The following is a 57,671-nucleotide window of genomic DNA, read 5'->3' on the forward strand; positions in this document are numbered from 1 at the left end:
TTTTCCTGGCCACCTTCGCCTGGAAGAGCACCTCGGCAGAACTACTCCTGACTTTCCTGTGCGCAGTTTTGGGGCTACGCCGACTGGCACGGTCGGGGACCAGTTTGGTCAGCGCCCAGTTGACCCGTTTTGCGCCCCTCATCGTCTTCGTGGCAGTGTTCGGCTCGTTCTCCCTCATGAGCTCTTTGAACATTGGGCACAGGCACATCCTCGCCCTTTATCCGGTTCTATTTATTTTGGGCGGCGGCGTGGTGCAGTGGATGCCTCGCCGCGGACGAGCAGGACTCATCGCTCTGCCGGTCCTGTCTCTCGCCGGAGCGCTGACCGTCGCGCCGCATTACCTTACGTTTTTCAACTATCTATCCGGCGGTCCAAAGCAGGGTTGGCACAAGCTTGTCGACAGCTCGCTCGACTGGGGCCAGGGCCTGCCGGCATTGGCGACTTGGGTAAATCAGCATCGGGAGCCGGACGAGCCCTTGTATGTCTCCTATTTTGGCAGCGACTCGCTGAGTTATCACCTGCCCGACGCCATCCCCTTTGCGCCGATCTACGATCACTATCGTCCACGTCGCTTCGAGGAGCTGAAACCCGGGCTCTACTGTATCGGAGCGACCATGCTGCAGGATATCTTCAGCCCGGTAAAAGGCCCATGGACGGCGGATAAGGAAGAGAGCTACCGACGCGGGATGGCTTGGGCGCGGCGGCAGCTTGCCCAAGGCACCCTGGAAAACCGCATCATCGATTTTGGTAGGGAGAACACCGAAGGTCTATGGCAAGTTGAGCGCCTGCGTTTCGCGCGCATCGCCCGCTACCTGCGGGTTCGCCCGCCCGACGCCATCGTAGCCAATGCGACGATGGTCTACCGTCTGAATGAACTGGAGATAAGCGCCTTGGTCGAGGGTCCGCCGGAAGCCGTGTCACTCCTCATCGAGGCAGCCGAGCGCGGCGAAATCCTGGGACAATAGGGCGCATCTAAGGCAGCTTGCGAATCCACTCGTTGAGGGCGTCGACATCGAGTTTGACCTCTTCGATGCCTCCGGTGGGAGAGTCCAAATCCAACGTTTCCTGGTATTTACCCCACTGCAGGATTTGCTCCGCATCCACGGCCGTCACACGACTGACCCGGATCACATACGTCGGCGCGAACGTTTGTTCCATGACCGGCTCGAGCGTGAGCGCCGGACCATAATCGTGGACCGCCGAAATAAAACGTCCTCCGGTCGCGAGATCCACGATCACGCGTTGGACCACATACACGTCGTCGAAGGTGCCTTGCTCAAAATGAAACACAAACTCCTCTCCGCGCTTGGCCAAAGTGTAGGGATTCAGCGCTGATTGGTTGTGCAAAAACCACATGAGGTCTGCCACCGGGTCGATCACCAGAATCCGCCGTCCTGCGGCAGTCTGTTGCGCCGCGAAATCGCTGAGCCAATTGGTGGTCCGAGCCGCATAATTTTCGGCGTTATACTCCTGTCGGGCGATAGCCGGAACGGACCAGCCCAACCACTGAAAAGCCGCCAGGCCCAAGAGAATCCACCACCGTCGCGTCAGGCCCGGCACCTTGGACCACACCCAAACCATGGTCAGGGCCAAAAGCAGGTGTGTGGGAAGCGACAATCGCCGAATGATGGGATCATCCCATTTGCCCCAAAAATAGCAGAGCATGAGCACCGCGTGCAGCGTGAGGCCAATGATCGCGATCAGTAGAGCCGTGTCCCGGGGAGACTTCTGCCAATACTCGCGGCCCTTCTGGTAGATCAGCAGGCCCGCAAACCCCATGGCCAGAATCCCCAGCAGTGCGAGCAACCACGCGTTCGGCTGCGAACCATCGAAGGTGAAGAAGAAATTCAGCGCATGCCCGACATTGTCATAGAAATACTGAAAACCGAAAGGAGAGGTCGCCCCCTCCACGTCCTTCAACTGCCACGAGGCTTCGCTGAGCTTGAAGACATTTTGCAGCCAAGGCACCGGGAGCAGGAGCAAGGGAGCTGCCATGGCGCTAAAGGGCAGCAGCATACGACCGGCGCGCCACCAACCGTAAAGAATCACCCCCGCCACCGGCACCACGAACAGGGCGGATTCGTAACGCACCTGGGCGAGGAGGATCGTTGCATATATCAGCGCCCCCATCCGGTCGCGATGCTCAGGCTGTTCGGCAAAACGCATCCCCAGCCACACCACCAAAAGAATCATGACCATGTTGAGCAGTTCGAATCCTGCTCCGGCCGCATTCTGAATAACCAGCGGCACCAGACATATCCAGGCGACCAGAGACACCCCCGCCCAATAGCCGCCCAGGCGATGTCCGATCAAAAACAGCAAAGCCGTCAGCGCGACTGACAGCAGTCCATTCAGGATAAAAACGTTCTCGACGCGATACCCCGTGGTGTCGTGCAACAGCGTCAACAGAAACGGGAACGTCAAAGGGCGCTTGTCGACGCGTGAGTTGAGCGTGACGAAATTTCCCCCGTAGTCGTAGGCCCGCAGCACAATCGCCCCAGACCGGTATTCGTGCAGCTGTTTGGCCGTCGAACAGAGCAGGAACTCATCGGCGATGATCTTGAAGCCGTGCTTCTCCTGCACCTGCAGGTAAAGGGCTGCGAGACCGACCACGAGCCACACCGGCCAAGCCCGCCACACCCGCCGCAATCGATCCCCTGCCCCGATCGCGGTCCACCACCCCAAGGCTTCCCGAACCAGGTGAAAAACCAGTCCGCCAAAACTGATCGCAACAAACCAATACCCATAATCGCGAACGGCTTGGACAGCTTGAGCCGGGGTTAAGGTGATAAAGCCAAGCAGGACCGCCAGAAGCCCCACCAACACAAACAAAACCACGCGTCTGTTCATAAAAAAAACCGCCCGCACGGTGTGCGGACGGTTTGGAGATTGAAAACCAAAAACGACTTACTGGAGGTAGGTCATCGTGCGGGCGCCAGCGATACCGGTAACGGTGATCGGGGTGCCCTGGGTGTAGGTGGTCGGGTAGGTCTCGCTGGCCACGGTGGACAGGGACTTGATGTAGTTGGAAGCACCCACGAGGACGGTGATCTCAGCCGTGGAGGTGCCGTTCTCGAGGAAGTATTGGTCAGCGGCGGAACCGAGCTGGCGCATGTTGTTCAACACGGCCTTGTCCTGGGAGGACTGACGGACCTTCTGGAAGGCCGGGATGGCCATGGCAGCGAGGAGACCGATGATGACCACAACGATCATGATTTCGACGAGGGTGAAACCTTTGGAGGAGGAGCGTTTCATAGGATATCTGGATGTGTTTATGATGATAATAGTGCCCGACGTGCGGGCGATCTCTCCGATCAAGCGTCCGCCCTTGACATACCGCAAGTTCAATCTCGCAAACGATTTGTGCGTATTTTTACCCAAATCGGGCTGAGCCCAACTCCCTATCAACTCGGTAGTAACTAGAACCATTCGGCCCTGTAACCACCATACGCCAGCATTTTGCGTTTTTTCACCCTAGCTCTCTCCGCGAATTCTCGTCCTATTAACCCCTGCAGCATGCAGCACTTTTTCCGCCTCCGACTCCCTTTCCTGCTCAGCGGGTTGGTTCTCGCGGTGGCCAACGCCGGCCACGCCGCTGAACTCCTCCTCACCAACGGCGATCGTCTCACCGGCCTGATCGTGAATCGCACCGCCGAGGCCGTGGTCTTGAGCTCCACTATGCTCGGCGAGATCGAAATCCCGGTCGCAAATATCGACCGCATCGACACGGAGAGCGGCTTGAACACCGACCCAATCCCGGAAGAAAAACCGGTTCAGGCTGAAGAGACTCAGGTCGTCAAAGCGAAGCCTCAGCCGGCCCCACCAGTGGCCCCGCCCACTCCCAAACCAGATTCCTCTCCGACTCCCGCCGCCGACACCTTCTTCTCATTCCTCAATCCCTGGTCCGGCAAACTGGAGCTGGGCTTCCGCCAAATCGACGGTCGCACCGACGCCACTCACTTCGATTTCCGCGCCTCTGCCGAAAGCAAAATGGGGCGCAACTCGCTCAAAGCCTCCGCTCGCCTGCTCTATAGCGAACAGGACACCAAGGTGACCAACGAGCGCTACGACGGCAGCTTCCGTTGGCGCCGCGAACTCGGTGAACGCACCTTCGCACAGACCCTCACCAGCTACTACCGGGACCCCATCAAGCTGATCGACAACAACTGGGAGCAGAACGTCGGTGCCGGTTATCGGCTCTTCAAGAACGACGACCATACCATCAACGTTGGTGCCGGTCTCACCGCCCAATACCGCCAGACCAACATCGACGACGGCAGCGTCTACGCCCTGGTCGAGGTCTTCCAGGATTACAGTTACCAGATCAGCGAAAAGGTGAAGTTCTCCCAAAACGCCGTTGCCCAATACTCCCCCGACGGCCAGGCCCGCTTTATCTCGGTGGGCAACCAACCCTCCGTCGTCGATACCGGCGAATCCAACTACAAGCTGCGCTTCGATACCACCCTGCAGGGCACCATCACCCGCAGTATCTCGCTCAATCTGCGTTACGAATACGAGTTCGACAACGCCGTCGCGACCGAAGACGCCCGCGCCGATCAACGCATCATCAGCTCGATCGGCTACGGATTCTGAGCCTCACCGCCTGCGCGGCCACCGACCCACTACTTCGTCCGCTTACGTGCAGGGGCCGCTTTCTTGGCCGCCGTCTTCTTCGCCACTGTCGCCTTCTTCGCCGGAGCCTTTTTCGTGGCCGGAGTTTTTTTCGGGGCAGCCGTCTTCTTGGTCGCCGCTTTCTTGGTCGGGGCCTTCTTCACCGGCTTCGGCTTGGGCGGGTTCAGGAGGTCCTCCACCGAAATCTCTTCGGCGTCACGCCACAGTTGCTCGAGCTGATAGTTCTCCCGCTGTTCCGGCATGAACAGGTGGATTATGATCTGGTAGGCATCGAAAACGATCCAGCCACTCCCGTCCCCCGACTCCACCCCGGCAATCGGCGCACCCGCGCCATCCAGCACGCGCTCGGCCTCGATCCGCAGCGCCCGCAGATGCGGGTTGGCCTGACCGGAGGCGAGGATGAGATAATCGGTGATCGAGGAGTGCTCTCCCACCGCCAATACCCGCAAATCCTCGGCCTTTTTGGCGTCGAGGGCTTTAACGAGATCGGCCAGCAAAATGCGCGGGTCGGGGAGCTTGGCCGCCGTGGTGGCAGCAGTTTTGGAACGTGCAGACATGGATAAGTGATTAGCGGTATAGGCCGTTTTCACAGATGAACTCAATCGTCTTGTGGGGCATAAAATAATCGAGCGAGAGCCCCCGACACATACGTTCTCGCAGCTCCGTTGAGCTGATTTCGATTAAGTGACCGTCACAACGATGCAGCCGCAACCCTTCCACTTCCGGCGGTTGCTTGGCCGGGTGACCGGGTCGTTCGAGGAAGATGAACTCGATCAACTGCGCCAGTTCCGTGATGTCCCGCCACTGCCCCAGCTTCGGCACCTGATCACCACCGATGATCCAAAACAGCTGCGCGTCCGGATACTTCGCCCGAAAGTGCCGCACCGTATCGATGGTGTAGCTCACGCCGCCGCGTTTGACCTCAAAATCCGACACCTCGAAACGGTGATCCCAGTCGATCGCCGCCTTTACCATCGCCACGCGGTCCTCGCCCGAGGCACTCACGTCGTAGTCCTTGAGCGGCGCCTGCGCAGCCGGCAGCAGCACCACGTGATCCAGTCCGTGCTGCTCCATCGCATCTTGTGCCGCGACCAGATGACCGAAGTGCACCGGATCGAAGCTTCCGCCCATAAGGCCAATCTTCATCCCGCCGTTGTGGGGGGCATTCCGGGCGGCGGGAAGCGTGAAGTTCACCCTCCTGTAACCGGTGTGACGCAAAACCCGCCTTGTCTTGGCGCCGCACATCACGCTTAACACCCCTCTCCTCCGTCCGCGCCCCGGTGGTGGAATGGTAGACACTGGAGACTTAAAATCTCTTGCCCGTAAGGGCGTGCCGGTTCGAGTCCGGCCCGGGGCACCACGCTTCGCTACCGCATTTACGCCGGCTCGCCCGGCAACGTCCGCAGTAAGGCGTTCAACGCCTCGGCCATCGCCTCGCCATAACCTTCCCCCGGCGTGCGGCCAAAGAGCCGCCGGTCGCAGCCGGCCTCGTCCGCTTCAGCCAGCGCCCACGTGACCTGCCCTGCGTCGTCAGCTTCCCCGGTGATCGGATCGAGCCGGAGATCCCATGATTCCCAGCCGTGGTCTGCGATCTGCGCGAGCGGACAGAAGCGCCACCCTTCCGGCGTTTTCGCCAATCCCCGGCCAGCCGCCATGACCAGCGAAGCCGTCGACCACATGCTGCGCGACGCCGGTTGAATATTCTCCCACACCGCTCCCCGTCCCAAACTCGCGAGTGCGCCGATCACGTCCCCCCGCGCCGACCCCGTCAGCCCATAGGCAAACCAGCCGCGCCACGGTGCCGCGATCCCTTCCAACAACACCGCATGCGTCGCCCGCCAATGTGTGCCCCGCTCCGGCCGCCGATCAAACGCGCCCCGCTCCGTCGCGCAGGGATACCAATGCACCGGCAAGCCCGATCGCCACAGCCCGACAAACGCCGCCGGGTCCAATTGCACGTTCCACTCCAGATCCCGGTGCACCGTCGTGCCCGCGTTGATCACCACCGCCCGCACTTGGCGCCGCAACAAGTCCGGATCCCGATTAAACGCCGCCGTGACCACCCGCGCCGATCCCACCACCGAGATCACCACCGGCGCCGGCGCCTCGACCAACGCCCGCAACAGGAGCTCGACGCCCGCATGTTCCCGCTGCGGACGATCCCGCGCATCGTCGGCCGGATCCCGCAACGCCGCCGTCGGCCCCATCGCCGCCGGAATCGCCCGCCCCAGCAACCAGCCCGCCTGCGCCACCGTCACGAAGCCCGGATCCCGCGCCACGTCCCAACCCTCCGGCGCCGCGCGCAGAAATTTCTCCGTTGTATCCAAAATCACCGCACGCAGGTCCAGTTCCGGCAGCGCCAAAACCGTGGCCAGGTCGAACTGATCATCCGGATCCTGCGCGGGGTGGTAGAGGTCGGTCACGTGCACCAGGGGTATGCGCGTCGGCGGGGTGGGGACAGCAAGCGCCATACGCACCGCTCTCCCACAACGCCGCGCCGTTGACGACCTTGTTTTGGTCTCCGACGCCTTCGCCGCCTAACTTTCATTTTCTTTCAGCTTTAGTCTCCGCCGTCCCTGCCCTGTCTCGAAAGGCATGCCCCACCCCATCTCCGCTCGCCTGGAACTCCGCCAGGACCGCCCCACTTTGTTGCTCAACGACGAGCCCGTGGCCCCGCTGCTCTATGCACTGTCGGACTGCCCCGGGGCCCGCTGGTCGTGGGAAGAGGTGCCGGCGCGCAACATCGCGGAGTTCGCCCGGCGCGGCGTGCGTCTGTTTCAACTCGATATCTGGTTCGAGCAAATGCTCACCGCCGCAGGCACCCTCGACATCTCCCTCGCCCAACGCCAAATCGCCGGCGTGCGGGCCGTCGCGCCCGAGGGCGCCGTGATGCTGCGGCTCCACGTCAACCCGCCTCCCACCTGGTGCGCCGAGCACCCGGCCGAGTGCGTGGGTTACGCCGACACCGAGCCCGAGGATCCGCCGCGCCACGGTTTGTATCGCCCCCTCGCCGACGACGCGCAGCGACCCACTCGCGCCAGTTTTTACTCCCGTCCCTGGCAGGATTGGGCGCACGCCCGCCTGCGCGAATTCTGCGCCGCGCTCGCTGCCACCCCCGAGGGAGACGCGCTGTTCGGACTGCAGATCGCCAACGGCGTTTACGGCGAGTGGCACCAATTTGGTTTCCTGCACCACGACCCCGACACCGGCCCCGCCGCCACGGCGGCCTTCCGCGATTGGCTTCGCGCCAAATACCAAACCGCCCCCATCCTCGCCGCCGCCTGGAACCAACCCGGCCTCACCTTCGAGGCCGTGAGCGTGCCCGATTCCCCCGCCCGCGAAACCGCCGCACTCGGCATCCTGCGCGATCCGATGACGCAACAGCCGGTCATCGACTACTTCACCTTCCAACACCACGCCCTCACCTCGATCGTGCTCGAGCTGGCCGCCACCGCCAAAACCGCTTGGCCGCGTCCGCTGATCACGGCCGCCTTCTTCGGTTACTTCTACAGCATCTTTGGTCGTCAGGCCGCCGGGGCCCAACTCGCCGTCGCCGAGGCCCTCGCCTCCCCGCACCTGGATTGCCTGTGCTCCCCCCAATCCTACGAACCGGCCGCGCGCGATTTTGGCGGCACCGGCAACGCGCGCGGACTCATCGGCGCCGTGCGTCGCGCGGGCAAACTCTGGCTCGACGAGATGGACATGCCGACCAGTCACGTGGGTTGCCCGTGGGACGCCAAATTTAAGAGCACGCCGTCCGACGATATCGCCATCCATCGCCGTAACGTCCTGCAACCCGTCACCCGCGGCGGCGGCCAGTGGTGGTATGATTTCGGCCCCATCGGCGCGACGCCCGACTTCGCGCGCGGCGGCAACTGCGGCTGGTGGGACACCCCCGAACTCCTCGCCGATGTCAGCGCCCTGCACCACATCACCACCGAGCGCCAATCAGACGCCTTCCTGCGCCCCGCCGATGTGCTGCTGGTGCACGACCCCATGTCGTTTTGCCACACGGTGAGTCAGCGGCACCCGCAGGCCAAATTTGGCGAACTCCCCACCACGACCTCCGATCCGGTGACGCCGTTGCTGGTCGACGACCTCCTGCACGCGCTCTACCACAGCGGACTTTGTTTCGACGAAGCGCTCGTCGACGAACTGCCCTCGCTGGACCTCTCCCCCTACCGCCTCGTCATTCTGGCCACCACGCCGATGCTCGACGCCGCCCAACGCACCTGCCTGCAGGAACGCGTGGCCACCGACGGTCGCCATGTGCTGGCCCTCGGCTACACCGGCTGGAGCGACGGCAATCACCTCGACCCGCAACTCGCCACGGCACTCACCGGCGTCACCACGCGATCCCACCACCCCACGGAAGCCTGTCAGACCTGGACCTTCGCCGAACTCAACCCGTCGAAAACGCTCCCCGCCTCCCTGGCGCTCCCGGCGTTTGAGCCGGCGCCCGCAGACGAAGTGATCGCGCGTTGGCCCGACGGCACCGCCGCCGCCGTCCGTCACCCGGCCGACTCTCCCGCCGCCGCCACCTGGTGGGTTTCCGCGCTGCCGCCGACCGACCCCGAACTCGTCCGCGCCATCGCCGTGACCGCCGGTTGCCATACCTACAACGACGTCGCGGAAACCACGCTCGTCGGCGATGGTCTCATCGTGGTGCACACCATCGACGGCGGCCCGCGTCGCTTGCAGTGGCCGGGCGGTCCCGCCATTCAAACGGAGCTGGCGCCGCGCAGCACCACGGTCTTTTGCGGCCCCACCGGTGGCCGCCTGCTCGGCTAAACGCCCCCCCTTTTTGATGTCCTACCAACGCTGCTACTCCACGCTCGGCAATCCCGCCGCCACCTTATCCGAGGCCCTCGCGGTCGCCTCCAACTTCGACCTCGATGCGGTCGAACTGCGCACTCTGGAGGGACGCCTCGATCTGCCCGCTTTGTTCACGGCCAGGTTTGGCAGCCCCGCCGCGCTCGCGGATCAACTCGGCGATCAGCGCCTCCGTATTCGTTCCCTGGATACCTCCCTCCGGTTGCTCACCAACACCGCCGCCGATCGTGCCGAGTTCCTTGAGTTTCTGCCCTGGGCCGAGGCCCTCGGCGTTCGCTGGCTGCGCCTCTTTGATGGCGGCGAGAACCTCGCAGCGGACCTGCCCGGCGCGCTCGACACCTTCCATTGGTGGCACGAACAAAAGCAACGCCACGACTGGCAGGCCGACATCATGATCGAAACCCACGATGCCTTGCTCTCGTCCGACGCCATTCTGGCTCTGGCGGGTGCGTGCCCTGGCATCGGCATCCTCTGGGACAGCCATCACACTTGGAAAAAAGGCGGCGAATCTCCTGTCACGACCTGGCAGAAGATCCGCGACCACGTGGTGCACATTCACGTGAAGGAAAGCATCAGTCAGCCCTCCGCCAAACACCCCTTTTCCTACGTGCTCCCCGGCCAGGGCGAGTTCCCCATGGCCGAGCTGCAGCCGCTGCTGGCCGCGGAATTCGCCGGCGCGGTGAGCCTGGAATGGGAACGCCATTGGCACCCGGAGCTCGCGCCCTTGGAGGCCGCCCTGCAATCGGCGCAGGAACTCAAGTGGTGGTAGGCGTCGTCGTCGCCTGATCCGCCATCCACTGCTTCGGCGCCACCCCATGGCGACCGCGAAACAAGCGGTAGAAATGGGACAGGTCTTCGAAGCCGGACGAAAATGCCGCGCCGGTCACGCTGTAGCGGCCACTGCGCAGCAACCGTTCGGCATGGGCCAGGCGCAATGCATTGAGGTATTCGACGAAGGACTTCCCGGTCTGTTCGCGAAACCGCAGCGTGAACTGACGCCGGGACAGACCCACCTGGTGCGCCGCCAGATCGATCGACCACGGCCGGTAAAACGTCGTCTCCAAATCCTCGAGCAGGTGGGTGACCCGCTCCGCCGTCGAGTCTTCCACCGCGCGCAATTGGTAACGGTCGGCCCCGAGCAACACCTGCAGCGCGAGCATTCGCGCCGCCACACCGTGGCCGCGCCGCTGTTCGGTCTGCTCCAGGATCCCCTGCCGCCAGCAGCCCACCACGGGCCCCGCCTGCACCGGCCGCAAGCGCATCGAACTGCCTTGAGACCGCCGGAGCCGATTCCACATCTCGCGTAGATCCGCATCCGTATCCACAAACTCCTTACCGAAGCCCAACAGCAGCAGCACCGATAACTCCACATCGGTGAGACGATGGCGTTGCCCGGCCGGCACGATCAGCAGCGTGCCCGCTCCCGCCTCCAAAACCGGCCCTTCCTCGGCCGCCCCCAACTGCAACGCGACCCGCCCTCGCTGCACATACAACACCTTGTGAAAGGGGTCCGTGCGCTCGCTCATGCGAAAGTCTCCGGCATGCACACTCTCCGCAAACACCACCCCGTCGGCGGGCACAGTGAAGTGGAGCGGGGCAGACGTCGGCATGGGGCCACCGAAACCCCGATCGCCCGATATGCCAAACAATATTCCCGCCACGCCAATCTCGCCTCCAGAGACCTGTGCTACACTGCGCCTCCCCCGTTACCCTCACCCAATCAGCCAATGGCCCAAACCCTTCGCTCCCCCCTCACTCGCGCCCAAATCGAAAAGGTTCTGCGCTGCGACCCCACCGCCAACGTCGTCCCCTTCCTGCCGGCCATCTACGAACACAAGGCCGCCTTCATCGGCTCCACCCCCTCGGCCATCGCCCGTGACGCCAACCTGCTGACGCGCGCCCTCATCGCCGAGTATGAAAACGTCGAGCCCGATGCCCTCGCCGTCGGCGTCGATGTCTACAATCTCGAAGCCGAAGCCTGCGGCTGCAAAGTCACCTTCTACGAGGGCGACGACACCTCCATCCCCGGCATCAGCCCGGGCGATCACGTCATCCCCGCCGGCACCGACCTGAGCTCGGCCAAAGTGCCCAATCCGCTCACCGACGGTCGCATGCCGATCAACCTCCAGGCCGTGCGCAACGTGCGCCGCGCCCTCGGCGACGACATCTGGTTGCGCGGTGCCATCTCCGGCCCCTTCTCGCTCGCCATCTCCTTGGTCGGCGCCGAGACGCTCTTCTTCGCCTGCGTTGATGAACCCGAATGGGTGCACGAGGTGCTCGCTTACTCCGGTCGCATCATCAAGGCCTTCGCCAAAGGTTACATCGATGCCGGCGCCGAGCTGATCATCTTCGACTCGCAAGCCTCCCCCGAGCTGCTCTCGCCGGCCATGTATGAGGAGTTTGTCCTGCCGGTGACCACCGACTTCGCCAGCTGGGCCACCAGCCAAGGTGTGACCGACGTGCCCTTGGTCATCGGCGGCAACACCACCCGCATCGCTGAGCACCTGGTCGAGACCGGCTGCAACAACTTGCTCTGCGACTTCACCGGCGACTTCGAGGAATGGTCCGACCTTTGCCAGCAATACGATCGCGCAATGCGCCGCAACATCTCGCCGCACCTGCTGCAAAAGGGCTCGCCCGACGACATCTACGCCGCCGCCCAGGCCGAGATGGCAAAGGGCGCGGGCATCCCCGGTTTCATCCTCGGCACCGCGGTCATTCCCTTCGGCACGCCGACCGCCAACATCCTCGCGGTCAAACAAGCCATCGTGGACGCCGCGAGCTCCTGACCCGTTCGCCCTTCCTCCCTCCCGGCCATGTCTGATTCGGTGGAACTCCGACTCGACCCTGCAGCGCGCGGCGGCACGATCCCGCCCGAGCTCTACGGACACTTTGCCGAACACATCGGCCGCGGGATCTACGAGGGGCTGTGGGTCGGACCGGAATCGTCCATCCCCAATACCCGGGGATTACGCAACGACGTGCTCGAGGCGTTGCGGCAGCTCGACATTCCGGTTCTCCGCTGGCCCGGCGGCTGTTTCGCCGATGCGTATCACTGGCGTGACGGCATCGGTCCCCGCGACCAACGCCCGCGCCGTCGCGATCCGATCTGGGGCAACGTCATCGAGACCAACGCCTTTGGCACCCATGAATTCATGGACCTGGTCGAGCTGCTCGGCTGCAAAGCCTACGTCGCCGCCAATCTCGGCAGCGGCACCGTGCAGGAGATGTCCGACTGGGTGGAGTATCTGACCGGCTCCGCCGACAGCACCCTCGTGCGCGAACGCCGCGCTAACGGCCGCGAACAACCTTGGCACATCGACTACCTGGGCGTCGGCAACGAGAACTGGGTCTGCGGCGGCAACATGCGGCCGGAGTATTACGCCGATGAGTTTCGCCGCTACAATTGCTTCGTCCGTCCGCCTTACCTCAAGCCGGCCATCCATCGCATCGCCTGCGGCCCCAACGAGGCGGACTACCGCTGGACAGAGGTGCTCATGGAACGCGCTGGCACCGCCATGGACGGGCTTTCCCTCCACGCCTATTCGCTGCCCACCGGTGACTGGAAACGCAAAGGTCCCGCCACCGGTTTCGACGAAAACCAATGGTTCTCCACCTTGCGCGCCGCCGTGCGGATGGACGAGCTCATCACCCGCCACAGCGCCATCATGGACCGCACCGATCCGGACCGCCGGGTGAACCTCGTGGTCGACGAATGGGGCGCCTGGTATGACACCGAGCCCGGCACCAATCCGCGTTTTCTTTATCAACAGAACACGCTGCGCGATGCTCTCGTCGCCGCGGTCACCCTGCACATTTTCCACCAGCACGCCGACCGCGTGCGCATGGCCAACCTCGCCCAGACGATCAACGTCCTGCAGTCGCTCATCCTCACCGATGGTCCGCGCATGCTGCGCACGCCGACCTACCACGTGTTTGAGCTCTTCAAATGCCATCAGGGCGCCGAACGCCTCTACGTCCAGCTCAGCGCCGCGCCGACTTACACCTACGGGGCGGACACTCTGCCCGCCCTCAGCGTCGCCGCGACCCGCGCCCCAGACGGCACCGTCAACCTCACACTCGCCAACCTCGATCCCCACCGCGATCACCCGCTCTCCCTCCGTGTTCCCTCCAACGTGGCCGCCGCCGATTGGCGCGTGCTCACGGCCGCCGCGATGGACGCGCACAACACGTTCGACGAACCCGATCGCCTCGTTCCCGCCCACCTGCCTGCACCTGCGCAGGAAGCCGACGTCCTTCAGCTCAACCTGCCCGCCAAATCCGTCGCGCGATTGAGCCTCTCCCCCGTTTCATGACCTTTGACGAAGATTCTCCCTTCCTCGCCCTGCGTCGCACCTGGCAACCCGTTGCCCTCGCGACCGATCTAGCGCCCGGCCAAGTCATCGGCCGCACGCTCCTGGAGCAGGATCTGGTGCTCGCCCGTTTTGAGGACGGTCGCCTGCTCGCCGCCGATACCGCCTGCCCGCACAAGGGCGCCCGCCTCGCCAACGGTGCCATCGTCGAGGGCGAGTTGATGTGTCCCTACCATGGCTGGCGTTTCGACTCCGCCGGCGCGTGCCAGAGCATCCCGTCGCTCGTGGAGCCCAATCCGCAAAAATGCGCGCTCTCCCACCTGAAAGCCTACGGCGCGCAGGAGCGCTACGGCATGATCTGGGTGAAACTCGATCCGACTGGCGACCACGAGTTGCCCGACGTGCCGGAGTTTGAAGACGCCCGCTGGGCCTATCGACTCGGTCCGCCCATGCGCTTCGAGGCCGGCTTCCGGCGCGAGATCGAAAACTACCTCGACATGACCCACTTCGCGTTCGCGCACGGTGAGACTCTCGGCAAATGCGCCGACCCGCGCATCCCCGACATGAAGATCACCGTGCATGAGGACGGCTTCCAAATGGACGCGCCCTTCCCCGCGCTCGAAACCTCGCACGAACAACCCGGCAAACTGCAGAGCGCCCACCACCGCCGCCAGCGTTGCCACCTGCCCAACTTCACCACCATCCGCCAGACCTTCACCGACGGCGACGAGCGTGTGCTCGTGCACATCCCGTCGCCGGTGACCCGCGATTCCTGCGACGTCTTCTGGTCCCTCGCCATCTCGCCCGGCTTCGATGGTCCCCCGCCGAAGAGCCAGATCGATTTCGCCATCCGCGTCCTCGATGAGGACCGCATCATGTGCGAATCGCAGATCCCGTCCGAGGTGCCGATCAATCCCGGCCGCGGCGGCTGGGGCGTGCTGGTCACGCCCGGCGACACCCTCGCCAACCAATTCCAGAAATCCTTCCGCCAGTGGCTGCAACGCGAGCTCAGCGCCGCCGAGACCACCACGACGTCCTCCGCCACTTAATCGTTCTCATTCCATGACGTTCCCCACCCACATCACCTACCCGGACCCCGCCGACAAAACCGAGATTCAAGCCGCTTCGCTGCTGGCCCGTCTCGGCAAAGCACAACTCCAACCGTCCGCGCAAAGCACCGACACCACCGGCACCTTCAAAGTCGCCCTCGCCGCCCGCAATTGGGTCGAAGTCCCCGACGCCGCCGCCCACGCCGGCTGGATTTGGCTCCGCCTCACCGCCGATGGCTCGGGTGAGCTCATCGCCTCCCAAGGCTCCTACCTCTTCACCGGCGTGCACCTGCTCGAGCAGGGACTCGGTCCCGATCAAAGCGGCAAACTCGCCGACGGTCTGCTCCTGCCTGCCACCTTCGACATCCATCGGCCGCTCCACGACGCGTGTCTCACGCAATACTGGCGCTCCGCCCGCGGTTTCGACGACGAAGCTTACGTTCGCGCGCTCGCCGAAGCCGGCTTCACCCACTGTGAGGTCAACGCCCTGCAGGCCCATTTCCCGTATGAGGAGTCCATCCAGGCCGAGTTCTACCCGCAGTTCTACAACTACTGCGCCGGCTTCAATCACTTCATCGACACCGAACTCACCCGCGGTCTCTGGCCCGCCCACTACCTGGAGGCCAACCTCAACCGCCTCAAGCACATCGCCGCCCTCGCCAAACGCTACGGCCTCAAGCCCGGCGTGCTCATGTTCGAACCGCGCAGCCTCCCCGAAAAATTCTTCACCAAATACCCGACCCTGCGCGGTGCCCGCATCGATCACCCCTTCCGCTCCCGCCTGCCCCGCTACTGCCTCGCCCAGGACCATCCCGTCACCAAGCGCCACTACGCCGAGTGTATGGAAAATCTCATGACAGAGGTGCCGGAACTCGACTACCTCTCTATCTGGTCCAACGACAGCGGCGCGGGCTTCGAACACACCGGCTCGCTCTACGTCGGCCGCAACGGCGGCCCCTACATGATCCGCGAATGGCGCGACCACGCCGCCATCGCCGAGGTCGCCGGCAAGAGCGTGGTCGACTACATGGCCAACCTCCAGCAGGCCGCCGCCAAGACCAACCCGGACTTCAAGGTCTCGCTCCGCCTCGAACCCTTCAAGGGCGAGCACGAACACATCGTCAACGGCCTCGGTGGCAACCTCACCTGGGAAGGACCGTCCATGCTCGTGAAAGGTTACGAGCTGCCGTATCCACATCCCAAATACCCGGAAAACTTCGGCGTCGCCGGCACCATTTTCCATTCCTGGATGGACGAGACCGAGGCCCCCGCACTGGCCAAATCCAAGGCCGCCGGCACCAACCCGATCCTCAGTTACGCCGCCACCGGCCTCTATAACCACGAGCCCCTCATCGGCCTGCCCTTCCCGCGCATGCTGCACGCCAAACTCAAGGCGCTCGCCGATACCGGCGTCGACCGGGCCAGCTGCATGGGCGGCCTCGCCCACAACTCCGCCACGCCCTACTGGCCACATCCGACCGTCATCCGTGCCGCCCAGTTCACGCCCGATCGCCCGGTGGACGAGGTGCTGCGCGAATACGCCACGTCGCTCGTCGGCGCCGAGCACGCCGCCGAGTTGGACCAGGCCTGGCAGGACATTGAAGAGGCCCTCGTCTGGCAGCCGCTCGTCGGTCTCTACTGCGCCTTCGGCTTCTGCTGGCAGCGCACCTGGGACCGCCCCTTCGTGCCCGACATCGAGGCCGTGCCCGCCGAGGACCGTCGCTACTACGAGAAACACGGGTGCTTCCAACACAACAACCCAAGCATCAACGACCTTGGCCGCGATGTGCTCTTCGACCTCATCACCCGTGAACAGGGTCAGAAAATGAGCTCCGACATGGACACCGCGCTACTCCCGCGCCTGCGCAAAACCATCGCCACGCTCGATGCCAAACTCGAGTCCCTGCACGCCGCCGGCCAATCCGACTGCAACGGCGCCTGCAAAGTTTTCCGCGACCTGCGCGACCGTGCCCGCGGTTACCTGCACTGGGTGATCGCCCTGCGCAACGTCTGCTCCTGGTGCGCCGAAGTTTACGGCTACCTCGAGTCCGACGACGACGCCGAGCGCAACGCCTGCGTGCAGCGCCTGCAGCAGTCCATTGACCTCGATCTTGAGAACACCGAGGGCCTGCTCGACCTGATCGAAAACTCCTCGACCGAGATCATGGTGGTATCGGCCGTCGGCAACCACACCTACCTCTACGGTGAGGATCTGCCCGATCTCCTGCGCCGCCGCCTCGAGCTCACCCGCAAGTATCGCGACCACGCCCCACGCATCGATCGCAACATCCTTTGGCGCCCCGTTGCCGGCACCGCCTGGCCCAAAGGCTGGGCGGACTGATCCCTCTCCCGTTGTGTGGTAGCAATGCGGGCGGTCCCCTTTAGGGTTTTTGGGGGCCGCCCGTTCCTTTTTGCGCCGCCAGTGTCCAACTTCGGGCGAGGGGGCGTCGTCCAAGCGCGGTCTTGATTTTCAGGCTTCGGCGACGAACCTTGCAGCATGTCATCCACGGTAGAACAACTCGCCGCCGACGCTCTTGGCCTCCCCGCCGATGGTCGCGCGTTGTTGGTGGAAAAGCTCCTCGCCAGCCTCGCCGAGCAGACAGACCCCACGGTTCAGCGACTACATCTTGCGGAAGTGCGCCGTCGTCGCGCTGCAGCCCGTGACGGTTCGACTGAGATGATCGCCGGCGAGGATGCGCTCCGACGTGCTCGAGCCGCCCTCGACGAATGAAATACCGCTTCGCGGCCGAAGCGTTGGCAGAATTCATCGCGGCCGGGCAGTTCTATAATCGCCGGCTATCCGGCTTGGGCGACGAGTTCGCGGACGAGATCGAAATCGGGATTCGGAATATTCTCTCAGCGCCACACGCATGGCGCTGCGTCGAAGACGACGTTCGGCGCTACCTCATCCAACGCTTCCCCTACGGAATCTACTACACGGTCACGGAAGATTGCGTCGACATCTGGGCGGTGAAACACCTGCACCGCGATCCCGACTACTGGCAGGAGCGGCGTCACTGAACACCCCGCCCCTTCGGCGCGGCGCCCTCAATGCCCCCGCGTGCGTTGGCGGAAATCGGACGGGGTTTCGCCCACGACCTGTTTGAAGGCCTTCGAGAAGTGAAACACATCGCAGAACCCGAGCTCCACCGCGAGGTGCTTGAAGCTGTGTTCGCCTTGGTAGATCGCCGCACAGGCCCGCTCGATGCGGCGGCGCTTTTGAAACTGACCCGGTGAGCGTCCCGTGCGCGCGGCGAACTGCTTGCGGAAATTTTCGTAACTCAGTCCGACCTTTCGCGCGACCTCGTGCGGCGTCAGGCCGGCATGGCCGGGACGCACATCCCCCAGCAATCGTTGGCTCTCCTCCAACCACGCGTCACCCGGCGCACGTTGCGCTTCCGCATGAGTCGCCAGCAGGTCCAACACGAGCTGCATCAACGCCCCGTGGGTGCGCAACGCCGTCGCCCGCTCCCCCGCCCCATGCGCCTCAAACACCCGCTCGAAACGACGCCGCCACAAATCCACCGGCGCCGCCCGCGTGATGGGCCGATGCGGCAATAACACCCCTTGGGCTGCCCATTCTGTCCATGGCGACCCCTCCATCACCACGTAGATCTGCGTCCAGTCCCGCCCCGTCCGCGGCCCGTAAGCATGCGCCAGTCCCGGCTGAATCCACACCACATCCCCGCTCTGCAGCGACTCCTGCACGCCGTTGGCGTCGCAATAAAAGCCATCCACTCGCACCATGTAGATCAGGCCAAAGGTGCCCAACTCCCGCATCGCCGCCGGATCCAGCGCCGGCACGTTGTGCACCAACCCCGCCGCCCGGATCACCCCACCGCCCACCGTGAGCGGACGCGTGATCCATGGGTCATTCTGAAAGGGGCGATCCTCCGGCATGCTTCCCATTTCTTACATAGATAATCCCATTTCAACTATGTTTAGTGCTCATTAGACGGTGTAATCTGCTCCACAACTTACCCACCGCCCCTTTCCCCAACCCTCTCTTACCCACCCATGAGCACCACTGCGACTGCCCTGCCCCAACTGTATTCCTATGGCCACGCGTTGGACATGGCCGATGACAAGATCGGTCTGTTGCGCGACTCCGCCGACGCCGCCACCGACTTCGAAGAACTCCGCCGCCGCTTCGCCACCGATGGCTACCTCTACATGAAGGGCGTCCTCGATAAGGACAAAGTGCGCGCCGCCCGCCGCAGCATCACCGATCGCCTCGCCGCCGCCGGCATGCTCGATCCCGCCTACCCGGCCATTGACGCCTGCTGCCCCGCCGACTCCGGCTACGGATTCCGCCCCGACGTCACCGAGCACAACCCCGAGGTCCACGCCCTGCTCTACGAGGGTGAACTCACCGAGTTTTACCGCGGCTTTTTCGCCGAGAACATTCGCCACTACGACTTCACGTGGCTCCGCGCCATCGGTCCCGGCAAGGGCACCAACCCGCACTGCGACCTGCCCTACATGGGCCGCGGCACGCACCAGCACATGACCTGCTGGATGCCCTACGGTGACATCTCCTTCGAGCTCGGCGGCCTGATGGTGCTCGAGGGTTCACACAAGCGCATGGATCTGCTCGAAAACTACGTCTACCGCGACGTCGACACCTACTGCGAAAACAAGCCCGAGCAGGTGGCCAAGGCCAAGGACGGCGGTTGGACCTTCACCGGCACCCTCTCCCACAACCCGCCCGTCGTGCGCAACAAGTTTGGCGGTCGTTGGCTCACCACCGAATTTGAGCCCGGCGATTTTCTCACCTTCGGCATGTTCCTGGTGCACGCCTCCCTCGACAACCGCACCGAAAATCGCCTGCGCATCTCTTCCGACAGCCGCTACCAACGCGCCAGCGAACCGATCGACGAGCGCTGGGTCGGCGCCAAGCCGCCCGGCCACGCCTTCGCCGGCAAACGTGGTCGCATCTGCTGATCGCGCCCTGCCCCGCCCCGCCCAACACCTTCCGCCCCCGACCCGTCGCCCGCCCCCATGGTTGCTCCGCACAATTCTGCTTCCTCCTCCACCGCGAGCTCAGCCCGCACCGCCACCGGCCGCATGGCTGCGGTGCAGGGCATGACCCGCCTCCAGCGCGAACTCTTCGAACTCGAACGCGCCTTCGTCGCCACCGCCACCAGCCTCGTCCCGCGCGTCGGCGAACCGGAGCTCAAATACCTCGTCTGCCACCACGTGTGGGAGAACGCCAGCCACGGCCGTTTCCTGCGCGAGCGCGGCCGCGAACTCAGCGGCTTCGGCACCGACGACACCATTCGCCCCTCCATCTGGCGCGTCTTCATTGAAGCCGCGGTCGCCCCTTCCCCGGCCGCCGCCCTCGCGGGTTTCTACCGCGTGCTCAAACCGCACCTGCTCGCCACTTACCGCCACTACCTCGAGGCCACCCACCACCTCGCCGATTGGCCTTCCCGCCGCCTCGTCGAGGAATTCATCGGCGACGAAGAACGCCACGCCACCGAGATGGAAACGTGGTTGGAAGACTCGGCCGAAATCACCGCTTGGTGCGAACACCTCCACGCTGCCCTGCTGCACCACACCGAACCCAATGCCTTTGCGGCCGACTTCGCGTGGCGCCAGGACAGCCACCCCTACCGTCATCCGGTTACCTGCAACCGCGGTCCCTATCCGCTCTGCTCCAGCGTCTTCGAACAGAGCGCCGACGACGTGGCGCCCATCGTGCGTGATTGGCTCGAAGATCCGCAGACCGATGCCCGCATCATCCGCATCATGATCTACATCTGGCTGATGATGGAACTGGATGCGGTCGACTACCTCGCCACCGTCTTTATCGAAACGCCCACCGCGCCCTTCGATCTGCATCACGACTTGGCCCGCCACCTTTGGGACGAATCCCGCCACAGCCAGTTTGGCTTCCGCCAACTGCCCAAACACGGCATCGATCTCATGACCGTCGAGCACTCCCTCGACCTCTACCACATCCTCCTGCAGATGCCGCCGGCCGAGCGCTACGCCATGATGACGATGGAGTTTGAGGCCGGCAGTTTCCCCACCAAAGCCCACATCATGGATCGGGTGCGGGAGCTCAACGACTTCGAAGCCGACACGCTCCTGGCCTTCGACCGCAACGACGAACAAAACCACGTGCGCTACGGCCACCGCTGGTTGCCCGTCATCATGGAAGTCTGCGGTCACAACGAGCCCGTGGAGACGTTTGTGGAGAAAACCCGCCAACACTTTGCCGCCCTCGCGAAAACCCACGGTGGCCAGACCCCGCACTCGCTCAGCCCCGCCGAACGCCTCACCGGCGCCAAGATTCGCGCCATGTATTCATAGGCTGGTGACAGCACGCCGACCGGGCTCCGGTTGCACGGCGTTAATTTTCATTTATTTCAAACCGCCGAATCGCGTTTTTTTCGGCGGTTTTATTTTTCCAAGCAACGGAATTTCAGCAGCTAACGTATTTATGAAATTTCATGATATTTAATGACTTGTGAAATTCCGCGCATCAGGGATTTTGGCCGCACCCCCTCACCCTTGGAAACGTGCCCACGGGTTGAATCCATCAATCCGAAAACTCCCCCATGCGTCGTTCGTTTTTTTTCCTTTGTCTCCTGGTTTTCAGCCTGTGTGGCGGCGCCCGCCTCTCCGCCACCAACACCGCCGATCTGGTCTCGCTGCAGCTCCAGCCGGTCGACGAAGCGACCTTCTCGCCGGAGCTCATCGTGCCTTCGGAGGAACTGCCCGCCGAACATACCGCGGCGCCCGTTGAGCTGATCGACGACCTGCACGCGCCGTCCGGCCAGGCCTTCCGCCTCGGGATCACCCGCGTCTCCAACACCACGCTCGCGGTCTACTATTACCACATCATCACCGATACGTGGGCCCGCGTCGGCGAAGTCACTTTGCCGGCCGCCGTGAGCTCGGTGCAGCCCATCAGCAAGGGCTTCCTGCTCACCCTCGCGGATTCCTCCGCCGACACCCCGACCCGTTACACGGTCGAGGTGGTGCAGACCAAACGCAGCCTGCCCATTTTCGACTGGGTGGTCATCGCCCTCTACCTGCTCGGCATGCTCGGCGTGGGATGGATTTGCTATAACAAGGAAAAGCGCGGCGCGAACTCCACCGACGACTACTTCCTCGCCGGCCGCGACGTGCCGTGGTGGGCCGCCGGTCTCAGCCTCTACGCCACCGGCACCTCGGCGATCAGCTTCATCGCGATCCCCGCCCTCTCCTTCGCCACCAACTGGCTCTACCTCGCGCAGCAGTGCATCGGCGTCTTCGGCCTGCTCTACGTGGCCTACAAAATCATCCCGGTGGTGCGGCGGCTCAACCTCACCTCCATCTATCACTTTCTCGAGATTCGCTTTCATCCCTCGATCCGCCTCATGAGCAGCGCGCTGACCATCCTGTTCCAGCTGGTCGGCCGTCTCAGTGTGGTGCTTTACCTGCCGGCGCTCGCCATCGCCAGCGTCACCGGAGCCAACGTCGTCGTATGCATCGTGCTCATGGGCCTCGTCACCACCGCCTATACCTTGGTGGGCGGTATGAAGGCCGTGATCTGGACCGATGTTATCCAGGTCGTCGTCATGATCGGCGGCGCCTTCTTCGCCATCGGTTACATGATCAACGGCATGGAGGGCGGCCTGCCGCAACTGCTCGAAATCGCCGCGGCCGACAACAAGGCGCAGATCTTCGACTTCTCCTGGAACTTCACCACGCCCACCGTCTGGGCCATCATCCTCGTGGTGCTCACCGATGTGCCAACCTGGCCCAAGGAGCAGATCATGATGCAACGCGTGCTCGCCACGCCGGACGACAAAAGCGCCCGCCGTTCGGTGCTCACCCTCGCCGCCGTCGTCATTCCGGGCAGCTTCCTGTTCTACGCCATCGGCACCTCCCTCTACGCCTTCTACAAGTCGCATCCGGGCCAGCTGAACCCGCTCATCGACACCGATGCGACCTTCCCGGTCTTCATCGCCGCCGAGCTGCCCATCGGCATCACCGGTCTGATCATCGCCGGCCTTTTCGCCGCCTCGATGTCCACCCTGTCGAGCGGACTCAACAGCGTCGCCACCCTCACCTCGGTCGACTTCTATGAGCGCCTGGTCAAAAACAGTTCGCCCAAGACCAGCCTGCGTCTCGCTTACATCGTCACCATCCTCTCCGGCCTCATCGCCACGGCCTTCGCGGTGCTCTTCACCTTCTTCGACATTAAGTCGATGTTCGACGCCATGCTGCAGCTCACCGCCATCCTCGGTGGTGGTTTCGCCGGCACCTACGCGCTGGGTCTCTTCAGCCGCCGCACCAACTGGCAGGGCGCCCTAATCGGCACCGGCGCCTCCATCGCCACCGCGATTCTGCTGCGGCCGGTGCTCAGCCCCATCCTGCTCAACCCGGCCGCCATCGCCGCCTGCATGATCGTCGGCTTCATCGCGTCCTACTTCTTCCCCGCGCCGACCCGTGACCTGACCGGACTCACCGTGTTCACCCCGAAGACGCGGCCCAACCCTTCCTCCTCCAGCAGCTAACTGAAACGTATCAACCATGACCAAAACCTACCGCGCCGTCCTCGTCGGCACCGGCTCCATCTGCGACGCTCACCTGCGTGCCGTGGAGGCCACCGAAGGACGCGTTGAACTTGTCGCCGCCGTGGATCTGGACGCCGAACGCGTGAACGCCTTTTGCGCCCGCACCGGTGTCCCCCACGCCTATACCGATTTCGACAAGATGCTTCAGGAAATCGGACCCGACATCGCCCTCATCGCCACGCCTCCGGGTTCACACACCGCCATGAGCATCGCCGCCATGGAAGTGGGCGCATGGGTGCTCTGCGAAAAGCCGCTCTGCGGTTCGCTCGCCGAAATGGATCGCATCCGCGAGGTCGAGCAGCGCACCGGCTGTTACACCGCCTGCGTTTTCCAAATGCGTTTTGCCTCCTCCAATGTGCACCTCAAGCGCCTCGCCGATTCCGGCCAACTCGGGCGCCCGCTCGTCGGCGTGTGCAACACCATGTGGTATCGCGACGATGCCTACTACGCTGTGCCGTGGCGCGGTAAGTGGAACACCGAGCTCGGTGGTCCGACCATGGGTCTGGGCATTCACGCCATGGACCACTTCCTCGACATCATGGGCGACTGGGAAGAAGTCCGCGCCACCGCCGCGACCCTCGATCGCGACGTGGAGGTCGAAGACGTGTCGATGGCCCTCGTGCGCTTCAGCAACGGCGCCATGGCCTCGATCGTGAACAGCGCGCTGAGCCCGCGTCAGGAAACCTACCTGCGCCTCGACTACCAACGCGCCACCGTCGAGCTCACCCACCTTTACGGCTACACCCGCGACAACTGGAAGCTCACCCTCGCGCCGCCCGCGCAGGACGACGCCCTCCAGCAGGCCTGGCAAAGCTTCCCGACCGACGTCGGCTCCACCCACGGCGCCCAACTCAACGAATTTGTGCGCAACATGGACCGCGGCGAATGCCCGCGCTCCTCCGGTGCCGACGCCCGCCGCACCATCGAGTTGCTCACCGCCATCTACAAATCGGCCATCACCGCCCAGCCTGTGCTGCGCGGCACGATCGAGCCCGGCGATCCCTACTACTCCAACCTGCACGGTGGCGGCGTCCCGGATATTCGCAGTCCGCACAACAAGGCCTGAGGCCCCGACCCGCTCCGCCTTTGATGCTGCACCTGCGCCACGGCTCGTTGCGAGTCGACCTGCTCGACCCCACCTCGGAAGCGTCCCGCCTTGGCCCCCGGTTTTGCGCCGGGGGCTACGTGTGGCAGGTGCACGACGACACCGTCGGTCCGCTGCTCAGCGGGCCGGAGGGGCCGGAACCCGAGCCCGATCCCTTCAACGGCCACGGCCTGCCCGAGTCATTTCGCGATCGTTCCCGCAGCGGTGCCCCCCTGCTCTGGAACGACGCCGGCACCGAAGCGCTCGCTCCCGGCGCCGGCACTCTCGTCCGCCGCGACGGCGCCGTCGTCATCGGCGAGCCCTGCGTCTGGCACATCGCGATGACGCCGACGACGGCTGAGTTTCGCACCGAACACGCTGCCGCCGGTTACGCCTGCGCGCTCACGCGTCGCATCAGCCTGCAGGAGCGCACCCTCGTCAGTTTCAGCGCACTCACCAACCGCGCCGACCGGCCGATGCACCTGCAATGGTTCGCTCATCCGTTCTTCGCGCTGGATGCCGAACGCACCACTTCGGCCATCCTCCCGCGCGGTTCCCGCGTGCCGCCGGACTTCGGGTTTTCCATCGATGCCGACGCCACCCTGCGGCCCGACCGCGCGCACACCGGCAAGGACGACGGGGCCTTCGCCTTGCTCGAACTACCGCCCGATCTGCCCCTCGACGCCCGGATCGCGCATCCCGGGCTGCCTCATGGTATCCGTTTTTCCACGACGTTCGTGCCGTCCGAATGTCCCGTCTGGGTCAATGGCTTCACTGTCTCCATCGAGCCCTACCAAGTGCTGCACCTCGCCCCCGGCGAATCCGTCGACTGGGAGCTACGCTACACCTTTGGGTAGGGCTGCTCTGATTGATGGGTAAAGGGGCCACGGATCGCACGGATAAACACGGTTGTGTTCCTTTCACGCCGGTGAGTGGGGCCTTCGGGTAGCCGCGTTGGAGCGCAGCGACAACGTGGTCGCAGGATGGCCGCCCTCGGACCACGCTTTCGCCGCAGGCTCAAGCGCGGCTACTTATTAACCTCGGCTAACGCGCGATCACCTCGCCCGGGGCATACGCACGGCGCCCGACCGCATCACACACCCAGGCCGGCCCCACCTTCACGGTGAGCTGACCACCGTGCAGCCGCACCATGGCGCGATCGCCGAGCGCCAGTAGCCGTTCCGTCGGATTAAACTGCAGGTAGCGCGCGATCTTCACCGCCCGCTCGGCGTAAGCCGTCTCGTCCTCCGGCCGCGGGTGATGCGGATTGAGCACAAAAGGCAACACCCCGAGCGCGCGCCGCGAGGGCACGTCGGTCACGGGAAAATCGTTGGTCGCGCCAATCACCTCACCGGTCACATTCGCGCCCGCACTGCTGCCGCCATACACCAAACCCGCCGCCACCCGTTCGCGCAACAGGTCGAGCTGCCCGGTCTCGTGCAACACGCGCAACAGCCAAAACGTTTCCCCGCCACCCACAAACACCGCATCCACCGCCGCAAGTCGACGCGCGGCCTCGCCCACCGCAAAATGATGCAAGGACACCGCGTCGTGGTCGCCCAGCGCCCGAAACGCCGCCTGCAGACAACGCTCCATCGCATCACGCTCGTCCGGGTGCGTGGCATGCAACACGAGCGCGATCGAACGCCGCCCCGCATAGTGCTCACGCATCGTGGGCACGGTGATCGGCGCGAACCGATCGCCCTCCATCATCGAACCGCCGATCGCCAGGACCGACATTGCCGCATTGGGAGTATTTGCGCTCATCCGCGAGTCCGACTCAGTCATCGAACGGCCACATCTTCACGGCCTTCAGACGACCATCGAGTTTGGCCTTCTTGAAGAGTCGTTCGGTGTCGCGCTCGCTGCGCAATCCCGTCGGCAAATCTGGATCTTCCGCCAAACCCACCACCAACGATGCCACGATCGCGGCCGAGTCTTTGATGAGCTCCGGCGTAAGTTTGTCCCAGGTGTCGCCAAAGTCGTGATAGTAGCGCACGGACTCCTCCGGAATCGGCGCGTTGAAGGTCACCGCGCGCACGCCGGCGAGTTGGTAGGGCGTGTGATCACTGGCCATCCAGTTCTTGTTCTCCACGCCTTTTTCGAGCGCGCCTTTTTCACCGCGCGCGTCGTGCCAGCGTTCGAGCGCGGGCAACAGGTCCTTGTCGCCCAGTGCGTTCACGCCGATCGGCACGCCCACCATGTCGAGATTGATCATCACCAGCGGCGCCGCACCCGCCTCGCCGAGTTGGCCCGCGGCATGGCGGGAACCAAACAGCCCCTGCTCCTCTCCGTTGAACCACACCAACTCCACCGAGCGCTTCAACGGCTGATCCTTGAGCACCCGCGCCAACGCGAAAAGCTGCGCCACGCCGAGTCCGTTATCGATCGCCCCCTGCCCCAGATCCCAACTGTCGAAATGGGCGCCCACCAGAATCGTTTCGTCGGACTCACCCGGGAAACGCAGGTGCAGGTTCGCCAGTCGACGATCCGGCAGGCGGCGTGATTTCACTTCGATCGAAGCCGTCACCGGCTCGCCGCGCTCGAGACGACGACGCATCCAAAACCCTTCCTCCTGCGTGATGGAGAACACCGGCAGCGGCAGCGGCTCGCCGTGGAAGCCGCCCGTGCGCGCCAGCACCTGCCCACCACCCACACGGTTGATGTAGAACAGGCCTTTCAACCCAGCCGCCACCGCCCGTTCGGTCACCGTGTTGGGTCGGCCCGAAGCCGAGGGACCAAACATCCCGAAGGCGCCTTCCGGAAACTCGCGATCAAAATCCTCCTCGCTGCCGCGCCCGAGATCCACCACCGGCCCGGCAAAGAGCTCGCTCGGGCCAACATAACCGAGTGCGGCCACGCGCAGCTCCCGCTCCGCCGGACTGAGCATCTTGACCCGGTCCGGGCCTCGCTCCCAGCCGGGCATCTCAAACCACTCGCGCTCCGGCTCCAAACCGAGCGCGCGCAACGCGGCCTCGAGGTCCTGCATGGCGGCTTCGTTCGCCGGCGAGCCCGAGAGGCGACCACCGTGATCGTCGCACAGCTCCTGCAGAAAAGTGACCGGCGCGTCATCCGCCCGCACCCGCTGCTCCGCCTTTTCCGGCGTCAGTTTGGCCGTGGCTCCCAGCGCCAGCGCGCCGAAAAAAACCAGTCCGCTCAAGACTCGTAGTCGCGTATCCATATTCTCATTTCACCTTCGCCACGGTTGCCCCACCAGGCGTAGGGCACCGCGCGTAATGTTGTCGTCTCACGCTCGGCCAATTTGTCGGCGTGGTAAAGTTCACTTCCGGCCGCCTCCCGCACGGCTTCACCGCCGATCGTGACGACTCCGGCCCATGGCGCATCCGCGGGAACCGTCGCCTCCAGCGCCGCCGACCGCGTCACGCCCAACGACGACAACTCCGGCCCGTGATCGATTTCCTCCACCGCGTAAACCAGCGGTCCGCGTTGCAGCGCCACTCGTCCCGCCGCTGCGGTCAGCGACGGATGGGCGCGCATGCGTTGCACCGGCAGCGGCAGCTCGGCCGCCAACACGTCGCCGGTTTGCCATTCGCGCGCGACCCGCAGGTAGCCCTGGGTGGGCGTGGCGTCGAGCGCCGCGCCGTTCAAAGTCCAGCTCGCTCCCTGAGTCGGTCCGGACGCGCGCCAGGCCAGTTCACTGACGCCCGTCGGGGCCGACTCCACTTTGATCTCCACGCTGCCACTCCACGGGTAATCCGTCTCCAGGCGCAGCGTCCAACCCTCCCACTTGATGCTCAGCGCCGCAAAGAGATGCAGCGCCAAACCACGCTCGGTCCGGCTCACCGCATACTGCCCCAGCGACCCGAGCAGGCGCGCCACATTGGGCGGACAACAGGCACAGCCAAACCACGGCACCCGCTGTGTCTTCACCATGCGGCAATCGTAGCGGCGATGCGTTTCCCGCGGCTGCGTCGCCAGCGGGTTCACGTAAAAGTAATGGCACCCATCGAGCGAGATGCCGGCCAACACGTTGTTGTAGAGCGCGCGTTCCAGCACCTCCGTGTAGCGCGCGTCCAATTCCAGATCGAGCATGCGCCGCGCCCAGAACACCAGGCCGATCGCCGCGCAGGTTTCGGCGTAGGAGCGATCATCCGGCAGGTCATAGGGCGCGGAAAACTTTTCGCCCCCCGGTCCGTCGCTGCCCACGCCACCGATGATGTAAAGGTGGCGCGCGACCATGTCGTCCCAGAGTCGTCGACAACTCGCGGCCAATCCGGCGTCACCGCGCTCGCGGGCCAGATCCGCCATCGCCGCGTAAAGATACATCGCCCGCACGGCATGGCCGCGTGGCTCGGCTTGGTCGGGCGGCGGACGATGCGCCTGCCAATACGCTTGGTCGTCACCGTGCACGTAGATCGGCGGCTCGGCTTCGCCGCGGCGCTCCGCTTCCTCGGCAAAATACTTCGGTTCCTCGCTGCCGCGCGTGCGCACAAAAAACTCGGCTAGGTCGAGGTAACGCCCGTCTCCGGTCGCAGCGGCCAGACGCACCAGCGCGAGTTCCACTTCGGGATGCCCCGGGTAGGCGCGCAATTGCCCTTCTCCGTAGCCAAAGGTGCGCACCAGCAGGTCGGCAAATTTGATGCCCACCTCCAACAGGTCACGGCTGCCCGTCGCTTCATGGTGGGCCACCGCCGCTTCGATCAGATGCCCGGCGCAATACAACTCATGCAGATCGCGCAGGTTCGTCCACCGCTGGTCCGGCGCCCGCAGCTGCGTGTAGGTGTGCAGGTAACCGTCGTCGTCCTGCGCGGCGACGTAGAGCGCGACCACTTCGTCGAGCGCCCGCGCCATCGCCTCATTTGGCGCTAGCGCGATGCGGTAGCTGGCGGCCTCGGTCCATTTCGCCAAATCGGAATCCTGGAAACAAAGCCCGTAGTGCTCGCCATCCTCGCAACCCGCCGCAATGCGCAGGTTGCGCACCGCACGGCTGGGCGGCGCATCGGGAATGGCATCGTTGAGCGCCTGCCACTGCCGCGGCAGGGTGACCTCACGAATGAGTTGGATGCGGTCATGCCAAAGGCCGCCCGTGAAGCGGACACTCGGCAGGGGCAACGCGGTCGGGGTAGGCATCGGTGGGGGCTCCGGGGTATCAGAGAACGTCAGGGCAGCACGCGCTCGGTGATGGAGAGATCGTTAAAATCGATCACCCGTTCGAGACGGCCATGCGTGATGGTGAGCACCCGGCTACCCAACTCGCTGTTGAGATGGGTGCCGCCAAAGAGCTTCCAATTGTCGAAGTCGATTTCGCGACCGTCGATCAACGGGGTCTGGCCGTAGGTGGCCTGAATCTCATGCCCCCGCAGCGAGGTGAAACGCACGGTCGGGTGCGGCTCGATCGAGAAGGTCAACGGCAGCGCCCGGATGGCCGCCTGAAACGCGGCAAAGCTCTCAAACTCATCGGCCGACGCCGCCTGCACGATGGTGCCGTTCTGCGGGTGCGGACTCACCAGCACCCGACTGCCACTCGCCACCGCACTCGTCGGATCGCGGGTGTTCTCCCACAGCCGGTGGTCCACCCAGTGGTAGGGTTGCAGCGGCCGATAGGCGAGGTAGGCCTCACCACCGCGGGCGAAGATCCAGCCCGATTCGTCTTCGGTCACGTCCTGCAGGTCCTTCGAGAAGAAGCCGTTCACCTGCGGAAAACGTTCGTCGGCGGGGATATCGTAGAGCGCCACCACGGCGTCGAGGCTCTGCACCACTTCCTCGTAGGGCGAGCAGCCGAGTAACTTGTCGGCCGAGTCGTAGGACGGTTTGCCTTCGTAGGTCACGCCCCCCGGCATCGGCTCGGGGTAGGTGCAGAAGAACATCTGCATCACGCGACCCGAGGAGTGCGGGTGCGCGGAGAACATTGTCGGGTGTTTGCCGCGCGGATCGTCCTCCGCCCAGGTCACGTCCCACACGTGGCTTTGGATCGGATCGCTGATCCCGCCCTGCGTCGAACCAACCGCGTAGTGCTTCCGCAAATACTGCGTCTTGTAGATCGGGCGCATGTGCTCGTCACTGTAACGCCAGATGCGCCGGGACCGCGCTTGATCGTGTTGCAGGATGTCCTCATCCCGGTCGACCGCGATGCGGTAGATGACTTCCGGCACCTCGTAGTTGGCCGCCAGCACCGCGAAGTAGTTGCCCCAGCCAGCGAAACCGCGCTGGGCCGGCGTATTCCCGAAGAGGATCCAGTTAAAATAGTTCGCCAGCGCATACCAGCGCTCCGTCACCGAGTGGTCGTCCGTGCGGGAATTGGGTCCGCGCAACACGCCCTCCAGCGACACATTGGCCAACTCAGCGAAAAGCCAGTCGAGCATCATCGTGCCGCGCTGGCGCATCTCCGGATCGTCCGCCCAGGTGGCGAGCATGAGCATGGGGATGGCATATTCGCCGATGTAGTGGGTCGGGTTGTATTCGCCCTGCCCGATTGTGGTGGTGAGCTCCATCCAATCGAGCAGCCAGCCGCGAGCTTCGATAAAGTTCTCGGTCGAGCTTTGCCCATTGGCCCAGGTCGAAGCGTCCTCGCCGGCATACATCTGCGCCGTCAAATAGAGCGCGGTGTGATACATCACCCAGTGGTTCTCGGTGTCACCCCGCAGTTGGCGAGTGGTGCGCCAGGCCTCGCGAATGGCCTGCTTGGCTTCCGGCGAAAGGGTGTCGCGACCGGCAAAAGAAACGATTGTCGTCGGAAACATCCAGAAGGGACCGGTGCCCGGCTCCTGCATCATCTCGATGATGCGCGCATTGGCCGCTTCGAGGTGCTCTCCGCGTTGCAGCAGCATCGCGATGGCCGACATGTCGAGTTTGGTCCAGTCGTCGGGATCGTAGCGGTTCTCGATCCGCCAATCGATGACCTCCTGCACGCGCGCCAAATACTCCGCGCGGCGTTGGTCGGCCCGCTCCACCACCTCCCGGGACGGCGGCGGGGCTTCATAAGAGGGCTGAGCGGAGACTGAAACCGCGGCGCCGAGCAGGACAGTCGACACCAGCAGAGAACGAAGGGGTAAGGCTTTCATGGATAACAAAGGCGGGGTTGAACTCAGGGTTGCGCGCGCGGCACCGAGACGAAGCTCAACACCAGCGAGCCGGCCAAGGGATCCGCCTGCCAGGTGCGGCCGAAGTCATCGGAGTAAAACAGGGTTTCCTGAAACACGCTGGCGTAGAGGCGGCCGCGGTTGGGATCGACACCCACCCGATAGACTCGCGGGTTTTCGGGCAGACCGGCATCACGGTTGGTCCAGGTCGCGCCGCCGTCCTCACTGGTCCAAATGCCATCGGTCCAACTCGCGATGGCGAGCCGCTCGGCATGGGTCGGGTCAAAGGTGACGTTGTAAATCGCACTCTTGATCGGCAGCCCGTCGACAGCCGTCCAGGTCTCCCCGCCATCGCGGGAACTCCACGCGCCATGCGTGTCGGTTACCGCCAGCCAGTGCTGCGGATCATGCGGCGACTGCTCGAGATCGTTGACCGTCGTAGCCGTGGGCAACACCCGCCGCCAGACCGCGCCCGCGTCCTCGCTCAGGAACACGCCCTTTTCACACCCGGCCAAAACGCGGCCCTTGGTGGTGCGATCCACTTCGATGGTTTGGGTGTATTTGCCGCGCTCCGGCAGGCCGTTCTCGCGGCGCTCCCAGGTGTGTCCCCGGTCGGTGGATACGGCGATGCCACTCGGCAGCGCGAGGTAAACCATTTCCGGAGCGTGCGGATCGACCGCCACGTCGCGGCCTTCGGTCATGTCCCAACTGTTGGTCTGGCGCCAGCTCTCACCTCCGTCCCAACTCACCCAAATGCCGTTGAGGGCGGAGGTGAAGATCACGTCCCGATCGTCGGGGCTGAACGCAAACGCGCTCAGCGTCGTGTCGTTGACCCCGAAGTGCTGCCACTCGCCGGCTTCATTCAACTGGTAAAGACCGTTCACGGTTTCGATGCGCGAACCGATCACGTAGTTACGATTGATGTTCGCGCAGATGTAGAAGTCGTAGGCGGGCTGCGCGGCGGACGAGGCCGTCGCTGCGGCGCTCAAGCCGAGAAACGCGCACAAAACGCGCCGTATCCGGTTTATGGATTTGCTAGTCATGGAGGGGGGTATTGCGTGTTGCGGCATGAAGCTCCGCATGTGGATGGGAATGTTGTCGGGAATGCTGGCGCTGGCGGGATCGCTCCGCGCCGACACCCCGGAGGAAAAACTGGCCGCGCTCGGTCATGAGTTGCCCGCGGTCGCCGCGCCGGTGGCCAACTACGTGTCGGTGGTGCGCACCGGAAACTTGGTGTATCTGGCGGGTCACATCCCGCGCGACGCGGCTGGCAAACCGATCGTGGGCACCGTGCCGTCGACCATGGATCTGGCGACCGCGCGCGCAGCCGCCGAACGCACCGCCCTCGCCTTGCTCGCCAGCCTCAAGTCCGAGATCGGCGAGCTTTCCAAGGTGAAGCGCATCGTGCGCGTGGAAGGTTTTGTCGCCAGCGACGACACCTTCACCGACCAGCCCAAAGTCATCAACGGTTGCTCCGATCTCCTCGTCGCCGTGCTCGGCGATGCCGGTCGCCACACACGCATGGCCATCGGCACCAACACCCTGCCGCTCGGCGTGGTGGTCGAGATCGCGATGATCGCGGAAGTCACAGACTGAGCGCCGGAAACCCATCGCGTCAGGCGGAGCGCACCGCCTGATCGATGGCGGTCGCCAATTGGTCGATTTCGTCGGCGCGGTTGAAGAGATGGCAGGAGATGCGCACGGCGTTGAGCTCCTGCTCTGAGACCGGACGGCAACGCATCTGGTGCTGGCCCCACAGTTGGCCAAAAAGGTCGCGATACGAAAGGCGCGGCGAGCGCACCGTGAGCATCGACGCCCGCAACTGCGGATGCGACGGCGTGAGAATTTCCAGATCCGGCACCGCGCTCAGCGCCTCCCGCAGGCGTTCCGTCAGCGAACGACCATGCTCGGCAATTTGATGGCGGCCGACCTGTTCCTGCCAGCGCACCGCGCCGATCAGGCCAAAGGCCTTGGCGGAGTCACGAGTGCCGTATTCGTAACGACCCGCACCGGCAAAAAACTCCAGCGGCCCCGGCAGGCTTTCGACCTCGCCGGAGTAAGCGCCCACCAGTGACGGCGTGACCGCGTCGAGTTTCTCCCGCCGCACCATCAGCACGCCGGTCTCCCGCGGCGCGCCGAGCCATTTATGGCCACTGGTCGCATAAGAATCACAGCCGATCTCACGCAGGCTGAAGGGGAACATGCCCGCCGACTGCGCCCCATCGATGTGAAACCACATGCCATGCTGAGCGCAGAGTTTGGCGATCGCAGTCACCGGCATCACGATGCCGGTCGGCGCCGTCACATGCGAAACCTGCACCACCCGGGTGCGCGGCGTAATCAATTCCTTGATACGCTCGAGATTGCCCTGCGGCGACTCCGGATCCGGCTCAAACAGCCGGACCGCGATCCCGCGTCGCTGCGCCTGCAGCAGCCAGGGGAAGGAACCACCGGGATGGGCGTGCGATTCAAAGATCACTTCATCACCACGCTCGAGGGCGAGACCACCGGCGATGATGCCGTTGCCCTCGGTGGCATTGCGCACAAACGCGACCTCATCAGCGCCGCAATCGAGGAAGCCCGCCATGACCTTGCGCACCTCTTCGTAATGGTGGTGGCCGGTTTCGACATGATGTTCGAGTGAAGCCGCAATCTCGTCGACCAGCTGACGGACATTGTCGACGCAGGGTCCCAATCCGCCGGTGTTGAAATAGTGCAACTGCGGATCGAACCGATAGGCGTCACGCACGGCGCCCCAATAGGTCGGATCCAGCGAATCCCGAAACGTCGGCAGCTGCGGCAACACACTTTCCGTGCCGGCGCCAAAGAGGCGCGCGGCGCTCAGGCCGACCACGCCGACTCCGAGGCGTTGCAAAAAGGATTTTCGGCTCAGGCTCATGCGCGTTGGAAATGCATCAAATGGTCGAGTTCCCTGGTTTCATCGACCGCCAGAACCCACGTTTGCTCCCGGTGCGGCGCAAACGCCACCAGCGGGTCAGCCGGGCGCACAAACCACGGGATTGGCCCGGTCGGCGAGGTGAAGCGCACCTTAGTGCGGCGCAGGGAGCCGTCGTGCTGCGTGTGCCACTCCAACCAACGGGCCGGTTGACCGTGCAACGCGGCGGCTTCGCGGACGCCACTCTCGCCGACGAGGCCAACGGTCTCATCGCCATGTTGATCAAGCAGTCCCCGCGCGCCCCGGAATTGCAGGCCGGTATAATGCGATCCCTCGAGGCCGCCGAGACTGTGATAGTTGTGACACGTGAGGGGTTCGCCGGAAACGTTTCGCAACTGACTGGTCCAGCGCAGGGACCAGCCGTCGCCGGATGCGTCGGTCGCGAGCGCGCGCTCCTCTTCGATCAGCACCCGACCGTCTTGCCGCGGATCGCGCCAGAGCACGGTCTCCACTAGGAGCCCGGGCAACTGCCGCACCCAGCCGGCGTGTTCCTGCACGCCTTGATCCTCGCGCCACTGGTAACCGTCGGCGGCGCGGTGCGAGGGGCCTCCCCAGAAATTGACATCATTCACCACCGTGAGCGTTAGGCTCAGACCGTGGTGCCACGGATGGTCGTTGGGCCGCCAATTGGTCAGCACGTCACCATCGATTGAATACAGTGGGTGAATGAACGGACGGGGCGACTCTGCCGCCGGCGTGTCTGGTTGATACTGGTAGTGCCACAGCACCGGACCATCCGTGAGAGCGACCGCACAGGACCCTTCGCCGACTTGGCGCAGTTCCAGCGACCGACTCATGGGGTGACCTCCGCCGTGCCCTCCCAGTGACCGCCACCATGCTGGTGCACGCTGCCATCGGGTAGTTCGATCTCCACCGGCGTGTCCGCCGGCGCGTCAAGGCGGAGACGGAAGATCCCGTCCTCGATGAGCCAATCCACCTGCACCGGACCTCGCGGGGTGCACACATTACCCCTTGCCCAGTCGAGTCCGCAGCGTCGCGGTTGCACGCGCAGGGCAGCGAAGCCCGGTGCAGTGGATTGAACCCCCAATACCTGATGCAGGAATTCAAAAATCGGATGCGCACTCCACGCATGGCAGAGCGAACGCCAATAGCTGTTCTCCTCCACAAAGGTATCGAGGCCGAGCCCCACCGATTCGTGCCACGGACCCAAATGATCCGGCATCGTATCGTAGGTGCCGAGGGCGCGCATGGCCTTGAAGGCCGTATGCCAATAAAAGAACGAGCCCGGCGCGAGTTTGGCGTCATGCGGGAAACGTTGCGGCAGGCGCTGCTTCGCCGCGTCGTCGGCGGCTCCGCAGGCCACCGCCCAGGCGTTGCCGTATTGGCTGACTTCCGGTCCGCCCGGCCGATCAAAATACAACCCTTCCTCCTCCGACCAAAAGGTCTCGTGCAGGATCGGACGCAGGCTCGCCGCCTCGCTCGCGAGGTGCAACGCCTCGTCGTCGAGCTGCAGCCACTCACACATCTGCGCGACTTCCGCCAAGGCTTGAATGAACTGCGCCGAGATGATGCAGGTCGGCCCGGTATCCGCGCCCGGCACCACGCCGCGTGGCCACCACGGACACCAGTCGGTGATGTTCCAATACGGCAGCTTCTCCGGCAGGCCTTGGTCGTTGGTGTGGCGGCGGAACCAATCCAAGACCGCCCGCATACCGGGCAGCAATTCCTTCACCAAGTCCAGGTCGCCACTGCACAGACCGTAGTCGCGCACCGACGTGATCCAATGCAGCGACCACGAAGGGATCACCTGCAGCAATCGCGACGGGTAGCGGCTGGCGGTGAGGCCATCCGTGATGCGTGACCAATCAAAGTGCAGCAGCGCCTGTTTGCTCAGCCGATAATCACCGCTGGTCAGCATCCCCAGATACGACGTGATCATCGTGTCACCCGCATACTGCATCTGCTCGTAGTGCGGGCAGTCCTCAAAGGTCTCGTGCGAACAGAGGCGCATCGTGTGCACGCCCGCATGCCAAATCGCAGTGAGCGCCGGATCACTGCAATCGAAGTCCGCCTTCACCTCATACGGATAAGCCGAGAAACGATGCGCGAGGCCGGTGAGGTGCAGCGGTTCGTCGCCCACCTTGATGGTCAGTCCGATGAATCGAAACGCCCGCCAATGCAGCGGCTCAAACGTGGCTTCAATCCCCGCCGGGTGCCACACATCACACCACCCCTGGATCTGACCACGGCGATCAAAAGTCCAACCCGTGTCGCCGTCGGCGTAGTGCGAAGCCAGATTCGCCAAATCCTGTTTCCGCCCCATCAGGCGCGCGCCCGGGGTGTCCCACGGCAGACGCAAGGCTTCGGCGTAGGTCAGCCGCACTTCCGCGCCCTTGCCGCCCACGATATCCACCCGCGGATAACCCGTGGTGAGTTTGCCGGTATCGAGGATCACCTCGACCGTTTGCCCGGGCTCGAGGCGCACGCCCCGCGTCGGCTCACCCGCACGGCCGCCCGCGCCGATCAGGGGGCGCCAGCCTTCCGGCAGGTCGCCACCACCCGGCCGGAATCCGGCGACAAAACGTTGCGCCGGTCCTTCCTCCAACTGCGGAATCAGCCGAGGAATCAGGCCATACGGACTGGTCGGATCACGCCGTTCCTCTTTGCGCTCCGCCACGTAAAGCGCCGTTGCCGGCTCCCAGCCCTCGCTATCCGCATCGGCATCCAGCCAATCCGCCGGCAGCTCGGCATCCACTCGCTCTTCGAAGTAGCCGAGATAGCCCTCGAACTTCGTATTCAGGTTTTGAAAACGGTGCGCGCGATCGATCGCCACCTGCCAGGAGCCGTCGGCTTTGGTGCCGAGATCGATCTCCGCATCCGGTCCTGTCACACTGCCATCCAGCACAAAACCACCCGCATAGGTCATGACTGAACACGGCGCGCCCAGAAAATGCGGCCGGTGGGCCACCCGGGACATGTCCAGCACCAGCGCCGCCAGCACATTACGGCCGGCTCGCAAATAGGGACTCAGGTCAAAGGTGTCGTAAAAATGGTGGTGAATGTCGCCCTTGGCCGGACCGCGCCCGATCAACTGGCCGTTGCAGTAAAAAAGGAAACGGCTGTCGGCCGAAACATGCACGACCGCCGACATGCCCTCCGCCACCCCCTCGGTCGCCCGGAGCTCGAACTCCCGCCGGAAACGACGGACCTGATAATGCGACGGACTGCTGCGCTCCGGCGGCGCGACCTCATGGGTCGCTTCCCGAGACCAGATCCAACTCACGTCCCCACTGAAAGGGAGTTTCGAGGCCGAGGCAGAGAGCGAGGACGAAGCAGACAAAGTGGGGCGATGGTTGAGGTTTATCGTCACCGGGACGGGCGAATCTCACGTCACGACGTGCCCTGAAATTCAGACACCCAGTGAAAACAATACGGGTTTCTCCGTTGCAACATTGGCAAGCTATTTCCCATGATTATTTCAGCTTTCATAATGAAATTTCATTCTACCCCATCGGAGCCTCGCTATTGCGCCACGCTCTGGACCTTGGACCGCCACCCCACCGCCACCGCCGAATGGAGCATTGAGGAAAAGCTCACTGCGATTGCCACTGCCGGATTCGACGGCGTTCACGACCTCCTGCAACCCCGCCACCTCGCCTTCGCCCGCAGCCTGAAACTGGCCGTGATTGGCCGGCTGGACGGACGTTTTGCCGACACCTGGCAACCAAGCCTCCATACCCAGATCGACCACGGTGTGACGCTCTTCAACACCCACCTGGGCCTGCACGACACCCCACCCGCGACCGCAGCCGCCTGGGCCGCCGCCATGTTCACCGAAGGACAACGCCTGGGCGCTCGCGTGCAGTTCGAAACCCACCGCGATACCGCCACCGAAACCCCAGAGAAATACAACGCGCTGAATCAGGAATTCACCCGACTCACGGGCGAGCCGCTCCCCACCACGTGGGACCACTCGCATTTCGCCGTGATGAAGCACCTGCAGCCAGAGGACTACGCCTCGCGCCTGCTCGCCTGGCCAAACGAAATCCAAGCCTCCCACCTCTTCCACTGCCGCCCCTTCAACGGCCAGCATGCCCAGGTGCCGGTGACCGACCATCACGGCAAACTCACCCTAGAGTTTCACGACTACCAACGCTTCACCGCCGACCTCTTCACCCTCTGGCGCGAGGGCCCCACGCCTCGACCGGCACTCTGGATCTGCCCCGAGATGGGCCCTGGCAGCGCAGGTTACCACCTCAGCACCCACTCCTCCCCTTGGACGGACGCCCAAAGATGCCGCCTAGAGCTCGCTCGACAGTGGCAATCCGCCACACAAAGCACGGATTCTGAAACAATCCGACCACTAGGGGCTTGACTTTCAGCACGTTTTCAAATGTTTTTCAAATGAAATTTCACTGCAAGTATGCTCATCTCTGAAATCGCCAAGCAAGCCCGTGTTTCCCCCTCCACTGTGTCGCGGGCGATTAACCAACCCGACATCGTGGCCCCCGGTAGCTTGGAACGCATCCGCGCGGTGATGAAGAAATTCAATTACACCCCGGCGCCGATCAATCGCCGCCGCGGTCCGAAGTCGAAGAAGCCCACCACTCTGAACCTCGGCGTTTGGTTTGTGGGCGCCAAGGCCGACAACCCCTCGCTCAACTGGTTTCAGGAGCGCATGGCTGAGCTGCGCGAGCGCGGCACCATGAACCGGGTCGACCTCAGCATGCTGTTTTCCAACTCGCCGGGTGAACTCCCGCGGGCGCTCACCGAGGGCAACCTCGACGGCGTGATTATTCAGGGCATGGCGCCGACCGCCGCCGTCATGCAGAAGCTGAAGAACATGCCCTGCGTGTGGTTCATGACCCGACGCTCCTACGACTTCCCCGGCGACTACGTGGAACCCAACAACGAGGAAAACGGCCGCGTCGCCGCTGAATACCTCGCCCAGCAGGGCCACAAATCGGTCGCCGTGCTCACCACCGATCCGAGCTACAGCGCCAACGTCCGTCGCGTGAAAGCCTTCATGGAGCGCGCCGAAGAACTCGGCCTCAAGGCCCACAGCATCCTCGGCGAAGACATCCCGGGCGTGAGCTTCCTCGAGATCGCCCCGCTCAACTCCGAGATCGAGCAGCTCGTCAACCGCCTCGTCCACGAGCAGCCCCGCCCCACCGGCCTTTACATTCCGGTCGACCACTTTGCGGGCGCCTTCTTCCGGGCCCTCCGCTCCGCCGGCCTCCAGCCGCGCAAAGATTTCGACGTCATCCTGGGGAACTTCAACCCCATGATTTACAACAACCTCGAACACCACCCCGCCGCCATCGACATCCAGCTGTCCACCTTGGTGCGCAAGGTCATCGATCAACTGGTCTGGCGCATCGAAAACCGCGATGCCCCCGGTCGCATCGGTATCACCGTCTCTCCCACCCTTCGCCCGGCCTTCGACTGAGGCTGCGCCGCGCAGGTATCTCCTGCTTCGCTTTCGCCCCCCCCCTTGCCCCGACTACCCCCTTTCTTGCCAGTGACGCTCTTGCTCCGTCTCGCCCTGTGCTGAGACGCGTCCCCCACCCCCAATTTACCCCCTTTCTTCTTCGCGTTATCCCCACCGGGCCCGCGGGTTCTCCCGTAGGTTTGTTGGCGCGATAACGCCGGAAGCCACCCCAACCGCAAACCAACAGACTATGAGAATCAAGGCATTCAAGCCATGGCTAACTGCGCCATGTCTGGCCGCGACAGCTGCTTTACTACCCGGGCAGCAAACGGCCTCCGAAAACATTGACGATGAAGACATCGTCGTGCTTTCCCCCTTCGAGGTGACCGGCACCGATGACGTCGGCTATCAAGCCACGTCCACCCTCGCCGGCACCCGTCTACGCACTGACCTGCGCGATATCGGCTCGTCCATCTCGATCGTGAATGAGGAGTTCCTCCGCGACACCGGATCCCAGAACCTGGAGGACGTTCTGATCTTCACCCCCAACACCGAAATCGGTGGTTTGGGCGGCAATCACTCCGGCTCCCAGGGCGCCAACCCCATCCCCGAACAGCAACGTGACGACCCCTCTGGCGGTATCACTCGCGTGCGTGGTTTGGCCAGTGCTGACCTGACCCGCGACTACTTCATCACCAATATCCCGTTTGATACGTTCAACACCGACCGTGTCGACGTGCAACGCGGTGCCAACTCCGCCCTCTACGGTCTCGGTAGCCCCGGCGGTATCGTGAACGCCGCGACCATTCGCGCCGACTTCCTCGGCAACCGTGGTCGAGTCCGTTTCGAAACCGACAACTACGGCACCCTGCGCTACTCGATGCGCTACAACCAAATGATCGGTGACAAGGCCGCCATCCGCATCGCCGGCTTGTCCGAGGACAAGGGCTACGAGCAGAAGCAAGCCTTCCTCGAAGACAACCGCCTGTTCGTCGCGGCCACGGTTCAACTCCCGTTCAACCTCACCGCTCGGGCCAACGCGGAAATCGCGTCCCGCCACTCCGCGAACCCGGACTACGTCCCGCCGAATGATGGTATCACCCCGTGGATCAACTTGGGAAAACCCATTGCCAACGATCCCGCGATGGGCGCGGCCATCTTCCGCGGCACCGGCACCTTCGTGCCCGGCGTGGCCAACTCCAACTTCATGCACATTTCCTCCGGTAACGGTGCATCGGTGGGTCTCTACCGCTTCTATCAGGATCCTTCCAATCCGGAAGCGACCTTCGGTGGCCACAACTACCTCGTGCAAACCCCCGCTGACGGGAACCTGCCGGCGGCCAATCAACGCTTCACCTACCCCGGTGCTCCGGCCGGTCAGTGGATGCGCATCAAGCCTTGGGACGAGGTTCAAATCATTCGTCGTTCCGGTCACTACTCCGACGGCACGCCGGTGGCTCCCGGCACGGCACCCTTCTTCAGCAATGGTTTCGTGTCCTGGCAGATCACCGACCGTAGCATCTTCGACTACCGCGAAAACCTCTTCAACGGCGGCACCGCTCAACAGCGCGTCGACTGGGAGAACTACACCGCCAGCATCGAAGGCACCTACCTCGATAATCGCCTCGGCTTCGAGTTCACCTACAACGAACAGACGTTCGAAAGCATGGGTAACAACTCCCTCCAGGGTGTCCAACAGCGCACGATCTACATCGATCCCAATGCCTACATGATGGCCACGACTGACGGCACCGCCAATGGCCCCCTGATCCCCAACCCGACCTTTGGTCGTCCGATCATGGGTGGTGGCTCCGGTGGTAACCGCATCTACAACGATCGCGACTCCCTCCGCTTCCAAGGCTTCGCCGAACTCCGCTTCGACGATTTCATGGACGAGAACAGCTGGCTCACCAAGGCGCTGGGTAAACTCACCCTCACGGGCTTGCTCGATTCGAGCACCCACTACAACCAGACGCTCTACTCCGCCCGCGCCGACCCGATCGACTCATTCGACATCGACACCTACCTGCCGGGCCACCACGCCGTGACTCAGCGCAGCGGTCAGGAGTTCGCTCTGCCGGTCAGCAACGACATGAACTTCCTGAACATCAACTCCATCAGCGATCTCGCCGGGGTTCGCATTCAGGGTGTCTCTCATGGTCGCGCTCGCACCAACATGCGCAACACGCCCATCGCGGCGACCTTCACCGGTTGGAATCCCACCGCGGGTGAATTCGTGACCTTCGACTCGGTCGTGAACCATCTCTACCAGCCGAACAGCTGGCCGGCCGCGTCTCACGCGAACAAGAGCATCAACAAGGTCGATTCCGAAGTGCTCATTGCGCAGCACTCCATCTGGGACAACACCATCGTCCTCACCGGCACCTGGCGTAGCGACAAAGCGACCCAAGCCAGTGGCACGGGCCGCTCGGTGGCCAATGCCCGTCAGGACATTCGCGATACCCTCGATCCCGAATACCTCGCCGGTCCGCAAGGCCCCTACGTGGTGACCGCCGATGACGAGACGACCTCGTATTCCGTCATGGTGCACACCCCGCCGTTCCTCCGCGATCGCATGCCGTTCGGTCTCTCGGTCTACAAGAGCGAAGCCGATAACTTCACGCCCACCGGTGGTAACGTGACCATCTTCAACGACACGGTCGGAGCCACCGCCGGTGTCACCGAGGAAATGGGTTTCATCATCGAAGCCCTCGACGGCAAACTCTCCGCCCGTTTCAACTGGTTTGAATCCTCCGTGGTGAACAACCGTTACGAAGACGGCGCCGTCAACGCCACCGAAGGCATCCTGCTCGGCCTGGCACGCGAAGTGAACAATCCGGCCAACAGCGCGTTCTCCGCCGCCGACGTTCAGCAATACCTGCCGCCGGCCGGTGTCATCGCCGTCAACGGCTTCCAAGTCGATTGGAACAACCCCGAGGCCGCGACCACGTCCCGCAACTCGTCCGATACCGGCACGCAGGACTTCACCGCCAAGGGTATGGAAGTCGAAATCTCCTACAACCCGACCTCGAAGTGGACCATCCTCTTCACCGCCGGTCAGCAGGAAACGATTGCCGACAACACCTACCCGGAGATGCAGCGCTACGTCGAAGAGTTCGTTATCCCGCAATGGGTCAACAGCAGCTTCGCGCAGAACTACTACATCGACGCCGGTGCCACCCAGACGCTCGCGCAGCGGGCTCAGACCGCCCTCGTGGAAGCCGTCCAACGCGGCGCCCTTCAGGACGGTAACCCCTCCAAGGAACAGGCCGAATGGCGCTGGGCTCTCAACACCAGCTACAACCTCGGTCGTGCCGAGGATGGCATCCTGAAGTGGTTCGGCGACCTCACCGTCGGTGGTGGCGTCCGCTGGCAGGACAAGACCGGTATCGGCTTCGAAGTCGGGGTGAACGAACTGGGTGACTACGCCCTCGATATCACCAAGCCGTTCTGGGCTCCCTCCACGACCCACGTCGATGTGTTCGCCCGCATGTCCTACGATCTGAAGGACGAACGCTCCCTGGACCTCCAGTTCAACATCAAGGACCTGACCAACCACGACGGACTCATTCCGTTCGTGGCCAACCCGGACGGTAGCCTCCTCTACCGCATTCAGGAAGGTCGTCTGATCTCGGCGTCCGCTACGCTGAACTTCTGATCCGCGCCTTTTTCTTCAAAGGCCGTAATAAGCTGAATTCAAAGCCGGCTCTCACCTCGGGAGCCGGCTTTTTCATCCCCTTTTTTGCCGCTCACCATGCCCGCTCTTCTCTCGTCCTTCCTGCAGCGCCACGCCCTGCGCCTCGCTCTGCTCCTCCTCCCCTTTTCGCTCGTCGCCGCCGATCCGTCCCCCGCCCTCACCGGCACTTGGACGTTTGATCGCGAACGCAGCACCGACCTGAGTCCGTGGCGCACGGCCGACCTCGAAATCTCCCTCGAGGGCTCCGAGCTCATCGTCACCCGCACCCTCAAATCCGGTCGGCGCACCCACACCGAAACCCTCACCGTCGACCTCACCGCCCCGTCCACCACCAACCCCTTGGAGTGGTGGGTCGACAACCGCCACCTCGGTGCCTACGCGCCACACGATGCCACCCAGGTCGTTTCGCCCACCGTGCTCGATAACGGCCGCGTCCTGCGCCTGAGCATGGACTACACCCTCGAGACCCAACAGGGCCCCCACCCGGTCAACACGCTGCGGCAGTTCCAGATCTCGCCCGATGGTCAGGTCCTCACCGTCACCGACCTGCGCACCACCCGCCCCCGGCCCGTCGTGCACGTCTACCAACGCGCGACCGACTCCCGCTAACGCCCACCGCCTTGCTCCTTCTCATGATTTTCCGCCGCCTCACTCTCGCGCTCACCCTGCTCGCCGGCGCCACGCTGGTTGCCGCCAAGGCTCCCGTCATCGCCGTCGCCGACCGCGCGCCCGACTCCGCCGCCCTCATCCCTCTCACCAACAACTGGGAGATGTCCGGCGACGTGCCCACTCACGCCACCCTGCTTTCCTTGCAGGGTCTCGCCAACCGCCACGGTCCGCAGATCTACCTGCAGTATCCCGCCGATTGGCAGTGGGAGATCGCCGGCCCGCTCATCGACTATCTCCACGAACGCCACGGCATCGATTGGCAGCGCTATGAGATGGGGAACCTCGAAAAGCCCCTCACCGACTTCGCCTCCGTCGCCAAAGGCGTGGTCGTTTGGGACAAAGCCGTCCGTTCCTCCCTCATCGTCGCCTTCACCATCTCCGGCGTGGAAGAGCTCCTCGTCGTCAATGAGGACCAACTCGAACTCGCCCAACGCCACGGCCTCGAAATCAAGATGGACCTGCGCGGCAAGTTCACCGGTCAGGACGACGCCGATGTTTACCAGTGGGCCTACGACCACTACTACGAACGTTGCTCGCGCGACTTCTACGTCGTGCTCGGCGGCGAATACGGCCGCATCATGAAACCCGGTATCGCCGACTTCGGCGTGCAGCAGGGCGCCTTCTTCTCCGACCTCTCCGCCAACCCCCAACACCCGCGCCAACTCGCGCTGCTCAACCGCGTCCTCGCCGGCCAAAACCCGGCCTCGATCGTCCTCGGCTGGCACTCCTACGGCAAGGACACCGAGGGCCAGCACACCACCCTCACCGGTAACTACGGCCTCAAGATGGAAGGCCTGCACAACCTGCCCAACGTCTCCTTCACCTCCCAGATCCCGCTCACCCCGGACTTCACCTTTAAGAACAACCACACCGTCGAGCCCGACGCCGATCTGGTCCCTGAGAAGAAGGTCTACGTCGCCGCCCTCGCCACCGATTCCATGGGCATCGGCGCCTGGACCAAACCCGGCCGCGGGCGCATTCCCTACGGCTGGCAGGTCCTCATGAACTGGTCGTGGATGAACCCGCCCGCCCTGCAATATTTCTACGAGGACAAGACCCCCAACGACTACTTTGTCGCCGGTCTTTCCGGCCCGGGTTACATGTATCCGAAGTCCATCCCGGCCGACAAATTCCCCGCCCTCATGGCCGATGCCCGCGAGCTCATGGACCTGCTCGATCTGCGCATCCTCGAGATCATGGATTACTCCGAGGGCAACCGCCACGTCGGCAACACCGACCTCACCCCGGAAGTGGTCGACCGCTACTACGAGCAGTTCCCCGACGTCCTCGGTTTCATCAACGGCTACGGCACCGCCCGCACCTTCGACCTGCGCGGCGAGCAACCCTTCATCAGCTACGACTACTACCTCGGCGTCTACCGTCCGACCGAGGAAGCCGCCGCCGATTTGGAGGAGTTGATCCTCCTCAACACCGACCGCCCCTACTTCCTGCTCATCCACGTGCGCGAACGCACCACCATCGAGCAAGTCGCCAACATCCTCGAAAGCCTCTCCGACCAAGTCGAAGTGGTTCCCCTCGATCGCTTCATGCGCCTCGCCGCCAAGGCCAAGACCTACCGCACCCGCTATCAGCAGCCCGAGGATCCCATCGATCTGAATCCTTAATTCGCCGTCGCCATGTCGACCTCCCGCCGTTCGTTTCTGCGCCGCACCGCGCTCGCCGCCGCCGTGCCCTTGCTCGCCGGGCGCACGGCCACCGGCCATCCCCATCCCGAGTCGGGTGCGACTCCCGAGCCGAACCCACAGGCCGGCCTGCTCTTCGATCGCGCCGACTTGCCGCGCATCCGCGCCAACCTCGAGCTGCCTCGCTTCGCCGCGCTGCGCCAACACCTCCAGGAGGTCGATCACACCGCCGAGTTGCACTTCCTCCGCGAGGAGTTGCGTCTCACCAATCGTGTCACCGACATGCGCCGCGCCCGCGTGCTGCTCGAGGAGAGCGCCTTCGCTTACGCCGTCTGGGAAAAGCCCGCCGATCTCGAACTCGCCCGCACCGCCCTCGCGCGCCTCATGGACTATCCCACCTGGGATTATTTCACCGAAGCCGGCCAATACATCATCGGCATCCAACGTGCCTCCGAAGCCACCATCGCCGTCTGCTACGCGCTCGACTGGATCGGCGAGCACCTCACCGCCGCGGAGATAACCGCAGCCGAGGACAACGTCGCCACCAAGGGCGCGCCCGCCTGCTACCGCACGCTCTACGGCATGAAATTTCCCGACCGGGTGCAGGGTTGGGGCTTCAGCGAACTCGACGACTACCCCTACCGCTTCGACCTCTCCCGCTGGCCGCTCATCCTCAACGCCACCAATCTCAAAATCATTCCCACCTGCGCCCTCGGCATCGCCGCCGTATGGTTTCACGGCCGTCATCCGCAGGCTGCCTCCTGGTTGGAAATGTCGCGCCAAAGCGCCACCGCGTTCTCCGTCATGTATGGCCTCGATGGCTCCTACGACGAGGGCATCGGCTACTGGGGCTACACCACCCTGCACCTCGCCATGCAGGCCGAGGTCCTCTACCGCCGCCTCGGCATCGATGACCGCCATCTCATCAATTACCCCGGCACCACGCGTTACGCGCTGCACATGAGCATGCCCACCCGCGGTGCCATCGCGACCAACCCACACGAGACTGCGACCTACACCGCCACCCCGAAAGGCGCGATCAATCCTGCGCTCGATGTGATCAATTTTGGCGACTCCGGCACCGGTGGCGTGGACGTTTCCGTCGCCCCCTGGGTCGGCCGTATCACCGGCGATCCGCTCTGTAACCACATTGCCAATACCATCGGCGGCATGAAACACCTGCCCGCCGCCATTTGGTATGACGCCGACGCGCCCACCGCCGCGCCGTCCGCCGATCTGCTCGACGTGCGCCTGAGCAACGACTGGGTGATCTCGCGCACGGGTTGGACGGCCGACGATACCGTGGTCGCGCTGCGCTCCGGCGGCCCCGCCAATCACGAGCACGCCGACCGTAACAGTCTCATCTTCAAGGCCCACGGCGAACGCCTCTTCCACGACCCTTTCAAAGCGTCCTACACGCCCACTCACCCGCAATGGCTCCTGCGCCTGACCGAGGCCCACACCGCCATCCTCATCGATGGCCAGGGTCACCAATACCACGACGGCAGTGAAGGCACCAACGCCTCCTGGGCCTCCGCCACCGTCACCGCCTACTCCACCGGCGAGGCGTGGATGTGCGTCACCAGCGAGGCCGCACCGGCGTATCAACTTATCAATGACAAGGTGTCGCGGGTGGAACGCAGCCTGCTCTTCCTCAAGCCGGATGTTCTTATCGTGCTCGACCGCGTCGTCCTCGACGCCCAACACCCCGCGCCCGTGCAGGCGCGGTTCCAAGTTTACAATGAAGATGGCGCCGGCCGCGCCGATGCCGGAGACCGGCTCTTCACCATTCAGCGGCCGTTCGCGAGTCTGATCGCCAGCATCCACTCGGCAGGAAATTTCATTGTGCGCACCGCCCAACACGACCTGCCCGCCACCGCCGGTGTTTTCCCCTACGTTGAGATCGAATCCGCCGCCGCCAGCACCCACACCTTGCTGACCGTCGCCTCGGCTTCCGCCCCCGACGGCCCCAAACCCCGCGTGCGGGTCAGTGCCGCCGGTGAGGGTTGGACTGTTACCGCGACGCAAGGCGCCCGCACCATGCAGGCCCACATCGACCCCACCGGCGACCACCCGACCTTCACGGTAGTCTGACGACGTCAGCTCTTTCTCTTTCTTCTTTATCTTTCTCTTTATCCCCGTTCGCCGGCGCCTTTCCGCCTCTCCTAACTCGTTTCACTTCTTTCCTTCGCCTCGTGGATCAACCGGTTTTTAACACCGTCAACGGCTTCGACTACGCGCTCATCGCGCTCTACTTCGCCATCATCATCTACGTTGGGTTCTACGCAGCCAAACGTAACAAGGACACCGACGAATACTTCGAGGGTGGTGGCCAGATCCCGTGGTTCCTCGCCGGACTCTCCAACTGGGTCTCTGGCTTCTCCGCCTTCATGTTCGTGGCCGCTGCCGGCTTCACCTACCAATGGGGTATCGGCGCCGCGCTGATTTTCACATCGGCGACGTGGGCCTACCTCGCCGGCTTTCTCTACTTCGCCCGCATGTGGCGGCGTTGCCGCTTGTCGTCTCCGTTGCAATTCCTCACCCGGCGCTTCTCGCCGTCGACGACCTACTTTTATTCCCTCACCGCCGTCATCCCCGCCATCGTCGGCATCGGTCAGGGCCTCTACATCCTCTGCATCTTTGTCTCCACCGCGCTGGGACTGAACGACGTCACCCTCGACCTCGGTCCGCTGCAGCTCACCGGTTTCCAAATCCTCACCATCGTCACCGGTTTTGTCATGGTGCTATACACCGCCGTCGGTGGGCTGTGGGCCGCCGTGCTCTCCGATGCCGTGCAGGGCATCATCATCGGCGTGATGACCCTCATCATCCTGCCCTTGTCCTACCTGCATCTGGGCGAGGGCGCGGGACTTGTCGCCGGCGTGAAACGCCTGCTCGCCGAGGTGCCCGCCGACTACTTCACGCTGCAAGGCCCCGCCGCCAACATCTGGTTTCTCATCGGTTACACCATCAACATGATACTGGGCTACAACGTCGCCTGGCACCTCGTCCAACGCTACAACAGCGTGCCCGACGAACGCGGCGCGCGCAAAATGGCCCTGCTCTGCGCCGGCCTCAGTATGGTCGGTCCCCTCATGTGGATCCTGCCCGTCATGGCCGCCCGCGTGCTGTTCCCCGACATGGCCGCGCTCTGGCCGCAGTTTGCCAATCCCAACGAAGCGTCCTTCGTCAGCCTCGCTCTCATGCTGCTGCCGCACGGCATGATCGGCTTCGTCGTTTCCGCCATCCTCTCCGCCACGCTCGGCCAGGCCAACGATGCTTTCAACTGGCTCGCCGCCACCATCACCCGCGACATCGTGGTGCCGCTGCGCCGCCGCCTGACCGGCCACACCCTCAGCGAGCACGGCCAGCTCCGCGTCGCCTGGACCACCATGACCATCGTGGGCGTGCTGGGTGTCGTGGTCGCCTTCGTTATTCCGCGCTTCGGCGGCGCGTTCCAGTTCGCGCTCATCTACTTCTCGCTCACCGCCTCCTTCCAGATGCCGGTGGCCCTCGGCATGATCTTCCGCCGCACTCCGTGGTGGTCGGCCATTGCCGCCTCCTCCGCCGCGCTCACCGTGGCCATCATTCTGATGGTGCTGCGCGTGTGGCCCGAACACGACTTCGCTCGCAATATGATCGTGGAGGCCGTGGTCGCCTCCCTCGTCTTCGGCCTCTCCTCCTTCTGGTTCAAAGCCGACGATCCCCGCCACGCCGGTCTCGCCGCGCTCGAGCGCGATCTGGCCACGCCCGTCGATCCGTCACCAGAATCTCAATACGGCGGCGCCGCCATGCAGGTCTACGGCCTCATCGGGGTGGTCTGCCTCATCCTCGGTGCCGTGCTCACCGCCTGCACCTTCCTTCCGTCCACCCCGGTCGCCCCTGGCCGGATTAACCTCATCGCCGGTGCGCTCCTGATCGTGCTCGGTCTGGGCCTGCGCCGCCTCGCCCGCCGTTCGACCGCCCGCGCCGCTTCCAGCTGATGTCCCTGCCCGCCCCGCTTCCCGCACCTTGGTCCCCGCCCCCGGCCGGCCTCGGTTCCGCCGCCATCGGCGCCGAGGAAGAAAAACTCGCTCTCGACGTGCTTCGCCGCGGCGAACTCTTCCGCTACTACGGCGACGACCCCGCTCACGCTCCCCCCATGGTCTCCAGTCTGGAGCAGGAGTTTCGCGAATGGATCGGCGTGAACTTCGCCCTCGCCACCTCCAGCGGCACCGCCGCGCTGGAAGTCGCCCTCGCCTCTCTCGCTATCGGTCCCGACGACGAGGTGATCGTGCCCGCTTGGAGTTGGTTGTCCTGCGTGACCGCCATCGTGCGTATGGGTGCCCGTCCCGTGCTCGCCGAGATCGATGCCAGCCTCAATCTCGACCCGGCCGAAATCGATCGTCTCGTCACCCCGCACACCCGCGCCGTGCTCGTCGTCCATTACCAAGGCGCCGCCGCCGACATGGCCGCGATCAACGACCGCGCCGAAGCCCACGGTTTGCGCGTCATCGAGGACTGCGCCGAAGCGCCCGGCGCCAGCTTCCGCGAGCGCTGCGTCGGCTGCTGGAGCGACGTCGCCATCTACAGCTTTCAACACAACAAACCCATGACCGCCGGCGAGGGGGGTATGTTTGTCACCAACGATAGTCGCACCTACGAGCGCGCCGTGCGCATGCACGATCTCGGGCAATTCCGCCCGCATCACGAACAGTTTGCCGCCGCCCTCGAACCGGCTTTTTCCGGCGCTCAATACCGCATGTCGGAACTCACCGCCGCCGTCGCCCTCGCCCAACGCCGCAAGGTCGACGCCATCATGGCCCATTGCCGCGAGCTGCATGATCACATCATCGCCACCGTCGGCGAGCCCGCCGATCTGACCTGGCGTCCGCTGCCCGATCCCGACGGCACCTTCGGCTTCGAACTCTATTTCTATTTGCCCACCGCCGACCGCGCCGCCGCCGTGCGCGCGTCGCTCGCCGCCCAAGGTGTGCCCTGCCAACAACGCACCGGCACCTACCCGCAATACCATCGACCGCACCTGCTCACCGGCCGCGCCCACCATCCCGGCCTTTCCCCCTTCCGCGACCTGCGTCCCTGGCCGGCCCCCGGTTATCGCGCCAAGGACTTCCCGCGCACCGAGGACCTCACGCGCCGCTTCGTCGCCGTGCCGATCGGCTGGCGCTATCAGCCCGAAGACGCCGACCACATCGCGGCCGCCATCCTCACCGCCTTGGCCGAAACCGCCTAGGTAGCTGCGCTTGAGCCAAAGGCGAAAGCGTGGCCCGCATGCACTTCCGCGACCGCGGCCGCGCCCTCACGTCGAGATGTCGTAGATCTCCGGCGTGACCACCGCTTGCAAGGGCTCGCCCGCGGCGAAGGCCCGCAGGTTGGCCAACGCGAACGCCGCCGAGTCCTTCCGGCGGTCGTGCGTCGGCCCGGCCATGTGCGGGGTGAGAAACACGTTGGACAATCCACGCAGCGGCGAATCCGCCGGCAGCGGTTCATCGCGATACACGTCCAGCCCCACGTGAATCCGCCCCTCCGCCGCCACCCGCGCCAACGCCGCTTCATCCACCACGTGACCGCGGCCGACATTTACGAAGACGCCCCCCGGACGCAGCAGGCGCAGTTGCGCTTCACCGATCGAATCCCGCGTCTGGTCCATCAATGGCGCCAACCCCACCACCACATCATTTTCCGCAAACAAGGCATCGAGCGAGTCCACCGTCCTCACGCCGTGCTCAGCAAACAGCGCCGGATCCATCCATGGCGCAAAACTGCTAACCGCACAGCCGTAGGGCGCAATGAGCTCCACAAACGCGCGCGCGATGAAACCGAAGCCGTGCACGCCCACGCGTTGACCAAACAATGACGCGGTTTCGGCCCGTTCCGCGCCCCAGCCTCGTTCGTCGTGCATCGTGACATTCCACAACCGCGCGCGCCGCAACGCCGCCATGACCAGGAACTGCGCGTGCTCCGCCACCGTGCGGCTGATCGAGTTCCCCCAATTGGTCACCGGCAGCCCTGCCTCCAAATGCGCCCGACCTACGATGCCTTTCAACGACCCGCCCAGGTAACAGACATACTTCACGCTGGCCGGCATCGGCAGCGGCAAACGCGGCGTGCCCCATCCTCCCACCACCACCGTCGGCTGCAGCTCAACCATGCGGTCGCGAAACGCTTCCGCGTCCGGTCCCGGGTGCTCCCAGACCACGAGTTTTTCGGTCAACTCGCCGATGGCGGCTTCGATCTCCGCCGGCAGATAAAAGGGACGTTGATCCGGTTGGATATGGAGCAGGATGCAGGGGATCTTGGACACGATGATTAGTTCGAAGAACGCGATGAGGTTCAGGCGGCGTAATACCGCAGCAGTTTGGTGAAGGCCGCGATGACCTCCTCGAGATAGCGGTCACTCATTTCTTCGTGCAGCAGCACCGTGAGGTTCCGCGCCAGCAGGCGTTCGGCCTGGGGGAAATGTTGCTTCCGGTAATCCATCGACGTGAGGCCCGCTTCGCGCAACGGCCAACGCCCCGCGAAGAAATCATGGTTCTGAAACACGTCGTATCCAGGGACCGGAGACGGAATGTAAGCCCCCTGTCCCTGCACGCCCTCGGCCTGCAGAGCCCGCGCAAACTCATCCCGCGATATCCGCACCGCGCCGGGCACCACCTGCGGCAGCAGAAACCAAAAACTGCTCTCGCCGCCGGGCGTCTCCGCCGGCACCTCCAACCCCGGCAAGGCCGCGAGCGCCGCCGCCAAGCGTCGCCCCATCTCCTGCCGCCGCGCCACGATGACATCATGCCGCGTGAGCTGACCCGCCGCCACCGCCGACTGTGGTTCACTGATCCGATAGTTGGGCGACAAGGTCGGCGGATTTCGGCCGCCCGCCACTCGATCATAGTGTTTGTCTCCCCACTTGCTCAGTCCCCGACCGAGGTCCTCCCGATTGGTGCCCACAATGCCGCCGTCGCCACAGCTCAGGTGCTTAAATTCGTTGAAGGAATAGCAAGCCAGGTCCCCCTGCAGACCAACTTTCTCGCCCTGCCAGGTGGCTCCCCACGCCTGCGCGCAGTCCTCGATGACGGCCAGTCCGTGTTCCCCGGCGAGGGCCATCACCGCCGCCATGTCACAGGGATTGCCCGCCAGATGCACGGGCATGATGGCCTTGGTCTGCGGCGTGATGCGTCCCGCCGCATCGCTCACGTCGAGATTGCCGGTGAGCGGATCCACATCGGCAAACACCGGCACCAACTGCTGATAAAGGATCCCAATCACCGAACCCATGTCGGTAATCGCAGGCACGATGACTTCGCTGCCCGGGGGCAGTTGCAAAGCCGCGACCGCGATGTGCAACGAAGCCGATCCCGACGAACACGGCATGCAATGCTCGAGCGGATACAGCTCCCGGAAGCGCCGCAGCAACTCGTTGGTTTGGGGCGCGTCCCAATAAAAGAGCGACTCCTGCTCCACCATCGCCGTGAGCCGTTCCAACTCCGGCGCCCCCCAACGGCGCCGCCGCGTGCAGGCGTGTTGCACGATCGCTTCGCCGCCCTCTGCGGCCGGGGTGTTTTCCGCTGCACTCATAGCTTTAGAAACGTCGTCGCGTTGCCTGCCGCCACCGCTTCACGGACCCGCGCGCTCTGCGGTGAAGCCTCGACTTTTTGCACCTGCGCGGTGGTGATGTGCAGCGGCGTGAGTGAACCGAACACGATGCGTCGGGCCCCGACCGCTCGCTTCATCACCCCGAGGGTATCCTCCCACTCGGCGTAACTCAGATCGGTCAGAAAACCCTTCGTCTGCTCCGCCAGCTTTTCCACCTCCCAGCGCGTGAGCCCGTGCACCAACGGCGTGCAGTCCGGCACCGCCGCCAGCCAACGCACGATATCCGCGACCTTCACAGGCTTCACCTTCAGCGCCGGATGTTCGTGCCGCTCATCCCACAGGCGCGCCGTCAAGACCACGCGCTTGCCCGCCGCCGTGATCTGCTGGGCCGCCTCCCGCGCCGCCGCACTGCGCAGGGTCCAGCCACCATACCCCGGTGCGAGACGGACGGCCTTCAACTCCGGCCAGCTGAGCAACTCCGCCAGATCCTGTTCCCAGCCGGGGCCAAACAGGTTAAGCACCGGCAGGGGCGTCATCCCCCGCGCCCGGCCGATCGCCTCGCGCAGCGTCCGGTTCGCCGGCATGGGGTCGGTCGGCCACAGCGCCGCGAAACTTGAAACCAAGCCCCCGCCGATCCCGTGCTTACGCCAGTGTCGGCGCAATGCCGCCGGGTCCCGCACCGGCAGATTCAGGAAGGGCCACTCGCCCACCCAGGCATTCGTATCATAAAAGGTCATACGGCAGGCGGCAGGAGGTTGACGGCGTTGTCGTGCAGGATGCGGCGCTTGGCCGCCGCAGAGATCGATGCGCCGGTGATGCGACCCATCGCCGTCGGCAGATCGCGAATCGGTAGGTCCGACCCGTAGAGCACACGGTGCGCGCCCAGTTCATCCACGGCGCACTCCACCAGACCGGCTTCCGGCGCCGCGCCCGAGGTGTCGATGTAAAGGTTCTCCAGGCCCCGCGCCGCCCGAATGCCCCGCACCCCACAACCGGTCAGATGCGCCATCACCACCTTCACCTCCGGCCAACGTCGCGCCAACTCACAGGTGTCTTCCGGATCGGAATGAAACGCCCGTTCGCGGATATTGGTCTGACTCCATGAATGCTGCAGCACCGGCACCTCGTAACGCGCCGCCGCTTCCATCACCGGCTTCATCGCCGCATCGCGCGCATTGCACGAGATCTCCAGCTTCAGGCCGTGGAACCCGCCCACGGTTTCAAAACAGCGCTCCACTTCGCGCCAAACCTCCGCCTCCCCCAGCAGCGGATTCAGCCCGCAGAAGCCGACATAGAACCGTTTCGACCGCCGCACTACCTTGGCCACGTCGTCGTTCAGAATGCGCGTCTGCTCCGCGTCGGGCAGCCGCCCGTAGCGCAGCACGTCCCCCAGCGCCACCATGCGGGTGATGCCGAGACTCCGTGCCCGCCGGAGTTGGCGCCGGGTTTCCGCGGGTTCCGCACCTTCTTCAAAGAAGATCGGATGGGTATGGAAGTCGATGATGCTCAAGGGTTCGATCCGGGGCCGAGGGGGTAATGAAATTTCATTCGTAAGCGACTGCTCTTTAATGACTTGCCGCAACCTTTTGGGCCTGCCGTCTTGGAGTCAATGCCCCACGGTTTCCCCGCTAAAAATGACGAAATCGACCCCTGGTTGGCGCAGCCCGATGCTGCCACCATTGAGGCCGTGAAATTTCAAACCGGCGACTACCTTATTTTGGGGGTGGGCGGCAAAATGGGCACCACCGTCGCCCTCATGCTGCGCCAGGCTTTGGACGCCTGCGGTCGCTCCGCCCGGGTCATCGGCGTGTCGCGATTCAGTCGGCCGGACGCCCGCACCTATCTCGAATCCCATGGGATCGAAACGCTCGCCTGCGACCTCGCCGATCCCGCCGCCGTCGCCGAGCTGCCCCCCGTGGCCAACGTCTTCTTCCTCGCCGGCCAGAAGTTTGGCACCACCGACGCCCCGGAAGCGACCTGGCTGCAGAACACGATCGTGCCGTCGCTGGTCGCGCGCCATTTCACCACGTCGCGTATCGTCGCCTTCTCCACCGGCTGTGTGTATCCCTTCGCCCCGGTGGATGAGCCCGGCTGCAACGAGTCCGTGCCGCTGTCATGCCAGGGTGAATACGCCAGCTCCTGCGTCGGCCGCGAACGCGTGTTCACCCACTTTTCGAAAGCGCACAACACGCCCGTCCTGCTCTTCCGCCTCAACTACTCCTGCGAACTGCGCTACGGGGTGCTGGTCGACATCGGTCGCCAGGTGCTCGCAGGTCAGCCCATCGATATCTCCACCGGATGGGTCAATCTGATCTGGCAAACCGACGCCGTCGCCATCGCCATCCGTTCACTCGACCTCGCCGCCAGTCCACCGCATCCGCTCAACGTAACCGGTGCCGAGAAGATCGGCGTGCGCGATATCGCCTTTGCCTTCGGCTACCGCTTCGGACTCACGCCCACCTTCACCGGCGAACCCGGCGACACCGCCTGGCTCGCCGATGCCAGCGCCGCGATCGCGCGGTTTGGCCCGCCTCCCACTCCGCTATCCCAAATGATCGACTGGGTGGCCGCCCACCTGCAACGCGGCGGCCCCCTGCTCGGCAAACCCACCCACTTCGAAACCCGTGACGGCAAATTCTGACCCCCTCGCGCCGTGGCGCGAACACCTGCTGGCCGGTCACGTCATCCCGGCCCACCCGCTCGCACTTGATGCCTCGCGCCAACTCTCCGAACGACACCAACGCGCGCTCAGCCGCTACTACGTCGACGCCGGTTGCGGCGGCATTGCCGTGGCGGTGCACTCCACCCAGTTCGAGATTCGCGACCCCGCCCACAATCTACTTGAGCCGGTGCTTACGCTCGCCAGCGAAACCATCGACGCCCAGCTCGCGGCCGCACCGCGGCCCTTCATCAAAATCGCCGGTGTCTGCGGCCGCACCGCCCAGGCCCGCCGGGAAGCCACCCTCGCGCGCAACCTCGGTTACCACGCCGCTCTCCTCAGTCTCGCGGCATGGGGCGACGCCCCCGAGGACGGCATCCTCGCCCACTGTCACACCGTGGCGGAAGAGCTGCCGCTCATCGGTTTCTACCTGCAACCCGCTGTGGGCGGGCGGGTGTTCAGCCGCCACTTCTGGTCCCGCTTCGCCGAGATTGAGAACGTGCTGGCGATCAAGATCGCGCCCTTCAACCGCTACCAGACCCTCGACGTGGTGCGGGCCGTCATCGAAACCGGCCGCCACGACATCGCCCTCTATACCGGCAACGACGACACCATCGTCACCGACCTGCTCACGCCCTTCACCTTCACCCACCACGGCGAAACCATCACCCGGCACATCTCCGGCGGATTGCTCGGCCACTGGGGCGTCTGGACCCACGCAGCAGTGCGTCTGCTTAACGAGCTCAAAGCCGCCCGCGCCGCCCCGTCACTCGACCCCGCCTGGCTCGCCCGCGCCGCCGCCGTGACCGACATGAATGCCGCCCTGTTCGACGCCGCCAATGGTTTTGCCGGCTGCATTCCCGGCATCCTCGAAGTCCTGCGTCGCCAAGGTCTCGTCCCCACCCACCACTGCCTCAACCCCAACGAGGTCCTCTCCCCCGACCAGGCAGCCGAACTCGACCGCGTGACCTCCGCCTACCCCGACCTCACCGACGACACCTTCGTCGCCACCCACCTCGATTCATGGCTGCGGTAACCCCTCTCTGCGATGGTGGGTCGGGCTTTACGCCCGACATCTCCGGCTCTCGCCGCTGGCTCACGGCCTTCCTCGCCGGGGCCACGCTCCCTCTCGCCCTCCTCGCCACCGACGTCACCACTGCAGTCGGTCTGCCCCCGCTCGACGCCTCCCGCGTGGTCACGGTGGACCTGAATAACGACCAGCACGCCGACCTCGTCATCCGCCCCAACTCCCGCGACGACGCCACTCCGCTGGTCTACCTCTGGGAGCCCAACGACACCGCGCCCCTCGGCGGCACCTTCCTCGCCAGCGACACCTCCACCCTGCCGGTGCTCTCGCCCCGCGATGTGATCACCTTCGCCGACCTCAACAACGATGGCCACGCCGACGCCATCATCGGTCGCTACCTCGATTACCTGCAGCCCGATTTCACGCCGCCCACCAACGCCCCCCTCCGCACGTCCTGGTTGCCCGGTCGCGGCGACGGCACCTTCGACGCCCCGCAGCCGATCAATGCCGCCCCCGC

The 57,671-nt window shown here is 64.2% G+C and carries 46 protein-coding genes and 1 tRNA gene (2 of these 47 cut by a window edge); 28 read left to right on the forward strand and 19 right to left on the reverse strand.

All coding sequences use genetic code 11. From position 1 onward, the window contains the following. Positions 1-965 carry the 3' end of an ArnT family glycosyltransferase gene (locus K1X11_RS09040; protein ID WP_221029760.1) on the forward strand. Its footprint begins 1,012 nt before the window's first position, so only the last 965 of its 1,977 coding nucleotides appear in the window; the start codon falls outside the window, past its left edge; its stop codon occupies positions 963-965. A gap of 7 nt (positions 966-972) precedes the next feature. On the opposite strand, the gene K1X11_RS09045 is transcribed toward K1X11_RS09040, so the two are convergent. Both K1X11_RS09045 and K1X11_RS09050 read right to left on the reverse strand, forming a co-directional pair. Beyond that, positions 973-2,850 (reverse strand): hypothetical protein, encoded by a 1,878-nt coding sequence (locus K1X11_RS09045; RefSeq protein ID WP_221029759.1) that lies wholly within the window; start codon positions 2,848-2,850, stop codon positions 973-975. Positions 2,851-2,907: 57 nt separating this feature from the next. After that, on the reverse strand, positions 2,908-3,255 hold the full coding sequence (locus K1X11_RS09050) for a type II secretion system protein (protein WP_221029758.1): 348 nt from the start codon (positions 3,253-3,255) through the stop codon (positions 2,908-2,910). A gap of 261 nt (positions 3,256-3,516) precedes the next feature. On the opposite strand from K1X11_RS09050, the gene K1X11_RS09055 reads away from it, so the two are divergent. Next, entirely contained in the window at positions 3,517-4,593 is a 1,077-nt protein-coding gene (locus K1X11_RS09055) for a DUF481 domain-containing protein (protein ID WP_221029757.1), read from the forward strand. A 29-nt stretch (positions 4,594-4,622) separates the two neighbouring features. On the opposite strand, the gene rsfS is transcribed toward K1X11_RS09055, so the two are convergent. Both rsfS and nadD read right to left on the reverse strand, forming a co-directional pair. Further along, on the reverse strand, positions 4,623-5,222 hold the full coding sequence (gene rsfS / locus K1X11_RS09060; RefSeq protein WP_324726149.1) for a ribosome silencing factor: 600 nt from the start codon (positions 5,220-5,222) through the stop codon (positions 4,623-4,625). Next, a complete protein-coding gene (nadD, locus tag K1X11_RS09065) occupies positions 5,200-5,778 on the reverse strand; it encodes a nicotinate-nucleotide adenylyltransferase (RefSeq protein WP_221029756.1) in 579 nt (192 codons plus the stop codon). Before nadD ends, rsfS begins: the two co-directional genes overlap by 23 nt. Before the next feature lie 128 nt (positions 5,779-5,906). Here nadD and K1X11_RS09070 point away from each other — a divergent pair. After that, positions 5,907-5,992 (forward strand) — tRNA-Leu (locus tag K1X11_RS09070). Positions 5,993-6,008: 16 nt separating this feature from the next. On the opposite strand, the gene K1X11_RS09075 is transcribed toward K1X11_RS09070, so the two are convergent. Next, on the reverse strand, positions 6,009-7,055 hold the full coding sequence (locus K1X11_RS09075; protein WP_221029755.1) for a nucleoside hydrolase: 1,047 nt from the start codon (positions 7,053-7,055) through the stop codon (positions 6,009-6,011). 172 nt (positions 7,056-7,227) lie between these two features. Here K1X11_RS09075 and K1X11_RS09080 point away from each other — a divergent pair, with 172 nt between their 5' ends. Then, complete coding sequence (locus K1X11_RS09080) at positions 7,228-9,423, forward strand: hypothetical protein (RefSeq protein ID WP_221029754.1); 2,196 nt, start codon at positions 7,228-7,230, stop codon at positions 9,421-9,423. Positions 9,424-9,439: 16 nt separating this feature from the next. Continuing rightward, positions 9,440-10,234, forward strand: coding sequence for a sugar phosphate isomerase/epimerase family protein (locus K1X11_RS09085; RefSeq protein WP_221029753.1), 795 nt, complete (start codon positions 9,440-9,442; stop codon positions 10,232-10,234). Here the strand turns inward: K1X11_RS09085 and K1X11_RS09090 are convergent. Beyond that, positions 10,221-11,075, reverse strand: coding sequence for a helix-turn-helix domain-containing protein (locus K1X11_RS09090; protein ID WP_221029752.1), 855 nt, complete (start codon positions 11,073-11,075; stop codon positions 10,221-10,223). The two genes, K1X11_RS09085 and K1X11_RS09090, sit on opposite strands and share 14 nt — an antisense overlap. Positions 11,076-11,192: 117 nt before the next feature. On the opposite strand from K1X11_RS09090, the gene K1X11_RS09095 reads away from it, so the two are divergent. The 6 genes from K1X11_RS09095 (at position 11,193) to K1X11_RS09120 (ending at position 17,848) form a co-directional block, all read left to right on the forward strand. Continuing rightward, positions 11,193-12,254: a uroporphyrinogen decarboxylase family protein gene (locus tag K1X11_RS09095; RefSeq protein WP_221029751.1), complete on the forward strand. Its 1,062-nt coding sequence runs from the start codon at positions 11,193-11,195 to the stop codon at positions 12,252-12,254. A 27-nt stretch (positions 12,255-12,281) separates the two neighbouring features. Next, positions 12,282-13,781, forward strand: coding sequence for an alpha-N-arabinofuranosidase (locus tag K1X11_RS09100; RefSeq protein ID WP_221029750.1), 1,500 nt, complete (start codon positions 12,282-12,284; stop codon positions 13,779-13,781). Next, the gene (locus K1X11_RS09105; RefSeq protein WP_221029749.1) at positions 13,778-14,827 is read left to right on the forward strand and encodes an aromatic ring-hydroxylating oxygenase subunit alpha; all 1,050 of its coding nucleotides are present in this window, start codon (positions 13,778-13,780) and stop codon (positions 14,825-14,827) included. The genes K1X11_RS09100 and K1X11_RS09105 overlap by 4 nt, the downstream gene beginning before the upstream one ends. A gap of 13 nt (positions 14,828-14,840) precedes the next feature. Continuing rightward, positions 14,841-17,168 carry a hypothetical protein gene (locus tag K1X11_RS09110; RefSeq protein ID WP_221029748.1) on the forward strand — a complete coding sequence of 776 codons (2,328 nt, stop codon included), beginning with the start codon at positions 14,841-14,843 and terminating at the stop codon, positions 17,166-17,168. Positions 17,169-17,324: 156 nt separating this feature from the next. Continuing rightward, positions 17,325-17,558, forward strand: a complete 234-nt coding sequence (locus K1X11_RS09115) for an addiction module protein (protein ID WP_221029747.1) — start codon at positions 17,325-17,327, stop codon at positions 17,556-17,558. After that, complete coding sequence (locus K1X11_RS09120; RefSeq protein WP_221029746.1) at positions 17,555-17,848, forward strand: type II toxin-antitoxin system RelE/ParE family toxin; 294 nt, start codon at positions 17,555-17,557, stop codon at positions 17,846-17,848. Before K1X11_RS09115 ends, K1X11_RS09120 begins: the two co-directional genes overlap by 4 nt. A 27-nt stretch (positions 17,849-17,875) precedes the next feature. On the opposite strand, the gene K1X11_RS09125 is transcribed toward K1X11_RS09120, so the two are convergent. Further along, positions 17,876-18,727: a helix-turn-helix domain-containing protein gene (locus tag K1X11_RS09125; protein ID WP_221029745.1), complete on the reverse strand. Its 852-nt coding sequence runs from the start codon at positions 18,725-18,727 to the stop codon at positions 17,876-17,878. Between the two features lie 117 nt (positions 18,728-18,844). Between K1X11_RS09125 and K1X11_RS09130 the strand changes: the two genes are divergently transcribed. The 5 genes from K1X11_RS09130 (at position 18,845) to K1X11_RS09150 (ending at position 25,341) form a co-directional block, all read left to right on the forward strand. After that, the gene (locus tag K1X11_RS09130; RefSeq protein ID WP_221029744.1) at positions 18,845-19,771 is read left to right on the forward strand and encodes a phytanoyl-CoA dioxygenase family protein; all 927 of its coding nucleotides are present in this window, start codon (positions 18,845-18,847) and stop codon (positions 19,769-19,771) included. 57 nt (positions 19,772-19,828) lie between these two features. Then, positions 19,829-21,145, forward strand: a complete 1,317-nt coding sequence (locus K1X11_RS09135; protein ID WP_221029743.1) for a DUF455 family protein — start codon at positions 19,829-19,831, stop codon at positions 21,143-21,145. 248 nt (positions 21,146-21,393) lie between these two features. Continuing rightward, entirely contained in the window at positions 21,394-23,340 is a 1,947-nt protein-coding gene (locus K1X11_RS09140; RefSeq protein WP_221029742.1) for a sodium:solute symporter family protein, read from the forward strand. Between the two features lie 16 nt (positions 23,341-23,356). Beyond that, positions 23,357-24,466, forward strand: coding sequence for a Gfo/Idh/MocA family protein (locus tag K1X11_RS09145; protein ID WP_221029741.1), 1,110 nt, complete (start codon positions 23,357-23,359; stop codon positions 24,464-24,466). Between the two features lie 23 nt (positions 24,467-24,489). Next, positions 24,490-25,341 (forward strand): hypothetical protein, encoded by an 852-nt coding sequence (locus K1X11_RS09150; RefSeq protein WP_221029740.1) that lies wholly within the window; start codon positions 24,490-24,492, stop codon positions 25,339-25,341. Between the two features lie 187 nt (positions 25,342-25,528). Here the strand turns inward: K1X11_RS09150 and K1X11_RS09155 are convergent, their stop codons facing one another. Genes K1X11_RS09155 through K1X11_RS09175 form a run of 5 tightly spaced genes read right to left on the reverse strand, consistent with a single transcriptional unit; the run spans position 25,529 to position 32,567 of the window. Beyond that, positions 25,529-26,251, reverse strand: coding sequence for a Type 1 glutamine amidotransferase-like domain-containing protein (locus tag K1X11_RS09155; RefSeq protein ID WP_324726150.1), 723 nt, complete (start codon positions 26,249-26,251; stop codon positions 25,529-25,531). Positions 26,252-26,264: 13 nt separating this feature from the next. Next, positions 26,265-27,644 carry a M28 family peptidase gene (locus K1X11_RS09160; protein ID WP_221029738.1) on the reverse strand — a complete coding sequence of 460 codons (1,380 nt, stop codon included), beginning with the start codon at positions 27,642-27,644 and terminating at the stop codon, positions 26,265-26,267. Then, positions 27,641-29,575: a glycoside hydrolase family 127 protein gene (locus K1X11_RS09165; protein ID WP_221029737.1), complete on the reverse strand. Its 1,935-nt coding sequence runs from the start codon at positions 29,573-29,575 to the stop codon at positions 27,641-27,643. Before K1X11_RS09165 ends, K1X11_RS09160 begins: the two co-directional genes overlap by 4 nt. A gap of 29 nt (positions 29,576-29,604) precedes the next feature. Beyond that, complete coding sequence (locus K1X11_RS09170; RefSeq protein WP_221029736.1) at positions 29,605-31,506, reverse strand: hypothetical protein; 1,902 nt, start codon at positions 31,504-31,506, stop codon at positions 29,605-29,607. Positions 31,507-31,529: 23 nt separating this feature from the next. Further along, entirely contained in the window at positions 31,530-32,567 is a 1,038-nt protein-coding gene (locus K1X11_RS09175) for a WD40/YVTN/BNR-like repeat-containing protein (RefSeq protein ID WP_324726151.1), read from the reverse strand. Positions 32,568-32,592: 25 nt separating this feature from the next. Between K1X11_RS09175 and K1X11_RS09180 the strand changes: the two genes are divergently transcribed. Next, on the forward strand, positions 32,593-33,120 hold the full coding sequence (locus K1X11_RS09180) for a RidA family protein (protein ID WP_221029734.1): 528 nt from the start codon (positions 32,593-32,595) through the stop codon (positions 33,118-33,120). Positions 33,121-33,139: 19 nt separating this feature from the next. On the opposite strand, the gene K1X11_RS09185 is transcribed toward K1X11_RS09180, so the two are convergent. From K1X11_RS09185 to K1X11_RS09195, 3 genes are read right to left on the reverse strand one after another with little or no spacing between them, the layout of a single operon-like run. Then, entirely contained in the window at positions 33,140-34,423 is a 1,284-nt protein-coding gene (locus K1X11_RS09185; protein ID WP_221029733.1) for an aminotransferase class V-fold PLP-dependent enzyme, read from the reverse strand. Further along, a complete protein-coding gene (locus K1X11_RS09190) occupies positions 34,420-35,277 on the reverse strand; it encodes a DUF6807 family protein (protein ID WP_221029732.1) in 858 nt (285 codons plus the stop codon). Before K1X11_RS09190 ends, K1X11_RS09185 begins: the two co-directional genes overlap by 4 nt. Next, positions 35,274-37,781, reverse strand: a complete 2,508-nt coding sequence (locus K1X11_RS09195; RefSeq protein ID WP_221029731.1) for an alpha-L-rhamnosidase-related protein — start codon at positions 37,779-37,781, stop codon at positions 35,274-35,276. The genes K1X11_RS09190 and K1X11_RS09195 overlap by 4 nt, the downstream gene beginning before the upstream one ends. A 150-nt stretch (positions 37,782-37,931) precedes the next feature. Here K1X11_RS09195 and K1X11_RS09200 point away from each other — a divergent pair, with 150 nt between their 5' ends. The 8 genes from K1X11_RS09200 (at position 37,932) to K1X11_RS09235 (ending at position 51,114) form a co-directional block, all read left to right on the forward strand. Further along, the gene (locus K1X11_RS09200; protein ID WP_221029730.1) at positions 37,932-38,816 is read left to right on the forward strand and encodes a hypothetical protein; all 885 of its coding nucleotides are present in this window, start codon (positions 37,932-37,934) and stop codon (positions 38,814-38,816) included. Between the two features lie 48 nt (positions 38,817-38,864). Continuing rightward, positions 38,865-39,890, forward strand: coding sequence for a LacI family DNA-binding transcriptional regulator (locus K1X11_RS09205; RefSeq protein ID WP_221029729.1), 1,026 nt, complete (start codon positions 38,865-38,867; stop codon positions 39,888-39,890). A gap of 346 nt (positions 39,891-40,236) precedes the next feature. Beyond that, positions 40,237-43,530, forward strand: coding sequence for a TonB-dependent receptor plug domain-containing protein (locus K1X11_RS09210; RefSeq protein ID WP_221029728.1), 3,294 nt, complete (start codon positions 40,237-40,239; stop codon positions 43,528-43,530). A gap of 96 nt (positions 43,531-43,626) precedes the next feature. Beyond that, positions 43,627-44,178: a hypothetical protein gene (locus K1X11_RS09215; protein ID WP_221029727.1), complete on the forward strand. Its 552-nt coding sequence runs from the start codon at positions 43,627-43,629 to the stop codon at positions 44,176-44,178. Positions 44,179-44,201: 23 nt separating this feature from the next. Beyond that, complete coding sequence (locus K1X11_RS09220; protein ID WP_221029726.1) at positions 44,202-45,863, forward strand: GxGYxYP domain-containing protein; 1,662 nt, start codon at positions 44,202-44,204, stop codon at positions 45,861-45,863. Positions 45,864-45,875: 12 nt separating this feature from the next. Beyond that, on the forward strand, positions 45,876-47,975 hold the full coding sequence (locus tag K1X11_RS09225; RefSeq protein ID WP_221029725.1) for a heparinase II/III domain-containing protein: 2,100 nt from the start codon (positions 45,876-45,878) through the stop codon (positions 47,973-47,975). 101 nt (positions 47,976-48,076) lie between these two features. Then, complete coding sequence (locus tag K1X11_RS09230) at positions 48,077-49,864, forward strand: sodium:solute symporter family transporter (RefSeq protein WP_221029724.1); 1,788 nt, start codon at positions 48,077-48,079, stop codon at positions 49,862-49,864. After that, positions 49,864-51,114 carry a DegT/DnrJ/EryC1/StrS family aminotransferase gene (locus K1X11_RS09235; RefSeq protein WP_221029723.1) on the forward strand — a complete coding sequence of 417 codons (1,251 nt, stop codon included), beginning with the start codon at positions 49,864-49,866 and terminating at the stop codon, positions 51,112-51,114. Before K1X11_RS09230 ends, K1X11_RS09235 begins: the two co-directional genes overlap by 1 nt. Positions 51,115-51,180: 66 nt before the next feature. Here K1X11_RS09235 and K1X11_RS09240 read toward each other — a convergent pair whose 3' ends face one another. Genes K1X11_RS09240 through K1X11_RS09255 form a run of 4 tightly spaced genes read right to left on the reverse strand, consistent with a single transcriptional unit; the run spans position 51,181 to position 54,978 of the window. Next, positions 51,181-52,185, reverse strand: a complete 1,005-nt coding sequence (locus K1X11_RS09240; RefSeq protein WP_221029722.1) for a hydroxyacid dehydrogenase — start codon at positions 52,183-52,185, stop codon at positions 51,181-51,183. Positions 52,186-52,214: 29 nt separating this feature from the next. Beyond that, positions 52,215-53,450 (reverse strand): DegT/DnrJ/EryC1/StrS family aminotransferase, encoded by a 1,236-nt coding sequence (locus tag K1X11_RS09245; RefSeq protein WP_221029721.1) that lies wholly within the window; start codon positions 53,448-53,450, stop codon positions 52,215-52,217. Beyond that, on the reverse strand, positions 53,447-54,205 hold the full coding sequence (locus K1X11_RS09250) for an amidohydrolase family protein (RefSeq protein ID WP_221029720.1): 759 nt from the start codon (positions 54,203-54,205) through the stop codon (positions 53,447-53,449). The genes K1X11_RS09245 and K1X11_RS09250 overlap by 4 nt, the downstream gene beginning before the upstream one ends. Then, positions 54,202-54,978, reverse strand: coding sequence for an amidohydrolase family protein (locus tag K1X11_RS09255; RefSeq protein WP_221029719.1), 777 nt, complete (start codon positions 54,976-54,978; stop codon positions 54,202-54,204). The genes K1X11_RS09250 and K1X11_RS09255 overlap by 4 nt, the downstream gene beginning before the upstream one ends. Before the next feature lie 99 nt (positions 54,979-55,077). On the opposite strand from K1X11_RS09255, the gene K1X11_RS09260 reads away from it, so the two are divergent. The 3 genes in view from K1X11_RS09260 to K1X11_RS09270 are tightly spaced (each overlapping or abutting the next) and all read left to right on the forward strand, a layout consistent with a single transcriptional unit that may run on beyond the window. After that, positions 55,078-56,109, forward strand: a complete 1,032-nt coding sequence (locus K1X11_RS09260; protein ID WP_221029718.1) for an NAD-dependent epimerase/dehydratase family protein — start codon at positions 55,078-55,080, stop codon at positions 56,107-56,109. Further along, on the forward strand, positions 56,093-57,163 hold the full coding sequence (locus tag K1X11_RS09265) for a dihydrodipicolinate synthase family protein (protein ID WP_221029717.1): 1,071 nt from the start codon (positions 56,093-56,095) through the stop codon (positions 57,161-57,163). Before K1X11_RS09260 ends, K1X11_RS09265 begins: the two co-directional genes overlap by 17 nt. Continuing rightward, positions 57,151-57,671: the beginning of a CRTAC1 family protein gene (locus K1X11_RS09270; protein ID WP_221029716.1), read on the forward strand. The gene runs 1,492 nt beyond the window's last position; the window shows 521 of its 2,013 coding nt (coding positions 1-521); the start codon lies at positions 57,151-57,153; its stop codon lies off the right edge, out of view. Before K1X11_RS09265 ends, K1X11_RS09270 begins: the two co-directional genes overlap by 13 nt.

It is taken from the genome of Actomonas aquatica, assembly GCF_019679435.2.
Classification (GTDB): domain Bacteria; phylum Verrucomicrobiota; class Verrucomicrobiia; order Opitutales; family Opitutaceae; genus Actomonas; species Actomonas aquatica.

Bases quoted from the DNA above. Each gene is read 5' to 3' on its own strand.
- K1X11_RS09045 (WP_221029759.1), bottom strand. From the start codon at position 2,850: ATGAACAGACGCGTGGTTTTGTTTGTGTTGGTGGGGCTTCTGGCGGTC.
- K1X11_RS09050 (WP_221029758.1), bottom strand. From the start codon at position 3,255: ATGAAACGCTCCTCCTCCAAAGGTTTCACCCTCGTCGAAATCATGATC.
- K1X11_RS09055 (WP_221029757.1), top strand. From the start codon at position 3,517: ATGCAGCACTTTTTCCGCCTCCGACTCCCTTTCCTGCTCAGCGGGTTG.
- nadD (WP_221029756.1), bottom strand. From the start codon at position 5,778: ATGAAGATTGGCCTTATGGGCGGAAGCTTCGATCCGGTGCACTTCGGT.
- K1X11_RS09080 (WP_221029754.1), top strand. From the start codon at position 7,228: ATGCCCCACCCCATCTCCGCTCGCCTGGAACTCCGCCAGGACCGCCCC.
- K1X11_RS09085 (WP_221029753.1), top strand. From the start codon at position 9,440: ATGTCCTACCAACGCTGCTACTCCACGCTCGGCAATCCCGCCGCCACC.
- K1X11_RS09090 (WP_221029752.1), bottom strand. From the start codon at position 11,075: ATGCCGACGTCTGCCCCGCTCCACTTCACTGTGCCCGCCGACGGGGTG.
- K1X11_RS09095 (WP_221029751.1), top strand. From the start codon at position 11,193: ATGGCCCAAACCCTTCGCTCCCCCCTCACTCGCGCCCAAATCGAAAAG.
- K1X11_RS09100 (WP_221029750.1), top strand. From the start codon at position 12,282: ATGTCTGATTCGGTGGAACTCCGACTCGACCCTGCAGCGCGCGGCGGC.
- K1X11_RS09105 (WP_221029749.1), top strand. From the start codon at position 13,778: ATGACCTTTGACGAAGATTCTCCCTTCCTCGCCCTGCGTCGCACCTGG.
- K1X11_RS09110 (WP_221029748.1), top strand. From the start codon at position 14,841: ATGACGTTCCCCACCCACATCACCTACCCGGACCCCGCCGACAAAACC.
- K1X11_RS09115 (WP_221029747.1), top strand. From the start codon at position 17,325: ATGTCATCCACGGTAGAACAACTCGCCGCCGACGCTCTTGGCCTCCCC.
- K1X11_RS09120 (WP_221029746.1), top strand. From the start codon at position 17,555: ATGAAATACCGCTTCGCGGCCGAAGCGTTGGCAGAATTCATCGCGGCC.
- K1X11_RS09125 (WP_221029745.1), bottom strand. From the start codon at position 18,727: ATGCCGGAGGATCGCCCCTTTCAGAATGACCCATGGATCACGCGTCCG.
- K1X11_RS09130 (WP_221029744.1), top strand. From the start codon at position 18,845: ATGAGCACCACTGCGACTGCCCTGCCCCAACTGTATTCCTATGGCCAC.
- K1X11_RS09135 (WP_221029743.1), top strand. From the start codon at position 19,829: ATGGTTGCTCCGCACAATTCTGCTTCCTCCTCCACCGCGAGCTCAGCC.
- K1X11_RS09140 (WP_221029742.1), top strand. From the start codon at position 21,394: ATGCGTCGTTCGTTTTTTTTCCTTTGTCTCCTGGTTTTCAGCCTGTGT.
- K1X11_RS09145 (WP_221029741.1), top strand. From the start codon at position 23,357: ATGACCAAAACCTACCGCGCCGTCCTCGTCGGCACCGGCTCCATCTGC.
- K1X11_RS09150 (WP_221029740.1), top strand. From the start codon at position 24,490: ATGCTGCACCTGCGCCACGGCTCGTTGCGAGTCGACCTGCTCGACCCC.
- K1X11_RS09155 (WP_324726150.1), bottom strand. From the start codon at position 26,251: ATGAGCGCAAATACTCCCAATGCGGCAATGTCGGTCCTGGCGATCGGC.
- K1X11_RS09165 (WP_221029737.1), bottom strand. From the start codon at position 29,575: ATGCCTACCCCGACCGCGTTGCCCCTGCCGAGTGTCCGCTTCACGGGC.
- K1X11_RS09170 (WP_221029736.1), bottom strand. From the start codon at position 31,506: ATGAAAGCCTTACCCCTTCGTTCTCTGCTGGTGTCGACTGTCCTGCTC.
- K1X11_RS09175 (WP_324726151.1), bottom strand. From the start codon at position 32,567: ATGACTAGCAAATCCATAAACCGGATACGGCGCGTTTTGTGCGCGTTT.
- K1X11_RS09180 (WP_221029734.1), top strand. From the start codon at position 32,593: ATGAAGCTCCGCATGTGGATGGGAATGTTGTCGGGAATGCTGGCGCTG.
- K1X11_RS09185 (WP_221029733.1), bottom strand. From the start codon at position 34,423: ATGAGCCTGAGCCGAAAATCCTTTTTGCAACGCCTCGGAGTCGGCGTG.
- K1X11_RS09190 (WP_221029732.1), bottom strand. From the start codon at position 35,277: ATGAGTCGGTCGCTGGAACTGCGCCAAGTCGGCGAAGGGTCCTGTGCG.
- K1X11_RS09200 (WP_221029730.1), top strand. From the start codon at position 37,932: ATGAAATTTCATTCTACCCCATCGGAGCCTCGCTATTGCGCCACGCTC.
- K1X11_RS09205 (WP_221029729.1), top strand. From the start codon at position 38,865: ATGCTCATCTCTGAAATCGCCAAGCAAGCCCGTGTTTCCCCCTCCACT.
- K1X11_RS09215 (WP_221029727.1), top strand. From the start codon at position 43,627: ATGCCCGCTCTTCTCTCGTCCTTCCTGCAGCGCCACGCCCTGCGCCTC.
- K1X11_RS09220 (WP_221029726.1), top strand. From the start codon at position 44,202: ATGATTTTCCGCCGCCTCACTCTCGCGCTCACCCTGCTCGCCGGCGCC.
- K1X11_RS09225 (WP_221029725.1), top strand. From the start codon at position 45,876: ATGTCGACCTCCCGCCGTTCGTTTCTGCGCCGCACCGCGCTCGCCGCC.
- K1X11_RS09235 (WP_221029723.1), top strand. From the start codon at position 49,864: ATGTCCCTGCCCGCCCCGCTTCCCGCACCTTGGTCCCCGCCCCCGGCC.
- K1X11_RS09245 (WP_221029721.1), bottom strand. From the start codon at position 53,450: ATGAGTGCAGCGGAAAACACCCCGGCCGCAGAGGGCGGCGAAGCGATC.
- K1X11_RS09250 (WP_221029720.1), bottom strand. From the start codon at position 54,205: ATGACCTTTTATGATACGAATGCCTGGGTGGGCGAGTGGCCCTTCCTG.
- K1X11_RS09260 (WP_221029718.1), top strand. From the start codon at position 55,078: ATGCCCCACGGTTTCCCCGCTAAAAATGACGAAATCGACCCCTGGTTG.